Origin of the sequence: Dictyoglomus sp., from assembly GCA_025060475.1 — a bacterium.
GTDB lineage: Bacteria > Dictyoglomota > Dictyoglomia > Dictyoglomales > Dictyoglomaceae > NZ13-RE01.
In genome coordinates, this window is the sequence record JANXBZ010000012.1 from 1 (window position 1) to 57,671 (window position 57,671).

Annotated in this window: 59 protein-coding genes and 1 CRISPR repeat array (1 of these 60 running past the window's edge); of the genes, 44 read left to right on the forward strand and 15 right to left on the reverse strand. The window is 31.8% G+C overall.

Going from position 1 to position 57,671, the window contains the following annotated elements:
- The first annotated feature begins 22 nt into the window (after window positions 1–22).
- A CRISPR array of direct repeats spans window positions 23–2,724; the repeat unit is 30 nt; unit sequence GTTTCAATCCCTTATAGGTACGCTACAAAC.
- Window positions 2,725–2,921: 197 nt separating this feature from the next.
- Window positions 2,922–3,383 carry an NUDIX domain-containing protein gene (locus NZ841_07280; protein ID MCS7202557.1) on the reverse strand — a complete coding sequence of 154 codons (462 nt, stop codon included), beginning with the start codon at window positions 3,381–3,383 and terminating at the stop codon, window positions 2,922–2,924.
- 49 nt (window positions 3,384–3,432) lie between these two features.
- Between NZ841_07280 and NZ841_07285 the strand changes: the two genes are divergently transcribed.
- The 3 genes from NZ841_07285 to NZ841_07295 are packed head-to-tail and all read left to right on the forward strand — an operon-like array spanning window position 3,433 to window position 6,455.
- On the forward strand, window positions 3,433–4,434 hold the full coding sequence (locus NZ841_07285) for a 2-hydroxyacyl-CoA dehydratase family protein (GenBank protein ID MCS7202558.1): 1,002 nt from the start codon (window positions 3,433–3,435) through the stop codon (window positions 4,432–4,434).
- Complete coding sequence (locus NZ841_07290) at window positions 4,431–5,663, forward strand: 2-hydroxyacyl-CoA dehydratase family protein (protein MCS7202559.1); 1,233 nt, start codon at window positions 4,431–4,433, stop codon at window positions 5,661–5,663. The genes NZ841_07285 and NZ841_07290 overlap by 4 nt, the downstream gene beginning before the upstream one ends.
- Window positions 5,664–6,455 (forward strand): acyl-CoA dehydratase activase, encoded by a 792-nt coding sequence (locus tag NZ841_07295; protein MCS7202560.1) that lies wholly within the window; start codon window positions 5,664–5,666, stop codon window positions 6,453–6,455.
- Here the strand turns inward: NZ841_07295 and NZ841_07300 are convergent.
- Window positions 6,443–7,189, reverse strand: coding sequence for a nucleotidyltransferase family protein (locus NZ841_07300; GenBank protein MCS7202561.1), 747 nt, complete (start codon window positions 7,187–7,189; stop codon window positions 6,443–6,445). The two genes, NZ841_07295 and NZ841_07300, sit on opposite strands and share 13 nt — an antisense overlap.
- Before the next feature lie 179 nt (window positions 7,190–7,368).
- On the opposite strand from NZ841_07300, the gene NZ841_07305 reads away from it, so the two are divergent.
- The gene (locus NZ841_07305; GenBank protein MCS7202562.1) at window positions 7,369–7,746 is read left to right on the forward strand and encodes a PadR family transcriptional regulator; all 378 of its coding nucleotides are present in this window, start codon (window positions 7,369–7,371) and stop codon (window positions 7,744–7,746) included.
- 5 nt (window positions 7,747–7,751) lie between these two features.
- Here the strand turns inward: NZ841_07305 and hpt are convergent, their stop codons facing one another.
- Genes hpt through NZ841_07320 form a run of 3 tightly spaced genes read right to left on the reverse strand, consistent with a single transcriptional unit; the run spans window position 7,752 to window position 10,311 of the window.
- Window positions 7,752–8,273 (reverse strand): hypoxanthine phosphoribosyltransferase, encoded by a 522-nt coding sequence (gene hpt, locus NZ841_07310; protein MCS7202563.1) that lies wholly within the window; start codon window positions 8,271–8,273, stop codon window positions 7,752–7,754.
- A complete protein-coding gene (locus NZ841_07315) occupies window positions 8,273–9,199 on the reverse strand; it encodes a cytidylate kinase family protein (GenBank protein MCS7202564.1) in 927 nt (308 codons plus the stop codon). The genes hpt and NZ841_07315 overlap by 1 nt, the downstream gene beginning before the upstream one ends.
- A gap of 5 nt (window positions 9,200–9,204) precedes the next feature.
- A complete protein-coding gene (locus NZ841_07320) occupies window positions 9,205–10,311 on the reverse strand; it encodes an iron-containing alcohol dehydrogenase (GenBank protein MCS7202565.1) in 1,107 nt (368 codons plus the stop codon).
- Window positions 10,312–10,409: 98 nt separating this feature from the next.
- Between NZ841_07320 and NZ841_07325 the strand changes: the two genes are divergently transcribed.
- Window positions 10,410–11,546 (forward strand): alanyl-tRNA editing protein, encoded by a 1,137-nt coding sequence (locus tag NZ841_07325; protein ID MCS7202566.1) that lies wholly within the window; start codon window positions 10,410–10,412, stop codon window positions 11,544–11,546.
- Here the strand turns inward: NZ841_07325 and NZ841_07330 are convergent.
- Window positions 11,515–12,201: a hypothetical protein gene (locus NZ841_07330; GenBank protein ID MCS7202567.1), complete on the reverse strand. Its 687-nt coding sequence runs from the start codon at window positions 12,199–12,201 to the stop codon at window positions 11,515–11,517. The two genes, NZ841_07325 and NZ841_07330, sit on opposite strands and share 32 nt — an antisense overlap.
- A gap of 53 nt (window positions 12,202–12,254) precedes the next feature.
- Here NZ841_07330 and NZ841_07335 point away from each other — a divergent pair, with 53 nt between their 5' ends.
- Together NZ841_07335 and NZ841_07340 are read left to right on the forward strand one after the other, a co-directional pair.
- A complete protein-coding gene (locus tag NZ841_07335; protein ID MCS7202568.1) occupies window positions 12,255–12,935 on the forward strand; it encodes a hypothetical protein in 681 nt (226 codons plus the stop codon).
- 9 nt (window positions 12,936–12,944) lie between these two features.
- Complete coding sequence (locus NZ841_07340; protein ID MCS7202569.1) at window positions 12,945–13,802, forward strand: DMT family transporter; 858 nt, start codon at window positions 12,945–12,947, stop codon at window positions 13,800–13,802.
- On the opposite strand, the gene NZ841_07345 is transcribed toward NZ841_07340, so the two are convergent.
- Together NZ841_07345 and NZ841_07350 are read right to left on the reverse strand one after the other, a co-directional pair.
- On the reverse strand, window positions 13,803–13,997 hold the full coding sequence (locus NZ841_07345) for a zinc ribbon domain-containing protein (GenBank protein MCS7202570.1): 195 nt from the start codon (window positions 13,995–13,997) through the stop codon (window positions 13,803–13,805). It abuts the gene before it with no gap.
- Window positions 13,998–14,002: 5 nt separating this feature from the next.
- Complete coding sequence (locus NZ841_07350; protein ID MCS7202571.1) at window positions 14,003–15,112, reverse strand: histidine kinase; 1,110 nt, start codon at window positions 15,110–15,112, stop codon at window positions 14,003–14,005.
- A 150-nt stretch (window positions 15,113–15,262) separates the two neighbouring features.
- On the opposite strand from NZ841_07350, the gene NZ841_07355 reads away from it, so the two are divergent.
- From NZ841_07355 to NZ841_07365, 3 genes are read left to right on the forward strand one after another with little or no spacing between them, the layout of a single operon-like run.
- Window positions 15,263–16,273: a M20/M25/M40 family metallo-hydrolase gene (locus NZ841_07355; protein MCS7202572.1), complete on the forward strand. Its 1,011-nt coding sequence runs from the start codon at window positions 15,263–15,265 to the stop codon at window positions 16,271–16,273.
- Window position 16,274: 1 nt separating this feature from the next.
- Entirely contained in the window at window positions 16,275–17,282 is a 1,008-nt protein-coding gene (locus NZ841_07360) for a M20/M25/M40 family metallo-hydrolase (protein MCS7202573.1), read from the forward strand.
- Window positions 17,279–18,289, forward strand: a complete 1,011-nt coding sequence (locus NZ841_07365) for a M42 family metallopeptidase (protein ID MCS7202574.1) — start codon at window positions 17,279–17,281, stop codon at window positions 18,287–18,289. Before NZ841_07360 ends, NZ841_07365 begins: the two co-directional genes overlap by 4 nt.
- Here the strand turns inward: NZ841_07365 and murJ are convergent.
- Entirely contained in the window at window positions 18,281–19,891 is a 1,611-nt protein-coding gene (gene murJ / locus NZ841_07370) for a murein biosynthesis integral membrane protein MurJ (GenBank protein ID MCS7202575.1), read from the reverse strand. The two genes, NZ841_07365 and murJ, sit on opposite strands and share 9 nt — an antisense overlap.
- A 73-nt stretch (window positions 19,892–19,964) precedes the next feature.
- On the opposite strand from murJ, the gene NZ841_07375 reads away from it, so the two are divergent.
- Genes NZ841_07375 through NZ841_07385 form a run of 3 tightly spaced genes read left to right on the forward strand, consistent with a single transcriptional unit; the run spans window position 19,965 to window position 24,413 of the window.
- Entirely contained in the window at window positions 19,965–20,291 is a 327-nt protein-coding gene (locus NZ841_07375; GenBank protein MCS7202576.1) for a helix-turn-helix transcriptional regulator, read from the forward strand.
- Window positions 20,272–20,712: an ImmA/IrrE family metallo-endopeptidase gene (locus NZ841_07380; protein ID MCS7202577.1), complete on the forward strand. Its 441-nt coding sequence runs from the start codon at window positions 20,272–20,274 to the stop codon at window positions 20,710–20,712. Before NZ841_07375 ends, NZ841_07380 begins: the two co-directional genes overlap by 20 nt.
- On the forward strand, window positions 20,709–24,413 hold the full coding sequence (locus NZ841_07385) for a DUF3857 domain-containing protein (GenBank protein ID MCS7202578.1): 3,705 nt from the start codon (window positions 20,709–20,711) through the stop codon (window positions 24,411–24,413). The genes NZ841_07380 and NZ841_07385 overlap by 4 nt, the downstream gene beginning before the upstream one ends.
- A gap of 61 nt (window positions 24,414–24,474) precedes the next feature.
- On the opposite strand, the gene NZ841_07390 is transcribed toward NZ841_07385, so the two are convergent.
- The 3 genes from NZ841_07390 to NZ841_07400 all read right to left on the reverse strand — a co-directional run bounded on the left by NZ841_07390 (window position 24,475) and on the right by NZ841_07400 (window position 25,598).
- Complete coding sequence (locus tag NZ841_07390; GenBank protein ID MCS7202579.1) at window positions 24,475–24,678, reverse strand: hypothetical protein; 204 nt, start codon at window positions 24,676–24,678, stop codon at window positions 24,475–24,477.
- 181 nt (window positions 24,679–24,859) lie between these two features.
- On the reverse strand, window positions 24,860–25,081 hold the full coding sequence (locus tag NZ841_07395; protein MCS7202580.1) for a Na/Pi symporter: 222 nt from the start codon (window positions 25,079–25,081) through the stop codon (window positions 24,860–24,862).
- Between the two features lie 142 nt (window positions 25,082–25,223).
- Complete coding sequence (locus NZ841_07400) at window positions 25,224–25,598, reverse strand: Na/Pi symporter (protein MCS7202581.1); 375 nt, start codon at window positions 25,596–25,598, stop codon at window positions 25,224–25,226.
- Between the two features lie 58 nt (window positions 25,599–25,656).
- On the opposite strand from NZ841_07400, the gene NZ841_07405 reads away from it, so the two are divergent.
- On the forward strand, window positions 25,657–26,325 hold the full coding sequence (locus tag NZ841_07405) for an SOS response-associated peptidase (GenBank protein ID MCS7202582.1): 669 nt from the start codon (window positions 25,657–25,659) through the stop codon (window positions 26,323–26,325).
- Between the two features lie 2 nt (window positions 26,326–26,327).
- Here the strand turns inward: NZ841_07405 and NZ841_07410 are convergent, their stop codons facing one another.
- A complete protein-coding gene (locus tag NZ841_07410) occupies window positions 26,328–28,259 on the reverse strand; it encodes a transporter substrate-binding domain-containing protein (GenBank protein ID MCS7202583.1) in 1,932 nt (643 codons plus the stop codon).
- 159 nt (window positions 28,260–28,418) lie between these two features.
- Between NZ841_07410 and NZ841_07415 the strand changes: the two genes are divergently transcribed.
- From NZ841_07415 to NZ841_07445, 7 genes are all read left to right on the forward strand, one after another.
- Window positions 28,419–29,606 (forward strand): glycosyltransferase, encoded by a 1,188-nt coding sequence (locus NZ841_07415; GenBank protein ID MCS7202584.1) that lies wholly within the window; start codon window positions 28,419–28,421, stop codon window positions 29,604–29,606.
- A 251-nt stretch (window positions 29,607–29,857) separates the two neighbouring features.
- Entirely contained in the window at window positions 29,858–30,829 is a 972-nt protein-coding gene (locus tag NZ841_07420; GenBank protein MCS7202585.1) for a tripartite tricarboxylate transporter substrate binding protein, read from the forward strand.
- A 59-nt stretch (window positions 30,830–30,888) separates the two neighbouring features.
- Window positions 30,889–31,341: a tripartite tricarboxylate transporter TctB family protein gene (locus NZ841_07425; GenBank protein MCS7202586.1), complete on the forward strand. Its 453-nt coding sequence runs from the start codon at window positions 30,889–30,891 to the stop codon at window positions 31,339–31,341.
- Between the two features lie 18 nt (window positions 31,342–31,359).
- On the forward strand, window positions 31,360–32,835 hold the full coding sequence (locus NZ841_07430; GenBank protein MCS7202587.1) for a tripartite tricarboxylate transporter permease: 1,476 nt from the start codon (window positions 31,360–31,362) through the stop codon (window positions 32,833–32,835).
- A 10-nt stretch (window positions 32,836–32,845) separates the two neighbouring features.
- Window positions 32,846–33,952 carry a M24 family metallopeptidase gene (locus tag NZ841_07435; GenBank protein MCS7202588.1) on the forward strand — a complete coding sequence of 369 codons (1,107 nt, stop codon included), beginning with the start codon at window positions 32,846–32,848 and terminating at the stop codon, window positions 33,950–33,952.
- Window positions 33,953–33,964: 12 nt separating this feature from the next.
- Window positions 33,965–35,146 (forward strand): Gfo/Idh/MocA family oxidoreductase, encoded by a 1,182-nt coding sequence (locus tag NZ841_07440; GenBank protein MCS7202589.1) that lies wholly within the window; start codon window positions 33,965–33,967, stop codon window positions 35,144–35,146.
- Window positions 35,147–35,209: 63 nt separating this feature from the next.
- Window positions 35,210–36,187 (forward strand): TRAP transporter substrate-binding protein, encoded by a 978-nt coding sequence (locus NZ841_07445; protein ID MCS7202590.1) that lies wholly within the window; start codon window positions 35,210–35,212, stop codon window positions 36,185–36,187.
- Window positions 36,188–36,255: 68 nt separating this feature from the next.
- Here the strand turns inward: NZ841_07445 and NZ841_07450 are convergent, their stop codons facing one another.
- A complete protein-coding gene (locus tag NZ841_07450; protein MCS7202591.1) occupies window positions 36,256–36,675 on the reverse strand; it encodes a hypothetical protein in 420 nt (139 codons plus the stop codon).
- A 66-nt stretch (window positions 36,676–36,741) separates the two neighbouring features.
- Here NZ841_07450 and NZ841_07455 point away from each other — a divergent pair, with 66 nt between their 5' ends.
- From NZ841_07455 to atpC, 22 genes are all read left to right on the forward strand, one after another.
- On the forward strand, window positions 36,742–37,509 hold the full coding sequence (locus NZ841_07455; GenBank protein ID MCS7202592.1) for an inositol monophosphatase: 768 nt from the start codon (window positions 36,742–36,744) through the stop codon (window positions 37,507–37,509).
- The gene (locus NZ841_07460) at window positions 37,506–38,033 is read left to right on the forward strand and encodes a hypothetical protein (GenBank protein ID MCS7202593.1); all 528 of its coding nucleotides are present in this window, start codon (window positions 37,506–37,508) and stop codon (window positions 38,031–38,033) included. The genes NZ841_07455 and NZ841_07460 overlap by 4 nt, the downstream gene beginning before the upstream one ends.
- A gap of 1 nt (window position 38,034) precedes the next feature.
- Window positions 38,035–39,462, forward strand: a complete 1,428-nt coding sequence (gene lnt / locus NZ841_07465; protein MCS7202594.1) for an apolipoprotein N-acyltransferase — start codon at window positions 38,035–38,037, stop codon at window positions 39,460–39,462.
- Window positions 39,463–39,494: 32 nt separating this feature from the next.
- Complete coding sequence (locus NZ841_07470; protein MCS7202595.1) at window positions 39,495–40,013, forward strand: hypothetical protein; 519 nt, start codon at window positions 39,495–39,497, stop codon at window positions 40,011–40,013.
- A 12-nt stretch (window positions 40,014–40,025) separates the two neighbouring features.
- Window positions 40,026–40,688, forward strand: a complete 663-nt coding sequence (gene lptC / locus NZ841_07475; protein ID MCS7202596.1) for an LPS export ABC transporter periplasmic protein LptC — start codon at window positions 40,026–40,028, stop codon at window positions 40,686–40,688.
- Window positions 40,688–41,767: an LptF/LptG family permease gene (locus NZ841_07480; protein MCS7202597.1), complete on the forward strand. Its 1,080-nt coding sequence runs from the start codon at window positions 40,688–40,690 to the stop codon at window positions 41,765–41,767. Before lptC ends, NZ841_07480 begins: the two co-directional genes overlap by 1 nt.
- Window positions 41,746–43,863 (forward strand): hypothetical protein, encoded by a 2,118-nt coding sequence (locus NZ841_07485; GenBank protein MCS7202598.1) that lies wholly within the window; start codon window positions 41,746–41,748, stop codon window positions 43,861–43,863. The genes NZ841_07480 and NZ841_07485 overlap by 22 nt, the downstream gene beginning before the upstream one ends.
- 64 nt (window positions 43,864–43,927) lie before the next feature.
- Entirely contained in the window at window positions 43,928–44,086 is a 159-nt protein-coding gene (locus NZ841_07490) for a rubredoxin (GenBank protein ID MCS7202599.1), read from the forward strand.
- Between the two features lie 12 nt (window positions 44,087–44,098).
- Window positions 44,099–45,286 carry an FAD-dependent oxidoreductase gene (locus tag NZ841_07495; protein ID MCS7202600.1) on the forward strand — a complete coding sequence of 396 codons (1,188 nt, stop codon included), beginning with the start codon at window positions 44,099–44,101 and terminating at the stop codon, window positions 45,284–45,286.
- Window positions 45,276–46,181, forward strand: a complete 906-nt coding sequence (locus NZ841_07500; protein MCS7202601.1) for a lysophospholipase — start codon at window positions 45,276–45,278, stop codon at window positions 46,179–46,181. Before NZ841_07495 ends, NZ841_07500 begins: the two co-directional genes overlap by 11 nt.
- The gene (locus NZ841_07505) at window positions 46,168–47,127 is read left to right on the forward strand and encodes a trypsin-like peptidase domain-containing protein (GenBank protein ID MCS7202602.1); all 960 of its coding nucleotides are present in this window, start codon (window positions 46,168–46,170) and stop codon (window positions 47,125–47,127) included. Before NZ841_07500 ends, NZ841_07505 begins: the two co-directional genes overlap by 14 nt.
- Window positions 47,128–47,168: 41 nt before the next feature.
- Window positions 47,169–48,122, forward strand: coding sequence for an acetoin utilization protein AcuC (locus NZ841_07510; protein ID MCS7202603.1), 954 nt, complete (start codon window positions 47,169–47,171; stop codon window positions 48,120–48,122).
- A gap of 269 nt (window positions 48,123–48,391) precedes the next feature.
- Window positions 48,392–48,847, forward strand: a complete 456-nt coding sequence (locus NZ841_07515; protein ID MCS7202604.1) for a GatB/YqeY domain-containing protein — start codon at window positions 48,392–48,394, stop codon at window positions 48,845–48,847.
- Entirely contained in the window at window positions 48,844–49,047 is a 204-nt protein-coding gene (locus NZ841_07520; protein ID MCS7202605.1) for an AtpZ/AtpI family protein, read from the forward strand. Before NZ841_07515 ends, NZ841_07520 begins: the two co-directional genes overlap by 4 nt.
- Entirely contained in the window at window positions 49,022–49,351 is a 330-nt protein-coding gene (locus NZ841_07525) for a hypothetical protein (GenBank protein MCS7202606.1), read from the forward strand. Before NZ841_07520 ends, NZ841_07525 begins: the two co-directional genes overlap by 26 nt.
- Window positions 49,351–50,007 carry a F0F1 ATP synthase subunit A gene (gene atpB, locus NZ841_07530; GenBank protein MCS7202607.1) on the forward strand — a complete coding sequence of 219 codons (657 nt, stop codon included), beginning with the start codon at window positions 49,351–49,353 and terminating at the stop codon, window positions 50,005–50,007. The genes NZ841_07525 and atpB overlap by 1 nt, the downstream gene beginning before the upstream one ends.
- Window positions 50,008–50,020: 13 nt before the next feature.
- Entirely contained in the window at window positions 50,021–50,278 is a 258-nt protein-coding gene (locus NZ841_07535; protein MCS7202608.1) for an ATP F0F1 synthase subunit C, read from the forward strand.
- Between the two features lie 4 nt (window positions 50,279–50,282).
- Window positions 50,283–51,020 (forward strand): F0F1 ATP synthase subunit B, encoded by a 738-nt coding sequence (gene atpF, locus NZ841_07540; protein MCS7202609.1) that lies wholly within the window; start codon window positions 50,283–50,285, stop codon window positions 51,018–51,020.
- Entirely contained in the window at window positions 51,017–52,552 is a 1,536-nt protein-coding gene (gene atpA / locus NZ841_07545; GenBank protein MCS7202610.1) for a F0F1 ATP synthase subunit alpha, read from the forward strand. The genes atpF and atpA overlap by 4 nt, the downstream gene beginning before the upstream one ends.
- Window positions 52,524–53,411 (forward strand): ATP synthase F1 subunit gamma, encoded by an 888-nt coding sequence (gene atpG / locus NZ841_07550; GenBank protein MCS7202611.1) that lies wholly within the window; start codon window positions 52,524–52,526, stop codon window positions 53,409–53,411. The genes atpA and atpG overlap by 29 nt, the downstream gene beginning before the upstream one ends.
- Window positions 53,401–54,801: a F0F1 ATP synthase subunit beta gene (gene atpD, locus NZ841_07555; protein MCS7202612.1), complete on the forward strand. Its 1,401-nt coding sequence runs from the start codon at window positions 53,401–53,403 to the stop codon at window positions 54,799–54,801. Before atpG ends, atpD begins: the two co-directional genes overlap by 11 nt.
- The gene (gene atpC, locus NZ841_07560; GenBank protein ID MCS7202613.1) at window positions 54,801–55,235 is read left to right on the forward strand and encodes an ATP synthase F1 subunit epsilon; all 435 of its coding nucleotides are present in this window, start codon (window positions 54,801–54,803) and stop codon (window positions 55,233–55,235) included. The genes atpD and atpC overlap by 1 nt, the downstream gene beginning before the upstream one ends.
- Here atpC and NZ841_07565 read toward each other — a convergent pair.
- Window positions 55,213–55,797: a glycerol-3-phosphate responsive antiterminator gene (locus NZ841_07565; protein MCS7202614.1), complete on the reverse strand. Its 585-nt coding sequence runs from the start codon at window positions 55,795–55,797 to the stop codon at window positions 55,213–55,215. The two genes, atpC and NZ841_07565, sit on opposite strands and share 23 nt — an antisense overlap.
- Window positions 55,798–55,937: 140 nt before the next feature.
- Here NZ841_07565 and NZ841_07570 point away from each other — a divergent pair, with 140 nt between their 5' ends.
- A protein-coding gene (locus tag NZ841_07570; protein ID MCS7202615.1) for an Ig-like domain repeat protein crosses the window boundary here: on the forward strand, window positions 55,938–57,671 show its 5' portion. 1,392 nt of this gene lie beyond the right edge of the window; only the first 1,734 of its 3,126 coding nucleotides appear in the window; the start codon lies at window positions 55,938–55,940; its stop codon lies beyond the right edge, outside the window.

Below are 57,671 nucleotides of genomic sequence, written 5' to 3' on the forward strand. Positions count from 1 at the left end.
GAAGAAGAATTAATACAAGAATGTTTCAATCCCTTATAGGTACGCTACAAACTCTTTGCAAAATATGCAAAGATTACTTCTCTTTTTTTGTTTCAATCCCTTATAGGTACGCTACAAACATAATATGCAATTGGATAAAAAAAGAGAAAGAAGAGGGTTTCAATCCCTTATAGGTACGCTACAAACTGGTTTTTGTGTTTCTACTTGAAGTATTTCATTTTTGTTTCAATCCCTTATAGGTACGCTACAAACCTTGTTCTTATTTTGTCAAGAGAAAAATATTTTTTCTGTTTCAATCCCTTATAGGTACGCTACAAACAGACTTTTTACAAAAATTTTTGCCAAATTTTTTGCAGTTTCAATCCCTTATAGGTACGCTACAAACATAGACGCCAAAAAAGCCCTGGAAATTTTGAAAAAAAGTTTCAATCCCTTATAGGTACGCTACAAACAAAAGAAACGAATATTTCAAGCACTTTCTCTATCTGGTTTCAATCCCTTATAGGTACGCTACAAACGTAATAGGCACAGGAATTCTCAGAAAAGAGAATTCCGTTTCAATCCCTTATAGGTACGCTACAAACTTATCTCTTTTTGTATTTATTTTTTTCAATATTACTGTTTCAATCCCTTATAGGTACGCTACAAACAGAAAAAGGAAAAGTAATCCCAAGAGAAAAGGGAAAGGTTTCAATCCCTTATAGGTACGCTACAAACAAGAGATAATTCAACTTATAATCAAGAATGCAGAACTAGTTTCAATCCCTTATAGGTACGCTACAAACCAAACAAAGAGAGCCAGTCAAGGAGAGAAGAAAGAGGGTTTCAATCCCTTATAGGTACGCTACAAACTTTTTCTTGCCAATTCTCTATTATTCTTTGTTCCCAGTTTCAATCCCTTATAGGTACGCTACAAACTACTCTATTTATTTATTATATATAGAGGGCTGGAGGCAGTTTCAATCCCTTATAGGTACGCTACAAACGAAATTGGTCTTTTTATCAAAATTTCATCTTTTTGAGTTTCAATCCCTTATAGGTACGCTACAAACTGGATATACATAATAGAATTCTTGCTCGACTTTTACTGTTTCAATCCCTTATAGGTACGCTACAAACTGGAATAACTTGTGCCAATTTACTTCACCTCCATTAGGTTTCAATCCCTTATAGGTACGCTACAAACGAAAGGGAAAGTAATCCCAAGAGAAATCCCCAAATAATGTTTCAATCCCTTATAGGTACGCTACAAACTGCCATTTGCGAAATGCCCAAGGGACCGAAATTGATAGGTTTCAATCCCTTATAGGTACGCTACAAACGATTTGATGTATCTAGATCCCTTTGTGTGCCGTATAGTTTCAATCCCTTATAGGTACGCTACAAACGCTTTACATTTCCTTTTGAAAATCAAAGAAACTAAAGGTTTCAATCCCTTATAGGTACGCTACAAACTAGGGACCGCTCAAAGTTTACTCTATGCTTCTGAAAAGTTTCAATCCCTTATAGGTACGCTACAAACTCTTGCCCTTCGGCTTTTCTGTATTTGAAATTGTGTAGTTTCAATCCCTTATAGGTACGCTACAAACTGCAAATGAAGCGGCAAACGAGTTAGGTAGTTTTCTGTTTCAATCCCTTATAGGTACGCTACAAACTTTCTATGTCGTCTTCAGAGGGAGGCTTTGCTATTCGTTTCAATCCCTTATAGGTACGCTACAAACGGAATTAAATTCAAAGATGATGCAACATTTACAAATCCGTTTCAATCCCTTATAGGTACGCTACAAACGGAAACACAGGAGATTATATTACACTTGCAGGAGATAGTTTCAATCCCTTATAGGTACGCTACAAACATTATTAATTTTATCCATTTTTATCCCCCCTTTTTTTAGTTTCAATCCCTTATAGGTACGCTACAAACATTTTTGCCAAATTTTTTGCATATTATGCAATTGGAGTTTCAATCCCTTATAGGTACGCTACAAACAAGAGAAAGTAATCCCAAGGTAATCCTAAAGAGAGAAAGGTTTCAATCCCTTATAGGTACGCTACAAACAAAAGAACAATTGGTACAAGCAATATTATATCAGGAGTTTCAATCCCTTATAGGTACGCTACAAACTCTTTTGAAGAGAATTCCTAGTGCCTATTACAAATTGTTTCAATCCCTTATAGGTACGCTACAAACTCTCTTACTTTCTCTTTTTAATCTTTTTACTAGGAGGGTTTCAATCCCTTATAGGTACGCTACAAACAATTATATGTAGCAAGAGAAGTAATTCAATTTTTACGTTTCAATCCCTTATAGGTACGCTACAAACAATTTATTAATTTACTTCTTGCAAGAGGGTTGGAGAAGTTTCAATCCCTTATAGGTACGCTACAAACAGGAGGTGAGATTGTGAAAAAGTTTGAGAAGTATTAGTTTCAATCCCTTATAGGTACGCTACAAACTTTTGTATCGATAATTACAATTGGAAAAGCAAGTGAAGTTTCAATCCCTTATAGGTACGCTACAAACCAGGAGGGTTGGAGAGTAGTAAGAGTAGAAAGAAGAGTTTCAATCCCTTATAGGTACGCTACAAACGAGTAAAGGTATGCTAAGAGAATTACTCCCAAAATTATGTTTCAATCCCTTATAGGTACGCTACAAACGCATATTGTTTTCTTAGTGTCAAGACTTTTTTACAAGTTTCAATCCCTTATAGGTACGCTACAAACCCACAGATAATAGAAAAAAGCTACACTTTTAAAAATATACCCTAATAGGAACTCTACAATTTTAAAAAAATGATATCATAAATTTTTATAGATGTAAAGTACCTTTAATTTGTTTTTAATTTTTCTGTCGATCCCCAGGGTTTTTTGCAAGATTGAAGATGGACAGAAAAATAAAGTTTTCTTATTAAATGATCTTACTAATTTACATCTCCTAAATATACAGGACCAAGTAATTCTCCATTTTTTCCTATCAAATCTTTCAATATTTTAGGATAAATTCTATAAGAGGATAGCTTATCTAAGGGAATCCATTCAATATCTACTTGAAAATTGTCAGGATTTTCTCCTTTTTTTAGGTTTTCTTCGTCTTTTATTTCGCAAAGGAACATATATTCTACTTGATGTAAGTGGGAGTCATATTCAGAAAATTCATGATTTTTCCCAATATATTCCCTTATATATCTAATATCATGAATAATAATATTTACGTTAAGTTCTTCTTTACACTCGCGAATCAGAGTTTCCTTTAAATTTTCAAAGGGGTTTTGGCCTCCTCCAGGTAAAATATAAAAATATCCCCAACGGTCAATACCTTTAATCATTAATATTTTTCCATCTTTTATTATTATTGCCTTAGCAGAATTTCTTATATTAGACATTCTTAATTCTCCTTTCTTGAAATTTTAGCCTTATAGTATAATTTATTTCATGAGACTAGAAGAAATAAAATATTTATATCAAAAAATAAAAAAAGAGTCTATTTCTTCAGAAAAGTCTGTATTTTATTTTTGTGCTTATGTTCCTTGTGAGCTAATATATGCAAGTGGATTTAAACCTATAAGGTTTTTACCTTCTCCTATATATTTTGCGAGAAGTGATGAATATTTACCAAAATATTTGTGTCCTTATTTAAGATCTATTACTGAAGAGGTTTTAAGAGAAGATAAAAGGTTTGAAAAGGTAATATTTACTGATAGTTGCGATTCTTCAAGAAGAATTTTTGAAGTCTGGAGATATCTGAATCTTTCTAAAGAAATTTATTTTCTTCAAATTCCTTTTGGAGAGAAAGAAGAGGATGTTAGGTATTTTGCAAAAAATATAAGAGATCTTTTCTATTTTTTAAATACAAAGGGAAATATAGAAAATATTTTTGAAAGTATAAATATCTATAACTTGGGAAGAAAGAAAATAAGAAACTCCTGGCAATATTCTTTGCTCTTTTATTCTATGGATATTAAAGAATTTTTAAAGCTTTCTTTTGAACCTACAAATGACAATAATAAAAAATTTTATCTTTTTTCTACAGTGTATCCTATAGAACTAATAGAGTATATGGAGAATTTAAATTTAAATATCATATATGATGATTCCTGTTTTGGAATAAGAACAGAAGAAGAAATAAAAATATTAGATGATGATCCTTTTTATTCTCTGGCCTATTATTATCTTAAAAGGGAAGGTTGTGTGAGAAGAAGAAATTTATTGGATAAAATTTCTATAATTAAAGAAAGAGTGAAAAAAGAAAATATAAAAGGGGTAATTTTTTATTCCTTAAAATATTGTGATCCCCTTCTTTTTTATATCCCTATATTAAAGGAAGAATTGAGAAAGGAGAATATACCATCGTTAATTTTAGAAGATGATTTTACCATGGGAATAAAAGGACAAATAAGAACAAGGTTAGAAGCTTTTTTGGAGATGGTAGGATGAAATTAAATTTAGACAAGAGAAATATAGAGAAAATAAGAAGAATTTTAAGATTTCCCCTTGTCTATCCATTAGGAGATATATTTATTAAGTTAAAATTTAGAAAGAATAAGGTAACTCTTGTATCATATGAATATGCCTTAGATCTAGTTAAGCATAATTATATGGGGAAAAATAAAGTAGTAATTACCAATATTTTAATGCCTTCAGAATTATTTTTTGCTCTTGATCTTTTCCCATTATTTCCAGAGGTAGCTTCAGCTTTTTCAGCTTCTTTAGGATTTGCAGATAAGACTCTTTTTGACAGTGAGGAAATAGTATATTCAAAGGATTTATGTAGTGTTCATAGGAATGTCATAGGATTAACTAAGAATGGTATTCTTCCAAAACCAGATTTCATCATTTCTACATCCCATCCCTGTCACTCTGCTATTCACTCTTTCTTTTTGATTTCTCAACTTTTTGGAGGAGAATATTTCCCCATAGATGTTCCTCTAAGGGACAATAATTCTATTGACTACACTGCAAAGAAATTTGAAGAGCTTTTCTTTATATTAGTTAAAAAATTAAAGATTAAAAAACCTATGTTAGGTTTGGAAAGAGCTATTAAGTATTCCAATATTTCTAGAGATTATCTTATGGAGATAAATGAGTTAAGAAAAGATTATTTAGTTATTGATGGGAGGAATTTTTTAGATTATGCAGGAATGATCTTTTCTACCTTTGGTTCCCATTGGGGAGTTAAATTTTTTAAGGTTTTAAGGGATGAAATTAAGGATAGAATTAAAAAGAAGAAGTTTCTTCCTTACAAAAAAAGAGTATGTTGGCTTCATCTTGGTCCTTATTTTAAAACAGATTTTTTTGATTGGCTAAAAAGTAAGTCTTGTACTATTGTATTTGAGGAAAGTAGTAAAGTCTATTGGGATAAACTTGATCCTAAGGATCCCTTTAAGTCTCTTGCAAAGAAAGTTATAAATGCCAAAATTTTTTATGATGTTGATGAGAGATTTAATATAGCTCTAGAAGGAGTAAAAGATTATAAGGCACAGGGAGTAATTATTTTTAATCAATGGGGTTGTAGACAAGGAGCTGGAAATTCCTATATCTTAAGAAGGAGATTAATGGAGGTGGGTATTCCTGCTATAGTAATAGATGGTGATTTAATAGATAAAGGGAATTTTCCATTAGAACAGGTAAAGACAAGAATTGAGGCTTTTCTGGAGGTGTTATAAATGGATTATTTTTTAGGAGTAGATATTGGCTCTATAACCACAAAAGTAGTTCTCCTTTCTTATGATAAGGAGAAAGTAGAGATTTTGGATTATAAAATAACAAAAACTGGGGTTGATGGTAATAATTCTGCTAAGAGATTAATCGAAGATATTTTAAGAGAAAAGAATATTTATGATTATGAAGTAAAAGGAATAACTGCGACAGGATATGGAAGAATAAGGGTTGATTTTACAAGTTTTACAAAAACAGAGATCTCTTGTCATGGAAAGGGGGTAAATTTTGTTTTTCCTTCTGCAAGAACTATTTTAGATATAGGAGGGCAGGATAGCAAGGCTATAAGAATAGGAAGTAAAGGAGAAGTATTAGATTTTGCTATGAATGATAAATGTGCTGCAGGAACAGGAAGATTTCTTGAAGTTATGTCAAAGGTATTGGAGGAAGATTTAGAAAATTTTGGGAAGATTCATATGACAACTAAAGATATGGTGGAAATTACAAATATTTGCACTGTTTTTGCAGAATCAGAGATAATAACTCTTCTTTCTGAAGGGTACAATAAAAATTCTATTATTAAAGGATTAAATTACTCTATTGGAAAAAGGGTTATTTCCTTGTTAAAAAGAGTTGGGATAGAAAGGGACGTAGTGATGACAGGAGGAGTTGCAAAGAACGAAGGAGTAAAAAAGGCTATAGAGGATCTATTAGGATTTGAAATTTTTATACCCTTTGAGCCCCAAATAATAGGAGCTTTAGGAGCGGGACTTTTTGCAATAGAAAACTATAAGTCATGAAATCTTTTCAAAAAATCTTTTAAATTATTAGCTTTTTCTATTTGACTTAACGTTCCAAATTCCCAATGGAAATCCTTGATAATAAAAGGTCTAATATCTAGATTGTCTTCTAACATCATCTTGATTGCGGATGTAAATTCATATTCACCCCTTTCTGAAGGGCTTATTTTTTCTAAATACTTAAAGATTATAGGTTTTAAAATGAAAATTCCTGTCTGGTTCCAATTTGTGTTAACTTTTTCCTTGGGTTTTTCAATAATGTCTTTTACCTTTAGAATATTATTTTTCTCCTCTAAAAATACTGCACCTCCCTGGGAGAGGTCTTCTTCGTAATTTAATCCCATAAGGACATCACAAGGATTTTTTTCAAAGGCATTTTTAATATTAATATAATTTTCCCTTTCAACGATTACATCTCCCCAACTTAACATAAAATTCTCATTTCCTACAAAATCTTTTGCCTTTAAAACTGCAGCTCCTGTTCCTTTTGGAATTTCTTGAATTATATAGGAAATATTAAGATTAATTATTTTTCCATCTTTGAAGTAATCTTTAATTTTCTCTCCTAAATATCCTATAATTATTGCTATATCTTTTATCCCTGCATATTTAAAGCCCAAGAGAATGTATTCTAGTATAGGTTTTCCTAAGACTGGGATTAGCCCTTTTGGAAGGTTGTCAGTTAAAGGTCTTAATCTTTTTCCTAACCCTGCAGAAAGTATTACTCCTTTCAATATAAAACCCTTCTTTCTCTATCTATCTTCTCAAGATAGTGTCTTAATCTATGATAAACAATAGGTTTATGTAAATCAATAAAAAGATTTTTATGTGAAGATAAAATGTCAAGAAATGCTATGCCTTAAGCTATTCTTGACAAAAATTTATAAGAATTATATATATAAATTAGTAATATATGAATAGGGAAAGAAAAAAAGGACTTGGATTAAGTCCAGGATTTTGGATTAGAATGTGGATTTTAGTAGCTCTAGGAGATAGAGAGCTTCATGGGTATGAGCTAATTAGCAAAATTTCTGATATATTTCCAGGAATGATTGGAAAAGGAATTGGAGAGATGGGCAGAGGATACAGGATTTTAAGAGAACTTGAGATGGAAGGTTTAATAACTTCTTATTGGGATGTTGAAGGAATCGGGCCTGCGAAAAGGGTTTATAAATTAACTCCAAAGGGAGAAGAACTTAGAAGAGAAAGCATAAAGTATATAAGAGAGATCAAAGGATATATAGAAAAATTTATTGAAATAGCAGAGAGCGAAGAGAAGAAAATACCATAGGAATTTTATTTTTCTAATACTCCTATATACATTAAATTTCTATAATCTTCATTGTAATCTAAACCATAACCTACTACATAATAATTAGGAATTTCAAATCCTTTATAATCAATGGGAACATCTATAATCCTTCTACCTGGACAATCTAGAAAAGTGCATACTTTCAAAGAAGAAGGTTCTCTTGCCTTTAATACTTTTAAGAGATAAGCTAAGGAAAGTCCTGTATCGACAATATCTTCTACAATTATTACATCTTTGTTATATATGTTTGTATCTAAATCCTTTGTAATTCTTACAATTCCGAAGGTTTCTTTGGATGGTCCATAGCTTAAAATAGAAATAAAATCTAAAATAAAAGGAATAGATAAACTTCTTGTAAGATCTACAGCAAAATATACTGCTCCCTTTAAAATACAGGCTAATATAGGAGTTTTCCCTTGATAATCTTCACTTATTTTTTTCCCTAATTCTTTTATTCTTTCAGAAATCTCTTCATAGGTAAAAAGAATTTTTTCTATCTTGGCCATTATTTCACCTTAGATATTCCGTATTTTTCTAATATTTTTATATAATCTCGCCCATATAATAGCTTGATATTTATATTGGGATATAATTCTTTAAGCTTCTTAATTTTTTTAATCTTCTCACTCATAAGTTTTGGCTTTTGGACCGTTAATTCTATATATAAGTCAAATTCAGGAAGATAAAAGTCAGGAGTGAAGGCTTCAATCACCTGTCCCTCTGCGTCCCATTCTAAAGGGAAGACTCTTGGTTCATATTCCCATGCTATTCTATAAAAAGTTAATAATTTTGCAAATTCTTCTTCACTTTTATTGGCAAACTTTATCTTTGATGGAAAGTTAAAGCTTTCTTGTAAAGGTTGATTAATTTTGGTGGGTTTTTCTATAGATTTTATAATAATTTGGTAAATTTCATCCGGGGAATAATAATCTAAGTTTATAATTAAGTGATAATGATAGGGATCTTTCCAGTCATAGCCAAATAGAGTTTTAAAATATATATCCCTTTCTTTATCCTTTTCTAAGATTAATTTTATAGAAGTTTCTCTATCTAGGTTATAATTTTTCTGCAGGTTTTTAACTCGAAGATTTAAAGGAGCAATTATATTTATATGAAAGGAATTAGGATAGTCTTTAAATAAGAATTGTCCTCCTCTCCCTAAAAGAATAACAGGAGATTTTTCTAAATAATTTTTCGTTATCTCTTTAATACCTTCTTTATATTTCTCAATAAACTCCTTTTCTCCAGAGTTCTTTTCAATCTTTTTTTCTTCCAGTAATAATTCCTCAGAATTTATTCTGCAATATTTTTGAAGTAGTGGGAACAAATTAACTCTATCTAAAAGGATAAAACCAAATTCTTTAGAAAGTTTAGTAAATAAAAAATCTATCTCTGTTCCAAATTCTCTTGCTACTGTTATTAATCTCACCATATCTTTTATAATACCTCCTCATATAATGCAAAGATATCTTCCTCCTTTACAGGTCTTATATTATTATTAATATTTATCTGCGAGGTTTTTGCTTTTTCTACTAATAATTGAATGTCAATTTTTTCTCTAATCACTTGAGAAAGTCTTAATGGAAGATTCAGTTTTTTAAGAAGTTCCTCAATTTTCTCAGGGGGATATCCTCCCATTAGAAATTTTAAATAATTCATTTTTTCATGGGGTATAAAGGGGGCATTGTATCTTAAATATGCTGGAAGTAGGATACCGTTAGCTATACCATGAATTACATTATAAACACCTCCTAAGGGACGAGACATGGCATGGACCAATGTAGTTTTTGTGTTATTTATAGCCACACCTGCCCAAAAAGAGGCGTAGGATACCTTTTCTTTAGAGGATGTAGAATTTTTAAGGATTGCAGGGATGAGGTTATTCCAAAGAGTTTCTATGGCTTCTTTTGCCCATATATCGGTGTATGGAGTAGAGGAACGAGAAAGAAAAGATTCTATTGCATGGGAGAGGGCATCAATTCCTGTTACCCCAGCAACTAATGAACTCATAGAAAATGTTAATTCAGGGTCTACTATAGCAACTTTAGGTATTAAAGCTTTACCAAAGAGAAGAAATTTGTCTTTCATCTCTGGATCTGTTACTACAGCAAATCTTGTGGCTTCACTACCTGTTCCTGCAGTAGTAGGAACTGCTATTATGGGAAGGGCCTCTTCAATTTCTTTTCCCCTTAATTCAAAGATATTCATATTGGTTGCAAGAAGAGCAGAAACAATTTTTGCAGAGTCAATAACACTTCCTCCCCCTACTGCTATAATTCCATCAGGTTTATAATCCTTTGCCCTATTAAAAAGATTAGCTATAGAATGAATGTCTGGCTCTGGAGTTATTCCACTTATTACCTGAACCTTAAGATCATATTTGTCAAAAAAATCTAGAATTTTATCAAAAAAGCCATTTCTTTTTAAGGAACTTTCCCCACAGAAGAAGGAAAATTTTTTGCCGAATTTTACTGCCTCTATAGGGAGTTGATCAATGGAACCCGAGCCATATATTATCCTTTGAGGAAGTTCCAAGATAGGCATTATAATTTCTCCTTTCTGTTTAAATTTCTCTTCAGAATAATTTTACTTCTAATTATTTTTGTTGACAATGATTTTAATCATCCATAAACTTAAAAGCAATGACAGAGAAAATATTTTATATTGATTCTGAAAAATATAGGGATAGAGGAAAAATTCTTGAGATAAGGGAGGGGGATTTATTTGGAATTCTTCTTAATAAAACTATTTTTTATCCTGAAGGAGGAGGTCAGCCTTCTGATAGAGGAATTATTAGGGGAGAAGATTGGGAACTTTTGGTAACAAAGGTAATAGAAGAGGAAGAAAAAATTTTCCACTTTGGGAAATTGATGGGAAAGACTCCTAAAATTGGAGAAGAAGTTTTAATGGAGTTAGATATTTCATTAAGAAAAGAATATTCTCAGGAACACACTGCTCAGCATCTTTTTTCTGCTATCCTTGAAAGGGATTATGGTTATGAGACTATTGGTTTTCAAATTCTTTCTGATCATACAAAGATTGAAATACCGTTAGCTTCTGATATAAATCTTTCTTATATAAAATCCGCAGAAGAAAAGACAAATTACTATATTCGAGAGGGAATACCTGTAAAGATTTATTGGAAAGACGAAAAAACAAGAATTGTTGAGGTTCTTAACGTAGATATTAATCCTTGTGGTGGAATTCATGTTAAAAATACAAGAGAAATAGGACTTTTTAAGGTTTTAAAAGTTTATAGAAAAAATTCGCAGGTTTGGAGAATTGAATTTATCTCAGGAGATAGATTATTAAAAAGATTAGAAAAAAGAGAAGAAGAGTATGAATATATAAAACAAAAGTTGGGAGATTCTGATGTTGTCAGTTCTTTGGATAAGTTTATTACAAAGTTAAATACATTGGAAAAAGAAAACAAAAAGTTAAAGGAAAAGATATTAGATTATCAAGCGGAGGAAATATTGAAAGAGGGTATAGAAACTTCTATGGGAAAAATTGTTATGAAAAACTTGGAGCTTAATATGGGCGATTTGAGAATTCTGGCCTTAAAAATATTAGAAAGTTCTTCTTTATGTTTTCTCTTTAATACTCTTGGAGAATTAGTTCTTGGAAAAAATAGAGAATTTCCAAAGGAAATATGGGAGAAATTGATTAATTTCTTAGAAAATAGAAACTTTAGAGGTGGAAAGGGAGAAAACTTAATACAAGGAAAAATAGATAATATTGAGAATATTAAGGAAGCTTTATTTCAAGAGCTTTTTTAAGACCATAATAAGGATCAATTCTGAGTAATTCAGGAGTTCCTGGAACGTCATAGATAAGATAAGCAATGATTCCTTCTTTTGGTTGAATTAATCTGTTAAATAGTACTTCTTCTCCTTGGGTGGCAAAATAGGCGGATATGGAAGGATCTGGATAATAATCTTTATTTCCTACTCTCAGGAGAAACATTTTTTGGTCTAATTTTACTGGAACTTTATCTAAGTTGAATATAGCTAATTCTAACAAAACATATCGCATCTTTGGATAAATACCATAGGCAAAGAGTCTTATCCCAGTAAAATCATAGTTGTAATTTAGGATAGAAAAATAAATATTTTCAAAATTTTTAACACTGTATTTTTTGTCTCCTCTTATGAGGATATTTTTTTCAGGACAGAGAATTAGATCACCAGACGTATATATTTCAAATATATTTTTTCCATCATATAATATTCCTAAATTCTCTGCGATGTACATGTTATCTAACTTTTTTAGTTCAAAGATCTCTTCTTGATACAAAAGTAATTTTGCTTCTGGAACAAAAATATAATTTTTAACTTTTTCTCCTTTATATTCTTTATTGTTAATAATCACAGGTATGGTTTGAGCATATAAAAGAGAGGAAAGAGTAAGTAAAATTATAAGAAATTTTTTCATGTCTTTACCCTCTTTAAAAATTATTTTTAAATATAGTATATTATATCTTGATTATGAATAAATTAAAAGCCATTTTTATAGACTTAGAATTGATAGAGCCCTTTTCTTTATTCGGATTAGAGGAATATTTATTGGATGATCAAGATAATATTTATCTTATTTTTTATTCTTTTCCCTCTTCGGTGATTTTAGGACGAACATCTAAAATTATGGAAGAAGTTTATTTAGATAACATAATTAAGGATAAATTAATTCTTGCGAGGAGAAGAAGTGGAGGAGGAGTTGTATATGTAAAACCTGATCAATTATGTGTTAGTTTTATATTTCCCAAGAGATATCTTCCCAAGGATTTATTAGAAAAATACAAGTTTATTACTTCTATCATTATAAAGAGTATTAATGAATTTGCAGATTCTATAAATTATGATGAAAGGGGAAATATTTTTTTGAAAAATGGAAAGATATCAGGATGTGGAAGTTATCTTTCAAAAGATTCTTATCTTCACCATCTTACTATTATAAGAGAACCTCTTTTAAATATGGAAAGATATCTTAAAAAAATTAAGTACAATACATCCTATTTAATGGTTCCTAAAGAAATCTTAAAAGAAAAGATTTTAAAAACTATGGAAGAAAATCTTAAAATTTTCTTTGAGAAAATAGATGTTAATTTAACAAATTGTGAAAAAATAATAGAAAAATATAGGGATGAAAAATTTATTTTTAGATTGTAAAATTGTCTTATGGTCTGGGCTTATCTTTCTATTTTAGGTAGAATTATTTTATTAGGCTACGAAAAGATCGTGGTAAAAAGACTTGGAACTTACAATGATAGTAAGGTTATTTCTTTTCTTTTCTTTTTTATTGCTGTTTTCTTCCTTTTTCCTTTTATCTTCTTAGACAGTATTCCAAAGAATTTTGAGTTTTCAAAATATGGGTTATTAAGTGGATTTATTTATTCTATTTCTTTTATTCTATATGTTAAGTCTTTATCTTTAGGAGAGGCTTCCCTTGTAGGACCGCTTTATAATTTTAATGTTTTCTTTCTTTTGATTTTAACTAGTATTTTTCTTAAAGAATCTCTTACTTTACCCAAGATTTTAGGATTATTTCTTCTAGTTTATGGGGCATCTTATCTGGAAAAGAAGGGATCTTTTCTTTCTTCTTTAAAACTTTTGTTTAAGAGGAAGGAGACCCTTTTGATGATTTCAAGTTCTTTTTTGGTTTCCGTAGGAAGGACTATTGATGGGTTCGTGGTTGAGAAGGTTAGTCCTCTTTTTTATTGTTTTTTCCTTTATTTTATAATTAGTATTTTTCAATTTTTTTATATTTTATGGGAGAAAAAATTGAAGGAGATTTTTAGAGTTTTAAAAGAAAATACAAACTTAGTTTTGATTGCTAGTGCAATTAATGCTTATTCTTATCTTCTTCTTCTCTTTGCCTTTAGATATATAGATGTTAGTATTGCGGAACCATTATCCATGTTGAGCATGATATTAACAGTAATCCTTGCCCATTATATTTTTAAAGAAAAAATAGGAACTCGCCTACTTGGTGTTTTTATCATGATTTTAGGATCTTATATTTTGTTCTTGAAATAATCATCTACAGGAACTACAATTTCTTGAAGAGCAAGAAGAACATATTCCCTTTTCAGAACCTATGGATGCAAATAGAGATATTAGTTTCTTAATATTTTTCCCTCCACAATTGGGACATTCAATCTCCTCTTCTTTATAAGTAAGTTTTTCAAAGATATTACCGCAATCTTTACATTTATATTCATATATTGGCATTAATATCACCTCTGAAATATTCTGAGAATTCTTCTGAAATTATCCCATATTGATGCTCTTTCTTCAAGAATTTCTTCGGGAATATCTAAATTATATTTTGATAAAATTGAAACTATATCAGATTTTATAGTTTCTTTATCTTTTAAAGACATATCTTCAGTAAAATCTTTATATAATATTCCTATCGCAGATATTGGAGAAATTCGAAAATCTAGTGCTACTCCATTCTCAAAATGTACAATTTCGGGAAAGAAGGAAGAGGAATTTATACTTTCTAACTTCTCCATAACAAATTTTTCTCCAAATCTTTCCTTTTCTTTTTGAAGAATTTCATTAAAGGCATAAAGATATATTGATTCCTGTTTTTCTTGTGTTAATATATGTTCTAAACCAACTTCTAAATCATTTAATCTCTTTAAGAATTCTACAATTAAATCTCCTTTTATAATATCTCCGTGTTGAGGAAGTATAAGTTCTGGAATAGGTTCTAATCTTCCTATTTTGTCTACAGCAAGTCTTAAAGCTTCTCTCGTAGGAATATAGATCTGATGAAATATTTTTATTCCTTCCCAAGAGTCCTTAGTAGCATAAATGTCTTCTCCTGCTTTTGTGACTAGTCCTCCTAACAAGTCTCCAGAAAAGAGAACTCTCCTCGTGGGATAATAAATCATACAGGCTCCTCGGAAATGACAAAAAGGTGTAGGAACAAATTGAAAAGCATGCCCTGTTCTTAATATTATCTTTTTATTCGGAAAATATTCAACAGCTTGGAATCTTTCTCTATCTAATCCATAGTTTCTTATTAATCTCCAAGTATCTTCGGAGGAAAGAAGTATAGAATTAGGAGATAGAGACATGAGTCCAGGTAAAGAAGAGGTAAGATCTGGATCTTGATGATTTACATAAATAATGTTTAGATTTTCTGCCCCTCCAATTAAATCCTTTAATGTTAAAGTCAAATCATTGAAGTAAATTAAAGGTATGGGATCAATTAAGATGTTAATTTTGTTTCCATTATTAGAAAGAGTTAAGAGATAACTATTAGATACAAAGGGCAACTCAGGGGTTTGTATTAGATACAAATCTTTTATAATTTCAACAACTTTTAATGCCATTTTTCTTTTTCCTCCATTTAACAATTTTTAAAGTGTATATAGCTAAATTATATATCTTTTATGTATTTAATCAAGAGATTTTTTTGAAAAGAAATTTTTATATATAATTAGTCTTGTATTTTGAAATTTAATGAGAAAGGAGGAAAATAGGTGGACTTAATTGAAGTTTTAAAAAATTTATCAGCCCTCGATGGCCCATCGGGATATGAACAGAAGGTAATAAATTATATAGAGGAAGAAGCAAAAAAAATTGAAAAGACCGAGACAGAAATAGATAAGCAGGGAAATCTTATTGTCAGGAAGGATGGAAAGGGAAAGAAAATTGCTCTTTTTGCTCATGCAGATGAGATAGGATTTGTGTTAACGAAAAGAGAATATGGTAATTTTTTTAGGTTTTCTACCTTTGGAGGAATCGACCCTAAAGCTATTATTGCTCAAAGATTAAGATTTCATACAAGGGATGGAAGTATTGCCTATGGAGTTGTGGGGATGTTAGAACCTCATCTTCAAACAGAAGAGAGTAGAAGTAAGGTTCCTTCTCTTGATGACCTTTTTATTGATATGTTAGAAAACGAAGATAAAGTAAATATTGGAGATATTGGAAATTTTACCTCAGAACCATTTCTTCTTTCAGAAAAATATTTAACAGGTAAGGCATTAGATAATAGAGTAAGCTGTGGAATTCTTCTTTATACTATGGAGCTTTTGAAGGAATTTATTCCAAAATCTGAAAGTTACTTTGTTTTTAACATTAGAGAAGAGGATGGAACATCGGGTGCTCGAGGACCTTGCTACAAAATAAAACCAGATCTTGCTATAGTTTTAGATGTAACTCATGCTGATATTTCTCGTCCTTCCTATCCTAAGATTGAAACAGGAAGAGGTCCTGTTTTTAATATAGGTCCTGTTATAAATAGGGAGTATTTCGAGAAAATAAAAAATCTAGCAGAAAGAATCTCTGTGAATTATCAAATAGAACCTACAGGAGCAGTAAGTAATACTGATACTGATATAATCCAAATCTCTGCAGGAGGAATTCCCACATTACTCATCTCTATTCCCTTAAGATATATGCATACTCCTTATGAGGTGGTAAATTTAAGGGATTTGGAAGAAACCGCAAGACTTCTTTCCCATTTCATAGCAAGAGGAGGTGAATGATTTGTATATAAAAGAGTTAACAGAGATTAGTGGAGTATCAGGGTATGAGAAAAAGGTAAGGGAATTTATAAAAAATAAAATAAAAGAAAAAGTTGAGGGAATAGAAGAGGATGGTTTAGGAAATCTCATAGCATGGAAGAGAGGAAAGAATAGTAAAAAATTAATGATCTGTGCTCATATGGATGAGGTAGGTTTTATGGTTAGCAATATTGAGGAGGATGGAAAATTGAGTGTTATTCCCTTGGGAGGCATAGATCTTAGGGCAGTTATTGGAAAGAAGGTCTTAGTTGGAGAAAATGAAATTCCAGGAATTATTGGGTATAAACCCGTTCATCTTCAAAGAAGTGATTTACTAACTCCTCCTAGCTTAAATGATATAAAAATAGATATCGGTGCCACAAAAAGGAGTGAAGTTGAAGGAAAAATAAAAATCGGAGATTTTGTCGCCTTTGCAGGAAATTCCATGATTCATGCAGAATGGTTTTCGGGAAAAGCATTAGATAATAGAGGAGGATGTTCCCTTTTGATAGATCTTATAGAGAAGAATCTTGATTTAGCTTATACAACCTATTTTGTCTTCTCCGTTCAGGAGGAGTTAGGATTAAGAGGAGCAAGGGTTGCCAGTGAGAGGATAAATCCCGATTTTGCTTTTGTTATTGAGACTACTACCTCGGGAGATAATCCAGAATTTCCCGAAGATAGAAGGTCTTCTGAGCTGGGAAAAGGTCCTGTTATTACTCCTGTTCATTCAGGGTATGTGAATGATGAGAGATTATTTAATTGGGTATTAAAGATAGCAAAGGAAAGTAATATCCCCCATCAGATAAAAAGAAGAACTGTAGGAGGAACCGATGCAAGGGCTATTGCTGTATCATCGGGTGCTCCTTCCCTTGTAATTTCTATCCCTTCAAGATATATTCATTCTCCTTTATGTGTAATGAATTTATCCGATTATGAAAATACTTTAAAATTACTCTCTATTCTTTTAGTGAAGGAGGAAGAAAGATGAAAGATTTAGTAAAGAAACTAACTCAAACCTCTTCTCCCAGTGGAAGGGAAAGTGAGATTAGAAATATTATATTAGATGAAGTTAAGGATTTTATAGATGGATATGAGATAGATAAATTGGGAAATCTTATTGTTTGGAAAAAAGGAAGAAGTGATGAGAAACTTCTTCTTGATGCCCATATGGATGAGATCGGAGTAGTTGCTACATATATCGATGATAAAGGATTTATTAGGATTGAGCCTGTAGGAGGAATATCTCCCTATAATCTTTTAGGCTCTACTATTTCTTTTCCCAATGTAAAGGGAATTGTAGGAGTAGAGGGAGAGACCCAGGAGGATCTTGCTAAAAATATAAGAGAACTTAATTTTGATAAAATTTTTGTGGATATTGGAGTAGGAGATAAAGAAAGAGCAGAGGAATTGGTCCCTCCAGGCACTTTTGGTGTTTACGATGCTCCTTTTATTGATTTAGGGGAAAGAATAGTGTCCAAAGCTATGGACGATAGGATTGGATGTGCTATTATTATTGAGGTTCTAAAAAGATCAAAACCCTACCATAATCTGTATGCTACCTTTTCTGTTCAAGAGGAAGTAGGACTTGTGGGAGCAAGTACTGTCGCTTTTAATATAAAGCCTGATATGGCAATTGCAGTGGATGTTACCTCTTATTCCGATACTCCAAAAGGAAATAAAAGAATGTCCCTTATTTTAGGAAAGGGTCCCGCTATAAAGATCAAAGATAGTGCATCTATTAGCGATAGGAGAGTAGTAGAGAAACTGAGAAGTATAGCGGAGAAAAATAATATTCCTTATCAAATAGAAGTTTTACTAAGGGGAGGAACCAATGCGGCAGTTCTTCAAACTACGGGAGAAGGAATCGTTAGTGGGACTTTATCTATACCTACAAGATATGTCCATTCTCCCCATGAGATGGTAGATTTGAAAGATGTAGAAAATGCAGTAAGATTATTAGTCCTTTTAGTAGAAGGAGAGGAAAAACTACTTTAAACCTATAAATTGGGAAAGAAGCTCGAGGTTTCTTTTAATAATATTAAATATTCTTCCTGCCTCCTCGAGCTTCCATTTAGAACATAGATAAAGATAAATTAAAACAGAAAGGCCAACGGAAGAAAGAACAGAAATTCCTAATCCCAATTGATTTTTAGGTAAAATAAAGGATAAGAAATTATATGATAAAAGGCCAATAATTCCGATAATAAAGCCGCCAATGGTAAATAGTTTTGTTTTTTCGAATAGTTCTTTTGTGAAGGGAGCATGAATTTTTCTTTTTAATTCTCTATAGAGAAGTATAGAGGCAATAGATGATGCACAGGATGTTGCTAAGGCAAGCCCCATATGGGCTAAAGGTTTGATAAAGATAAAGTTTAAGACTATATTGGAAATTAAAGCTATAATGGAAATTTTAGTAGGAATTTTAGTATCATGAAGGGAAAAGAAAACTCTGACCAAAATTGTATTTATGGACATGGAAATAAGACCAAGAGAATAAAAAATCAATGATTCTGAGGTTCTTTTTGTAGCAAGAGCATCAAAGAGACCTCTCTCAAAGGCAAGCTGTACTATAGGTTTTGCCAAAAAGATAAATCCAAAGGTGGAGGGAATAACTAGGAATAAAACTGCTCTTAAGGTTTTCTCCATGGATATTTTTAGATTGGAGAGATCTTTACTTTGGGCATTAAAGGCAAACTCTGTATAGGTTGCTGTGGCAAGGGCATTGACAAATAAATTAAATGGAAGCTGATATATTCTACTGGCATAATTTAATGCGGAAATACTTCCCTCAGGAAGATAAGAACCAAAAATTCTATCCACTGCCATATTTATAAGTCCAATACTTTGAGCAATAAATATGGGACCGGTAAGATAAAGAGCCTTTTTAAGTCCTTCATATTTGAAGTTTAACTCCCATTTTAAAGAAAATCCAATCTTGGAGATATAAGGAAGAAGAATAATATATTGTAATACAACATTGGCTAAGGAGCCCCATCCAAGAACATAAACTCCTAAGGATTTATAAAGGAAATATATGGTAATAATAAATATAACATTTCCTATTACTCCTGAAAGATTTGGAAGAAAGAAACTTCTTTGAGAGTTAAAGATTCCTGATATTAATCCATAGGTTCCCCAAAAGATTATGGAGGGAAGCATAATATAGGAAAGATATATGGAAAGATTTTTTGTCTCTTCATTGAAGCCTGGAGCAAGTATAGTAATAATTATTGGGGATAATAAATAGGAAAGGATTGTTACAATTAGAAGAATAATAAAAATGTCTGAAAGAAGAATATTAGCAAATCTTTCTGCTTCTTCCTTTCCATGTTTTTCTTTCCATTCAGCATAAAGGGGAATAAATACCGATGAAAGGGCTCCTGAAACCAACCCTGCTAAAATGCCTGGAACTGCTTGAGCCACTACAAAACTGTCAGTAAATTTTCTTGCTCCAAAGAAGGCAGCAATCATCATCTCTCTTAAAAATCCTAAGATTCTACTAAGTATGGATAAAAGAGTAATGAGGATGGTTGCCTCAGTAATACTCTGTCTCAAGAATAATCTTTTCAGTCTTTGTAAAATACTCTTCTTGTCCATGGATTTAAAACAAAGATATTATACCAGAAAATTATGTCTTAACAAAAAACAGATTAAAGATTAAAATTAAACTATGAACATTGGTGATAAGATTAGAAAAATAAGAAAACAAAAAAACTTAACCTTAGAAGAGTTATCAAAAAAAACAGGACTTTCCCTCTCTTATATATCCTTGATTGAAAGGGGATTAAAAAACCCCTCCTTAAAGGCTTTGGAAAAGATTGCAGAATGCCTAGATATAAGTCCCTCAATCTTTTTTAGAGAAGAAGATATTGATGAAAAAGAAAGTATAGAGGTATTTTTAAGAGCAAATACAAATTTAGATGAAGAAGAAAGAAAAATGATTATTCAACTTATTGAGTCTCTGGAGAAGAAAAAGAATGTACGAGGAGCTAGTTAGGGAAATTCTTCTATATTTTTCTATAGGAAAACCCCCAATAAAGCCCGATTTAATTGCCTATGGATTAGGTTTGAAGATAATATTGTCCCCTTCTCTTGGAAATATATCAGGATTTATATGTAGTTTTAATAATTCCGGAGTTATATTAGTAAATAAATATCATCCATTGACAAGACAAAGATTTACAATCGCTCATGAGCTTGGACATTACTTCTTGCATCATAAATCTTTCCTTTCCTTTGAAGAAGATAAAATAATGCGAATTCAAGCCAATAATTTTGCAGGAACCCTTCTTTTGCCATATTTCCTATTAGAAAGATATCTTTATCTCCATCCGTCGAAAATATCTAAGATATTTATGGTATCCCAAGGAGTAGTAGAAAGAAGGATAGAATTTTTAAGAAGGGAGAATAAGATATGAAAAGAAAAGCTATTATTAGCTTAATCTTTATACTTTTAATTGTTCTTCCCATTTTCTCTCAAGATTTGGAAGATCCATGGAAATTATTATTTAATAATAATTGGGAATTGGCAAAGAATATATGGCTTTCAAAGGAAGATAGTTACTTATCAAATATCGGTTTATCTTTATTATCTCTATTTCGAGATGATCCTAAATCCGCATGGAATTACTGGGAAAGGGCAATAAAATTAAATCCAAAATCCTATTGGCATAATGTCATTGGTTTATTAGGTATTAGGATGTGGGAGGATCTTGGTAAGATACCGTATTTTAAAAAGCTTTTAGAAAATTATAAAGAAAGATCTGAGTATTTGGACTATCTTTATTGGAGAAGCTTATGTAGCATAAGGGATATAGAGGGTTTGAAGAAATTTAAGAAAAATAAGGGACTTATTGATGAATGGTTGATTATAGGGCCCTTTGATAATGTAGGAAATTCTGGATTTTACAAAGAATATCCTCCTGAGAAAGAGATTAATTTAGAGAAGACCTATTTAGGAAAAGGAGGAATAGAATTAAAATGGTTCTCTCCTAAGAAATATTCCAATACGGGATATATAAGTTTCTATAATTTATTATATCCCAATAAATGGGGTGTAGCTTATGCATTAACTTATTTTTATTTGCCGAGAACCCAGGAAATTCTTATTAACTTAGGAAGTGCTGAAAGTATTGCCCTTTGGATTAACGATTTTCCTTATATAAAAGAGGATGCAGAAAGATCTTCATACTTTGGACAAAATATTTTAAGAATAAAACTTTCTTCAGGGTGGCATAAGATCTTAATAAAGGTAGCTAATACCGATGGAGATTGGGGATTTTTCTTCTCTGTTACCGATTCTTCAAACAAACCCATTACTGATATAAAATTTTCCAAGGAGCCTCAAAGATATTCAAGAAGGATCTTTGATTTTAAAGAAGAAAATCCAGAGCTTCTTTTAGCAGAAGAGGTAAGATATTTACCAATATTTTATATATTTTCAGCCTATCTTTTAATGGAGAAGGGAATTTATGATAAAGCGGAAAATCTTCTTCAGATGGCTCAGAGAATCAATCCTGACTCTGCTCTTGTTAATTACTTCTTGGGAAGGTTAAATTTATATACAGGAAAAGAGGAGAAAGGAAAAGAATTAATTCTTAAAGCTTTTAATAAAGTTCCATCTTTTACTCAGACTTTCTCATATCTTGCAGGATACAGCTATTCCTATGGAAGATATGAGGAGGCTATTGATTACTTAAAATCTGCATTAAAAGAAAATCCCTATGCTTTTCAGGTAAGAACAATTATTTCAAGAATATTTTTAAGAAAGGGATGGTTAAGAGAAGCGGATGAGAATATTAAATTCTTAGAAGAAAATTATAAAGAAAGTCTTGTTAAGGATTATTTAAGGGGAAGATGGTATGAAGCAAAGAATCAATACGATAGAGCCATAAAAAAATATGAAGAGGTTTTAGAAAAAGATTCAGAATACTGGGAAGGGATTTATTCATTATATTATCTTTCTAAAAACTTAGGAAAATGGGAGATTTCTGAGAAAATTCTTAATATCTTTGAAGAAAAAGATCCTTCGGATTTATGGATATATTTAGAAAAAGCAGAAATATTTATAGCAAAAGGAGAAGAAGAAAAAGCCTATGAAATTTTAAATTATTCCTTGTATATTTCTCCTTATCATCCTGATATTTATTTTAACATGGGAAATCTTAGTCATCTTAAGGGAGAAAAAGATAAAGCAATTAACCTCTTTGAGAAGGCATTGGATCTTGAACCTGGTTATCAAAAATTAAGAGAATATCTTTCCTATTTAAGAGAAGAGACCATATCTTTGCCTGATATTAGTGAATATCTTAAGATTCCCATACCAAAGGAATACTTAGATTATCCCGGAGTAGTACTATTAGATGAGAAGAGAAGAATTGTGCATAAAGATGGGTCTGCAACAAATATTTATCACAGCATAATAAGAATAAATAATGATAAGGGAAGGGAAAGATATGGAGAATTTACTATAGATTATGACTCTACCTTTGAATCTGTAAGAATATTAAGAGCAAGAACCCTAAAACCCAATGGAGAGGAATTAGAAGCAGTATCTATAAAAGATTTTGCCATAGCAGAGGATTATCCATTATATACCGATCAAAGACAGATTGTAATATCCATGCCTGGGGTTGAGGCTGGGGTAATTTTAGAGTGCTTTTATATAGTAGAAGAATTTACAAGAAGTGTGTTTGGAAAACAATTTCAGGATCTTTATTTCTTCCAATGGCAAGATCCTGTTTTAACAAGTAGATATCAATTGAAGGTTCCTAAGGGAATTCAATTTAAATATAAAACCTATAACGTAGAACTTACTCCTAAAATTGTGGAAGAAAAAGACTTTCTTATATACACTTGGGAATATAAAAATATTCCTCCCCTTCTTCCAGAGCCCTATATGCCTTATTATGCCAATGTATTGCCTCAGCTTTGGATTACCACATATCCTGATTGGGAAACTCTTTCCGAGTGGTTTGCTTCTATCTCCTACCCTCAAATTAGAGGAGATAAGGCTATTGAAGAAAAGGTAAAAGAATTGACCAAAGATAAAAAGACAAGAGAAGAAAAAATTAAGGCTATTTATAATTATGTAATATCTAATATAAGATATGTGGGATTGGAATATGGGATAAGAGGAGTTATGCCCCATCAGGCTCCTGAAATATTTAAGGTGAAATATGGAGATTGTAAGGATAAAGCAGTTTTAATGATAACTATGCTAAGGCTTGCAGGAATTGAATCATATTATACTTTAGTAAATACTCGTTTCTCTACATCTCTTAAGAAAGAACTTCCAGGTTTTCAATTTGATCATGCTATCTGCGCTGTTCCTTTAAAAGATAAATGGCTATTTTTGGATGGCACAGCAGAGGATACTCCTATGGGGGAAGTTCCTATTATGGATCAAGGAGCGGATGTAATGATTTTGAAAGATGATGGAAGTTATATCTTCACAAAGATTCCTCTAAGTAAGCCTGAAGAAAATAGAAGATATTATAAAGTTAATATAAATATAGATGAAAAAGGGAAATTAACAGGAAAACTAAATTTAGAATCCAGGGGATATTTTGGGGTTTATTCCCGTTGGAATCTAAAATCCGCATCATCTTTAGAAAAGGAAGAAACTTTATCCCAGAGTATAAATGTTAAATTACCTGGTTCCATATTAAAGGAATGGTCTATAGAAAATTTAGAAAATTTAGACTTTCCTGTAGTAATTAAGATGTCCTTTGAAAACGATAAATATATAAAAAGGGATAAAGTTGTTTACTTTAATCCTGTATTGTTTACTAAAATCACTTCCGCTGTTGAAATAGGAAAACCCGAAAGAAGATATCCTATAAATTATTATTATCCCTATGAGGAGATAGAGGAGATTGAAGTTAGTCTTCCTCCATCTTGGGAAATTAAAGAAATTCCATCTAATGCAGATTTAAAATATCCCTGGGTAACCTATGAGAGGAAGATAATAAGAGAAGGAAATAATTTAAAGATTAGAAGAATTTTTAGGTTAGAGAAAATTGAGATAGGTTTGGAAGATTATAAAGCTTATAAAGAAGTTATGGAAAGGATAATAAAACTAGATCAGGAAATGATTGTCTGTTCTCCTTCCCAATAAAAAATTTATACAAGTATTTCTTTTTTAATTAAATTTATCTCTTCAAAATTCTGAGCAATATTTATAGAATGATCTCCAATTCTTTTTTCATTCTTTCAATATGCTTATTAATAGCTTCCTTTAATCTTGATACATGACTTTCTCTTATCATCTCAAAGGCATTTTTCATGTTTTTAAATACAAGATTTTTTAATTCATCAAGATCTTTTTTAGCAAAATCTGAAAATTCTACTTTACTTGATATCATATCCTCAGTTTTCTCCATAATTCTTTCTACATCATCTAAACTTCTTAGTATGGCATTTAATTCCTTAGCTTCTCCTTAGATATTTCTGTCATTCTTATCAGTTCCTTTCTTGCACTCTCCAGGGCAGTAGAAGGAGTATTTAGGAGAAGGGGATTTAAGAATAATGGCTTTCTTATAACTATTCTTTCTTCTCCAGGTACTATTCCTGTCTTGCAGTATGAGAAGATGTTAGGGAAACTAATCTTGTGAAAAGAGAAAGAAAGGGAATATTGAAAAATAGATGGGCAATTGCAGTTCTTCTTGCAGAAAGTCTCGTATTTATTGATGCTATAAGAGCTGTAACACAGGTTCCTATATTGGCACCTAAGATAAGGGGAATAGCATCCTTTCCTGCCAATGCCACCACTATACTTGTGGTCACACTACTGCTTTGGATTATTGCAGTTATTACCGCCCCCGTAAGGATTCCAAGAATGGGAGATACTTACTCATAGAAATCATTAAGGAATGAAAGACTTGCCAATTTCTAAGATTAGATAGCGCGTCTTCCATTAAATAAAGACCTAAAAATAGAATTCCAAAACCAAAAAGGGCTTCACCAATAAAAGAAGAAATCCAGAAAAAAGAAAGTAAGGAGCCACATGAGTAAGCTTAAAAGCAACAATCTGAGCAGTAATAGTGGTTCCAATATTTGCACCAAAGATAATTCCAAGAGATTCTTCTAAGGTTAGTAATCCAGCATTAACAAATCCGACGGTTAAAACCGTTACTGCGCTACTACTTTGGACAATAGACGTGATTAAAGTTCCAAGAAAAAGTCCCCTCCATGGAGAGTTTGTAATCTTTTCAAAGATTTCCCTTAATCTTGATCCTGAGATCATTTGGACTATTCTATATAGAAAAAGAAAAAACCCTGCCAATGAGAGTCCTATATTCATCTTTCTCCTCCCATAAGGTTTGTCTAATTGAAATTTTAGCATTATAATTTTAAAAACTATGTGTGGAAGATTTTTATTGGTAGATATAGAAAAAGTTCCTGAAAGGTTTAATGTTCAAATATATGAAAGTTCTCATCTGAGAAAAAGATATAATATTTCTCCAGGGCAACCTGTACAGATAATTTTTCAAGAAAGTCCTAACAGGATAGAAGAAGCAAGATGGGGACTTATTCCTCACTGGGCAAAGGATCCATCCATTGGGAATAGGATGATAAATGCAAGGGCTGAATCTCTCTTTGAAAAACCTGCCTTTAGGGATTCTCTTATAAATAGAAGATGTTTAATTCCTGCCAATGGATTTTATGAATGGAAAAAAGAAGGCTTGGAAAAAATTCCCTATCTTATCCACTTAAAAGATTTTTCCCTTTTTGCCTTTGCAGGACTTTACGATTTATGGGAGGATGAAAAGGGAAATTTAATAAGAACCTTTACAATAATAACCACATCTGCCAATTCCTTTATAAAAGAAATCCATGATAGAATGCCTGTAATTTTGAAAAGGGAAGAAGAAGAGATTTGGATAAATAAAAAGGAGAAAAATATTAGAAAACTTTTGGATCTTTTAAAACCTTATCCAGCGGAGCTTATGTCTGCTTATACAGTATCTAAGAAGGTAAATAATCCTAAATACGATTCCGAGGATTTAATAAAGCCTTTTAATTACTAAGATTAAACCTTTGCAAGTATTTCCTCCATTATTATATCAATCATTACTTCAGAAAGTTTCGGATCAAACTGAGTTCCACTACATCCTTTTATTTCCTCGATAGCTTCTCTTAAATTTAGGGCTTTTTTATAAGGTCTTTCACTGGTCATGGCATCAAAAGAGTCTGCAATACAAAGAATTCTTGACTCTAAAGGTATTTCTTCTCCCATTAATCCATCGGGATAGCCCTTTCCATCCCATCTTTCATGGTGATGTCTTACAATATGGGCTATATCTTTAAACTCTTCTATCCCTTTTAAAAGCTCTTCACTTTTTACAGGATGAATTTTTATTAATTCATATTCTCCTTTTGTTAAAACTTCAGGTTTATTTAAAATTCTTTGGGGTACATATATCTTTCCTATATCATGTACCAATGCAGACCAATAAATCTTTCTTATGGTTTCCACAGGTAAATTAAGCTTTTCTGCAATTTTTACAGCATATTTTGCTACCCTCTCAGAGTGACCTTGAGTATACTTATCATAGTATTCCAAGGTTTTCACAAGGGTAAGAATTATTCTGTTTAGAAATATTTCTTCTTTTCTAAGATAATCTCTTAACTCATGAAACTCTAAAAGAATATTTTCGAACCATTCCATAAGTTTTATATCTATTTCAGTAAATTTCTCTTTGTTTTCATCATGAATATTAATGAAAACTAAATATTCACTGAATTTTAATGGCAAAATTAAGGACTCTTTTATATTTTTATAAAAATTTTGAAAATCTTGAAAGATTAAAGAAAGATCTTCTTTATGTAAAATTTTTATGTTATCTAGAATTTTTAAGATTTTTAATTTTATAATTTTTCCTTCCAATTCTTCTTTAATCCCATAACTCTTTAAAACTTCAAGTTCATCCTCTCTTTTTAAAAAGATAATTCCCGAATCCGCTTTAGGAAATGTAGCCACACAAAAATCTAATATCCTTTTTAGAAAATCCTCTTCCTTTAGTTTTATATTCGTTAAATCGGAGATTAACTCATAGGTCCTCCATATCCTTTCCGAAGCCTTCTCTAGTTCTTTATGGGTTTCTCTTAATTCTTCTGTTGCTTTTAAAACTCTTTTTGCAAGAATTCTGTTAAATATGAAAAGAATTAAAATTATTGAAAATGCTGATAATAAAATATATAAAATTATCTTTCCTAACCATTCAGGATATTCTTCTTCTTTCACAATATATTTTTCAGCTAATTTTTCCAATTCCTCATCTTTAATTTGGGAAAGATTTTCATTTAAAATATTTAAAACTTCTGTATTTCCATCTTGAGTGGCAAGATAAAGGTAATTAGAAGTAAAAGGCTTTGATTTTGAAAATTTATAAAGAAGGTCGTATTTTATCAAATAGAAATTTGCAGGAATATCATCCATTAAAAATACACTTATCTCACCTTTTTTTGCGGATTCCACAATATCAGAATAATTTTTATAAAGTTTAAATCTTATATTGGGATTTTTAGATAAAGAAATTTTTATAAGTGCATCATTTTCTTTAACTCCAACTACATAGGGAGTGATATCATCTAAAGATGAGATTGGGGGAAGTCTTGAATCATAGTAGATACTTGAGGTCATTTTAAAAAGGGGCTTTGTAAAATCTAAATATTTTTCCCTTTCCTCTGTTTTAAATATGTTATCTATAATGTCCGCCTCTTTGTTTTTTATCATCTCATGGGCTTTTGCCCATTCCACAGGCATTAATTTTACCTTTATTCCTGTTCTTTCCTCCCAAATCTTCCAAAAATCCACAGAAATTCCCACAAAATTCCCATGTTCATCAATATAGGTAAAGGGGGGATAGTCTCTATCTAAGACAACCCTTAGTTCCTTCCCGTAAAGAGGAGTATATAGTAAAAGAAAAAGTATAAATATTAAACTTACTCTCTTAAACATTTATTTTTTCCCAACTTAGCAAGATTTTAATATACTAGTTAATTATATCATAAAACTTGACTTTCTTCTCTTAAAAAGTCAGGAGCCACTACAATCTAATAATCTTTTTTCTCTTAAAGTAGTAACAAGACCAATATATCTATGTTATAATTATGAGCTATGAAACTAATTATTGGTCAGTTTACTGATGCTTATCCTCCCATAACAGATGGAGTCGCTAATGTAGTAAAAAATTATGCCTATTGGTTGAATAAAAAATATGGAAAAACCTACGTAATAACTCCAGCTTTTCCTAATTATAAAGATGAGGAAGATTTTGAAGTTATAAGATTTTTCTCTATTCCTCTTATAATAAGACCCCCTTATAGATTAGGGATACCTTTTATAGATTTAAAATCTATGGAGAAAATTAAAAAAATTCCCTTTTCTCTAATTCATGCCCATTCTCCCTTTTCTGCAGGAGTTTTAGCTTTATATATTGCAAGAAAAAAAAGAATTCCAATTATTGCTACTTTCCATACAAAATATTATGATGATTTTAAATCCGCAGTAAAATCAGATCTTTTAGCTAAAATTATGGTCAAAATAATTATGGAATTTTATAATCAAGTGGATGAGGTTTGGACTGTTAACAAATCTACAGCGGATATTCTTTTTGAATATGGATATAGAAAAAAGGTAGAGATAGTTCCCAATGGAAGTGAATTTATTCCCCCTTCCAATAAAGAAGAATATAGAAAAAGAATAGATGAAATTTATAATCTTTATCCTGAGGAGATAGTACTTTTGTATGTTGGTCAATTAATTCTTCACAAAAATCTTGAATTTTTAATATATTCTTTAAAATATCTAAGGGATTGGGAAGTAAGTTTTAAGATCTTTATTGTGGGAACAGGAAAAGACGAAAGATATCTTAAAAATTTAGTTAAAAAGCTTGATCTAGAAAAATTTGTGATATTTACGGGGAAAATATTAGATCGAGAATTATTAAAATCCTTCTATGCAAGAGCGGATCTTTTTCTCTTTCCCTCTTTATATGATGCATCCGCTGTTGTAATTAAAGAGGCTTCTTCCTTTGGATGTCCTTCATTAGTAATTGAAGGTTCTGCCACTTCTGAAGGAATAATTGAGGGATATAACGGCTTTTTATCTAAAAATGATCCTTTTTTGTATGCCATTAAAATAAAGGAAATAATTTCTGATAGAGAAAAATTAAGAGATGTGGGAGAAAGAGCAAGAGAAACACTATATAGGCATTGGAGAGATATATTAGAAGAAGTGGCTGGAAGATATGAGGAGATAGTTCGAAGGCATCAATCGAAAATCTTTAAATTTTCTGATTTTTAAATTAACTTGAAAAATTAGCTTTAAACTATTTGGTTAAACATTGAAAAATTTCCCTTAAATAATATTTTTATATCCCATTGACACCATTTCTTTTTTAGGTATAAAATAAGCCTAAAAATATTGTGTGCGAAAAAATAAACTGGAAAATATGGAAAAAATTCTCTTAAATTTTTAAACGCAAGAAAAAATTTATAGGAGGTGGGAGAAAAAATTTATTAGAAATTCTTAAAAAATAGAAAGGAGGATTTTATATGTTTAACAGAAAATTCCTTATTATCTTAATTCTTCTTGGTATTTTTCTGATTAATGTGGGAACCAGTGCTGGATATCCAGAAAGACCTGTTCAGATTATAGTCCCTTGGTCTGCAGGTGGAGCTACTGATGTTCTCTTTAGGACTATTGCCAGTGTATTTCCTAAATATGCTAATGGGCAACCTTTAGTTGTGAACAATATTCCTGGTGGTGGAGCAGTGCCAGGAACTATGGAGTTTTTGAGGGCAAAACCCGATGGATATACTTTGCTTTCCTTTGCAGCACCAATATTAATTAAATCCCATATGGATCCCGTTCAATTTGATGTCAATTCCTTTGAGCCAGTAGTATTAGTAGTTAATGACCCTTGCTATATTCTTGTTAGGAAGGATTCTCCTTGGAAAAACTTGAAGGATTATGTGGAATTTGCAAAACAAAATCCCGGAAAGATAACCATTGGGAATGGTGGTGCAGGAGGCGGAACCCATCTTGCTGCTCTTGCCTTTGAGGCCTTCGCAAAGATTAAGCTTACCCATGTTCCCTTTGAAGGTGGCGGTCCTGCAGTTACTGCTCTTGTAGGAGGACATATTGATTCCTATATGGGTGCTGCACCAGAGGGATTAACAAATGTAGATGCAGGACAACTAAGAATTCTTGGAGTATTTGGTAAGAATAGGATTGAAAAGTATCCTGATGTTGCTACTGCCAGAGAACAAGGATTTAATTTCTTATTTGGAATGTGGAGAGGAGTAGCAGTACAAAAGGGAGTTCCTAAAGAAATAATAGATAAGCTTCATGTAATATTCTATAAATGTATTCAAGATCCTGATTTCCAAAAGAGAGCAAAGGAGCTTGCATTGTCCATAGAATATAAAGGACCAGCATCCTTTGCAAAATTCATAAAGGATTACGACAAATATTATGAAAATCTTATTAAAACCAATAAATTAGGGACTAAATATAAGTATTAAAAATATTCCCCTGCCCAATAAGGGCAGGGGACTTTATTAAATTCCTAGGAGGAGTAAAAATGAAATTTAAAATAAATTGGGATGTGGGAATAGGTATTGGTATAGTGATTTTGGGAATTTTCATATTGATTCTTACTTTAGGAATGCCTAAATCGCCTTTGGGATTGGGACCTGGTGATTATCCCCGAGTAATATCTTATGGTTTAATAATTACAGGAATAATCTTAATTATTCAGGGATTAAAAGAGGAACCATCTTCGCAAAGGATTTATTCTTTGAATTCTTTAAAAAGGGTTGGTCTTCTTGTTTTATTGGGACTTCTTTATGTTTATTTAGTTCATTATATTGGTTTTTTATATTTAACTCCTTTTCTTATGGTGGCTACCATGTATCTTTTTGGATATAAAAAATTACTCTGGGGAATAATAATAAGCATATTGTTTACATTACTAGTAAATTTCATATTTTACAATATTTTTAAAGTTCCATTACCTGTCTTTTCTTTATTTTAATTTTTAGGAGGCTAAAAGATGGTAAATTATTGGTTAGAAGGACTTAAAATTGCAATTCAACCTAATAATCTTATCTTAATGCTTATTGGAACTATAGGCGGAATCATAGTAGGAGCTCTTCCAGGAGTTACTTCCTCTATGGGAATAATTCTCCTCCTTCCCTTTACCTATTATCTTGATCCAAAATCTGCAATGCTTATGCTTGCAGGAATGTATTCAGGATCCATGTTTGGTGGATCTATTTCTGCAATCCTTCTTGGAGTTCCTGGAACACCCTCTGCTTCTGCAACCCTTCTTGATGGATATCCCTTGGGAAAACAAGGAAAAGGAGGAAAAGCAATCTTAACTGCTCTTTATGCATCTACTGCTGGAGGAATTCTAAGTGGTATAGTTCTGGTATTTTTGGCACCTGAGCTTGCAAAATTTGCCCTTAGATTTTCTCCAGTAGATTATTTTGCTCTTTCCATATTTGGTTTAACAATAATAGCCAGTGTCTCTGGAAGATATTTAGTTAAGGGATTAATTGCAGGAATATTGGGACTTTTTATATCCACAGTGGGAGTTGAAAATATTAGAGGTTCCACAAGATTTACTTTTGGAATACCTGCTCTAACTGCAGGGTTTGAACTCCTTCCTGTACTAATAGGTGTTTTTGCTATTGCAGAGATATTATTGGAATTGGAACAAAGGGAGAAGGAATATAAAATTCAACATACTTTAACTTCTTCATTTTTAAGTTGGGAGGAAATTAAATCTTTATTAATACCTATACTTGTAGGAGCTGTTATAGGAATAACTATAGGGATTATTCCTGGTACAGGAGGAACCATTGCTACTTACTTAGCTTATAATGAGCTTAGAAGATGGTCTAAAAATAAACAGAAATTTGGAAAAGGAGCTATAGAAGGAGTAGCAGTTGTGGAATGTGCAAACAATGCAGTTACAGGTGGTGCATTGGTACCTACCTTAGCCCTTGGAGTTCCAGGAGACGTAGTAACTGCAGTAATGCTTGGTGCCATGATTCTTATAGGTGTAAGACCAGGACCTCTTTTATTCCAGGCAAGACCTGATTTAATATATTCTTTCTTTGCTGGTTGGTTCATTATTCAATTTATGATGCTTGGAACTGGATTTATATCGAGCTTAACTGCTCCTTACATCTTAAAAATTCCTAAAAATATTCTCATGCCTATAGTTCTTGTTTTCGCAATAATTGGTTCTTTTGCAATTAGAAACAGTCTTTATGATGTTGCTGTAGCAATAATCTTTGGACTAATAGGATACTTTATGAGAAAGCATAATTTCCCTCAAGCTCCTTTAGTACTTGGAGTAATCTTAGGTCCCATGGCGGAGACAAATTTAAATAGGGCATTAATATTATCCAGAAATGATTGGAGTATTTTAGTAAGAAGTCCCATCTCTTTAACATTATTAATTCTTTCTGTTTTATCTATAGTTTTTGCAGTTATTTCCTTTAGAAAGGAAAGTAAATAGGGAGGAGCTTATGGATAGAAAAGAAGAAGTTAGGATTAAACTTGATAGAGTGAGAGAATTTTTAAAGAATCATAATCTTTCTGCAATGCTTATTAAAAAGCAGCCAAACTTTTCTTGGATTACTGCAGGAGGAGTAAATTTTGTAGGTATGGCTACAGAAATGGGAGTAACTTCTGTTCTTGTCACAGAAAAGGATCAATTTGTAATAGCAAATAAGATTGAAGCAAGAAGAATGAGAGATGAGGAAGTGGGAGAAATAAATTTTGAAGTATTAGAATATGAATGGTACGAAGATAAAGAGATGGAAATTGTAAAGAAGATTGTAGGGGATGGAAATATTGGATGTGATGTACCTCTTTCTGGAACCCAGTTTGTAGATAATGATTTTAGAAGATTAAGATTTGAGCTTACTCAAGGGGAGATAGAAAGATATCAATTTTTAGGAGAAAAATTGTCAAGAATTGTAGAGGAAGTGTTAATGTATGAGACAAAGCCAGGGGATACAGAGATAGAAGTTGCAGGAAAGATATCCCAAAAACTTTGGAAAGAAGGGATAGAACCTACTGCATTTATGGTATCCTCTGATGATAGGGTAAGAAATTATAGACATCCTATTTCGAAGAATAAAAAAATAGAAAAACTTGTTATGGCTTCAGTTAACGCAAGGTATAAAGGACTTTACGCTACTATAACTCGTATGGCTTATTTTGGAAATATTCCCGAATCTTTGAAGAAACAATATGAAGATAACGTAGAAATTGAATGTATTATGATAAATAAAACAAGAATTGGGGAAGAGATGAGAGTACCTGTTCTTTCCGCTATAGAAGAATATGAAAAAAGAGGATATAAAGAAGAATGGAAATTACATCATCAAGGTGGATCTATGGGATACTACCCAAGGGATACAAGGGTAACCCCAAATACTACAGAAAAAGTAGTCAAAAATCAAGCTTTTTGTTGGAATCCATCCATATCAGGGACAAAATCCGAGGACGGATTTATAGCTACAGAAAATGGACCTATTATGATTACAAAACCTATTATTTTCCCTACTTTAAAGGTGGAAATCGAAGGAATAACTTTTATTAAGCCCGATATCTTAGTAATTTCTTAAGGGGGAATTAAGATGGAAAAGGTAAAAATAGGATTAGTTGGCGTGGGATTTATAGCAAAAATTCATATTTCTGCTTATAAAGAGATTGAGCCATATGCAGAAGTGGTTGGAGTTTGCTCAAGAAGAAGGGAAAATGCAGAAGAATTTGCAAATAGATATGGTATTCCTAAGGTATTTAATAATTTTGAAGAGTTATGTTCTGATTCAAATATAGATATAGTAGATATTTGTACCCCTACTAATCTTCATGATGATGTAATAATTTGCTCCGCTCAAAATAAAAAGCATGTGATATGTGAAAAGCCATTAACAGGATATTTTGGAGAAGATAGTGATAAGGAGTTTGTAGGAAAAGAAGTTCCTAAAAGTCATATGTATAAAAAGGTTTTAGAAAAAATTGAAAAAATAGAAAAAGCTATAAAAGAGAATAATATAAAGTTCATGTATGGAGAAAATTTAGTATATGCTCCTTCCATAGAAAAGATGAAAAGGATGATTCTTTCTTCCAATTCATCCATTCTTGAAATTAGAGCGGAGTGTAGTCATTCAGGATCCCATGCTACTTATGCCCATCTTTGGAGGACCTCTGGTGGTGGAAGCCTTATGCGTCTCGGCTCCCATCCTGTAGCTCTTGTCTTACATCTTAAGCATTTTGAGGGAATCAAAAAATTTGGAAAGCCTATAAGAGCAAAATCGGTCTGGGCGGAAATTGGAAATTTAACAAAAACTGAAAACTTCTTAAAGGAAGAAAAACATTATGTAGCAACTTTTTGGAAGGATGTAGAGGATTGGTCTGTTGTAGTTATTGATTTTGAGGATGGAACAAAGGGAATAATTTTCTCCAATGATATAAGCCTTGGTGGGCTTAAGAATTGGATACAAGTAAATCTTTCTAAAGGAATGATCTATGCTAATATCAATCCCAATAATATGATGCTTGCATACTCTCCTGAGGATGTTATATGGAAGGATGAGTATATTGCGGAAAAAATTGAGACAAAAGCAGGATGGAATTTTCCTTCCCCTGATGATTTTTGGACCAGAGGATTTCCTCAGGAACTAAAGGATTTTGTATTAGCAGTAAGAGATAATAAAGATCCTATTTCTAATTTTGAACTAGCAAAGGAAACTGCAAAAGTTCTATATGCAGGATATTATTCCAGTGAGGAGGGAAGAAAGATTGACTTATTCTAGGAAAGAATGCCCAAGTACCCTTAAGGGTACCTGGGCATTAAATATTAATAGGAGGGATGTAGGATGAAAAGGTATTTCTTTACTTTCTCCTTTCTTTTAATTTTAATAATTTTATCATCTATTCAGGCTCAAAGCAATATTACTATTAAAGCGGCAACACCTTTTCCCAAGGGACATATCATAACTGAAGCTATGGAAAATTTCAAGTCTATAATTGAAGAACAGACTAAAGGAAGAATCATAGTAGAGCTTGAGATTGCCAAGGATACAGAAGAAGGAGTAAACGATAAATGTTCAAAGGGTTTAGTAGATATGCAATTTACTGGAGGAAGAGCTCTTGAAGTATTTGCAGGACAATATTTCTTCATGAATGCCCCATTTGTATTAAAAGATTATGAACATTTCTTCAGATTAATGAGAGGACCCATAGGAGAGAAAGCAAAGGCACAAATATTAGAAAAAGGAAATATGTATACATTAGGTTATCTTTATAGGGGATATAGACAAATGACTTCTAATAAGCTTATTCTTTATCCCTTTAATCTTAAAGGACTAAGATTAAGACTTCCTGTAGTTCCTACATGGGTAAAGGTATGGGAAGCTCTTGGAACAAAACCAGTGACTGTTCCTCTTACAGGACTATATCAAGCCTTGAAAGATGGAATTGCAGAGGCATCTGAGGGAGATCTAACTCAGATTTCTGGATTTAAATTATATGAAGTACAAAAATATTTGATAATTACAAACCACTTGGTGTCCTTTGGATGGGTACATATGTATAGACCAACCTTTGATAAGTTATCTTCTGCAGATAAAAAACTTATATCAGAAACTGTAGAAAAAGTATGTGATATGGCTACTAAGAAGCTTCTTGCTAGTGAAAATGATATTTTAAAATCTCTTCTTGATAAAGGAATGAAAGTAATATTCTTAGATAAGAAAACTTTGGATGCCATTAGAAACAAGGCAAAACCAGCAATAGAAGAACTATTTAGAACTACATGGCCTGTTACCACCTGGGAAGAAGTTCTAAAACAGTAAATTCCCCTCCTAAATTTTTTAAGGGCTAAATAATTTATAGGGCTACCTTCTAAAGGTAGCCCTAAACTTTATAAAGGTTTCCTTTGAGAAATATATATTAAAAATATAGCAGCTCCCAGTTTTAATATTCCCATAAGAACTTGAAAGTTATTAGGAAAAACACCATACAAGGAAGGCGGTAAATACTGAAAGATAAAAAGAATAAAAATTTCAATTCCTGTTATATATAAGAATCTTTGAAGAAGATTGTTTCTAAAAAGTCCCTTTCTATAATAGTTTTCGACTCCCATAATGATTCCTAAAGCAAGAACAGCAAAAACTATGAATAAAAGTTTATCTACAAAATTAATTACAAGAATATTTTTTGTAATAAAGGGCATAATTTTTAAATAAAAACCTCGGAAAAGAAGAAGAAGGTAAAAGGTAAAAGTAGTGGTTATTAACCAGAGTATATAACAAAGAATAATTTGAAAATTTAGCTTTCTCATATTTTATATTTTATCACAGGTTATATTATAATAAAAATAAAAATCCTTAGGAAGGAGTCTAAATTAATGAGAAGTATTTTTGAGGTTATGATAGAATCAGCTTTTATGGCAGGAGATATTTTAAGAAAATATTATGAAAATGGAAATTTTGTTATTTCTCAAAAAACTACATCTTATGATTTAGTAACTACTGTAGATAAGGAATCTCAAGAAGTTATTATTTCTTTTCTTTCTTCAAAATTTCCCCATATTCCCATTCTTGGAGAAGAGGGATTTGAGATAAAAAGATATGAAAGAGCTTTTTTTGTAGATCCTTTAGATGGAACTTTAAACTTTGTTCACAAAATTCCCTTTTTTGCAATCTCCATTGGATATTGGGAAGATAATAAACCTAAGTTAGGATTAGTTTATGATCCGATAAGAAGAGATCTATTTTATGCTAAAGAGGGAGAAGGTGCCTTTTTGAATGGAAAAAGAATACATGTATCCTCTCCTTCTTCTCTTGAAAATTCTATATTTGTTACGGGCTGGCCCTATGATAAAAAAAAGATGGAAAAAGCTATAAATTTTGCAAACAGATTATTAAAATATACAGAGTATAGAGCTTTGGGAAGCGCAAGTTTAGAATTATGTTATGTAGGAATGGGGAATTTTGATGGATATTTTGAGTTTGGGTTATATCCTTGGGATTTGGCAGGAGGAGTTTTAATAGCAAAGGAAGCAGGAGCAAAAATCTCAAAACCCAATGGGGAAGAATTTGATCTCTTTGATGGTGAAATTTTAGCAATAGCTCCAAGTATATATGAGGAATTTTTGAGGGCAATTTCTTCATGAGATACTTTAAAATCTTTCTTTTGATTCTTTTATTTGTCTTTATTTCAGGTTGTGCAAGAACAGTAACAAGCCCTCTAAAAAAGGTAGTAGAGGTTTCTTTTACGTTGGAATTTAATTTAGAAGAGGGACGTTATTTAGTTGTTGCCTTTAATAAAGAAAAACAACCTACAACAACTGATTTATCTACTTGGAAAAATTTTATTCTTTTTAAGGTAGATGATAAAAGATTTTATAGAGGAAAAAATGGTAATTTAGATAATCTTTCCCTTCCATATTTTGAATGTACTGTAGACTCAGAGCTTAAGAATTTTAATCTTAAAATTCCCTTATCCCAGCTTTATGAGGATGGAGTAGAGCCTGAAAAATTACATATAAATATTTTTTATTTCTATTATGAAGAAGAAAATATTATTTTTGAAAAATATCTTTTAAGTGATATAGCTATGAATATTGAAAGGGGATTTAATAGAGATTATCTTGGACAATCAAATTTCATATCAAGTATTAATTTGAAATTCTATTAATATGAGGAATTTAATCTTATTAATTTTATCAATAATATTTTATATCTTTTCCTTTCCTCCTTTTAACCTTTCTTTCCTTATCTTTTTTACTTTAATTCCTTTATTTTTTCTTGTTCCTAGACTTTCTTATAAGGAATCCTTTATTTATGGATTTTTGTTTGGATTTGGCTTTTATGGAGTTAATTTTTATTGGCTTCCCAATCTTTTAAAACATTTTGTTCCCTTTGTTTTTGGAATATTTATATCCTTCCTTTTGGTTTTCTATCTTTCTTTATATAATGGAGTATTCCTATGGGGAGTAAAGAAAAAATTTAATTCCCTTCTTTTCCCTCCCTTTTTCTGGTGTTTCTTGGAATTTATAAAAAGTATTGGTCCCTTATCCTTTAATTGGGGAACATTGGGAGAGCCTCTAGTAAATATTTTCCCCTTACTTCAATGGGCAAGTGTTTTTGGGGGATTGGGATTGAGCTTTATGGTGGTTTTAATAAATAATATTTTATTTAAATTTAAATCCTTTTCTTTAAAATATAAACTCTATAGCATAGTTTTTATCCTTTCTCTCTTTTTTATAGGAAATTTCATGGGTATGGATCTGGAAAAGCCCCTTTTTAATCTTAAAATAGGTGCAGTTCAGGGAAGTTATGATAGTTTTTCCAAGGTATATATAAGAGATATCGAGGATCAACTAAAAATACATAAAGATCTTACCCTATCCCTTCCCGATAATTTGTACTTGATAATTTGGCCTGAGAGTGTTCTTTTTTGCACCTTAAATAATTTTCCCCAATATATTAATGAACTTAAGGATTTAGCAAGGAGAAAAGGCTCTTTTTTGATAATAGGTGCATTAAAGAATGAAAAGCAAAATTTATTTAATTCTGCATATTTCTTTTCTCCCTTTGAAGAGGAATATAAAACCTATAGTAAGGTTCAGTTGGTACCCTTTGTAGAGGAACTTCCTTTTTCCTTTTTATTTCCCTCCTTTATAAAAAATCTTGTGGGTAATTATAAAAGGGGAGAAGGTTTCTTTCCCTTTAAAACTCCTTTGATAAATATTGGGATCTTAATATGTTTTGAATCTTTATTTTCCTACACCGCAAGAGAACATATAAAAAAGGGAGCGGATATCTTAGTAGTGATAACCAATGATGGATGGTTTCAAGGAACTCCCGCTGTTTGGCAACATAGAAATCTTTCTTTAATAAGGGCTGTAGAAAATAGAGTCCCATTAGTACAAGTTGCAAATACTGGAATAACCTTTTTTGTAGATCCCTATGGTAGAATATTAAAGGAGAGTAAAGAGGGAGAAAGAATGGTATATTATTGTGATATTCCCATCAATAAAAAAACTTTTTCTTTATATAGAATATGGGGAGACCTTTTCTTCTTTCTGTGTTTTATAATATTTCTTGTTTATAAAATAATATGATGCGAGGAGTAATTTACTTAGGAATAGGTTTTTTGATTTTACTTATTGGATGGGGGTTAAGCTCCTTATTATCTAAACCCATTGAAGTTGATATTCCTATACCCTTAGTCCAAGAAGAAGCAGGAATTTTTGCAAAAGAAGTTTTTCTTAAAGGAAGAGAGGAGGGAGATGATACCTGGGAGATTAGAGCGGATAATTTAAAAATTGATTTACAGTATAAGTATTTTAAATTTGAAGGAAGAGTAGAGGGAAAGGTATATAGAGAGAAAAAATTATCTATCGATGTTTGGGGAGATTTGGCAGAATTTGATGTTGAAAAGGGAATTTTGAAATTTCCTAAAGGTGTAAGCTTTCTTACAGAAGATGGTTATAAGGGGATTGCTCCTTATGGAGTATGGTATATTAATTTAAGAGAGTTTATCTGTGCTAATGGTAGAGTAAAATTTGAGAAAATTGGAGAATTTAAGGCAGAAGCAGACTTTTTCAAATTTTCTACAAAAGAGGGAATTGCTACTTTTGAAGGTAATGTGATAATAGAGACAGGAATATAAAGGAGGAGGAATATGAAAAGAAAAATCTTATTTTTAGTTTTAATTCTATTTTTGTTGAATTATCTTTTTGCTCAAACAGCAACATCCTCAAAAACTCCAGTTCAAATTAAAGCTCAGAGGGTTTCCTATGATTGGGGAAAGAAAATGTCTAAAGCGGAAGGAAATGTAGTAGTAACATATAAACCTGGAAAAGAAGATGAAACAAAAATTTTTGCTCCAGTAGTATTTTATAATCAGGATGCAAGCTTGGTTGAGGTTCAGGGGAAAGTTACTATCACTCGAAGGGATCTAAATATCACAGGAGAGGATTTAAAAGCAGATTTGAGAAAGGAAGAGGTAGAGTTAAAGAAAAACGTGGTTATTGTAATCCAAAGAAAGGTAGAGGGAGGTAGGACAGAAACAACTAAATTGACTTCTCAGACTTTAAAATATTCCTTAAGGACAAGCACAGGAACCCTTTCAGGAGGAGTAAATATAGATAGAGAGGACTTAAAGGCAAGGTCTGATAGTGCTTCGGTAGATACTGATAAGGAGATATATATTTTAATAGATAATGTTTCCATGCTTGATAGTGATAGAAATGAGATAAAATGTAAAAAACTGAATGTGTATGTAAGAGAAAAGAAAGTAGAAGCTGAAGGAGATGTAGAATCTATCTTCTATATAACGGAATAATGAGACTTTATCTTAAATATGTTCTTTCTGAAGTAATTGGGCCATTTTTGCTTGGAATTTTGGGGTTTATTCTTGTGATGTTAATTCAGATTCTTTATGAGTTTTCTCATCTTATCATTTTAAAAAGATTGAGCTTACAGACAGTTCTAAGGCTTTTATATTACAAAACCCCATCCCTTTTAGTTTTCGTAATTCCTACCGCCCTTCTTTTCGCTATAATTTTTTCCTTTAGTAGATTGATAAGAGATGGAGAGCTTTTTGCTTTAAGGAGTAATGGAATTTGCTTTTTTAAGCTGACTATCCCCATATTTATATTTTCAAGTTTTTTAGCTATTATTCTCTGGATCTTAAATTACTCTTTGATTCCCAATTCTAACTATAGGGCAAATCAAATGATTCAAAGATACTTCTTTGTAAATCCTCTTCCTATAAAGGGAGAAAATGTATTTTTTCATGACGAACAATCCCGATACTATTATGTGAAGAGGGTAAAAGAAGATAACACTATGGAAAATGTTATGATTTATGATCTTTCTTTAGGGGAAGAGTTTCCTATTCTTCTTACTGCAAAAACTGCAGTTTGGAGCGAAGAAAGTCTTTTTCTAATTGATGGGATGATTCATAAATTCGGAAAGGATCATTTTGTTATTTGGGAAGGGAAATTTAAAACTTTTAAGATAAATCTTCCTCAGGAATTTAGACTTATTTTCCAAAGGGAAAAAACTCCCCAAGAGATGACTACTGACGAATTATGGAAAAAAATAAAACTATTTAAAAAGGCAGGCATCTCTACAAGGAGACTAGAAGTAGAGAATTATTTAAGACTTGCCCAAACCTTTGCTATTCCTATCTTTACACTTCTTGCCTTTGCGGTTATCCTTATTACAGGAAGGGGAGGAAAACTTTGGGGAACAGCATTTTCTGTTATAATTGCATTCTTCTATTATGGATTTACTATTATTGCAAGATCCTTAGGAGAATATAATATATTTCATCCTTTTATTTCTGCTTGGCTTCCCAACTTATCCTTTGGAAGTATTAGTTTAGGAGTATTCCTATGGAAAATAAGAAAATGGTGAGATTCTCTATAATTTTTCTTATTCTGATCGTTTTTATAGAAAATATTGCCTATGGAGAAAGTTCTCCGTGGAGGTTAAAAGCGGAAAGAATTGAATTCTTCTGGGAGACTCAAACTTTTAGTGCCTATGGAGGAGTGGAGATTAGAGGAAAGGACATTTTTATAACAGCAGATAGAGTAGAAGGAAATATTAGAGAGGGAGTGATTAAGGCCATAGGAAAAGTAAAATTTAAAGATCCAAGGGGAGAATTTTATGCTCAGGAAATTAAATACTACTTTAAAGAAGATATGGCAAATTTAATTCAGGTTATTGCAACCTACACTGCTCCAGAGGTGAGAGGAAAGCTTTACTTTTCAGGAGAAGAGTTAGAATGGAAAAGGGAACGAATACTGATAAGTCAAGGAAAGATTACTACCTGTGAGATGGAAAGTCCCCATTATTATTTTTCTGCTTCTCAGATTATTTATATCCCTGACGAAATGATAATTCTTGATGGGGTTTCTTTAAAATTTATATTCCTTCCCTTTTCTATTCCCTTATTTAGATATGTTCTTTCCTTAAAAAAAGAGCCTATCCCCTTTCCCCAAATAGGATTTGATGGTCAAAGCATATTTTTCTCCTATCCCGTAGCTTATTCTCTTTTAGGCCAAATGGGGCTTATTAGTTTTTTGATTAAGCATAATCTTTCTACTCAAGAAAATCCCTACACCCTTGATATTTCTCAAAATTATACCTTTAAAAATATAAAAGGAAATATAAAACTTACCCTTAGTGGGTATGTTGAAAGTTTAGAAAAATCAGATATAGTTCTCTCTTGGAGTCATGATCAAAAACTAATGGAGTTTTTAAGCATTAATAATATCTTTTCTCTAAATATTAAGTCTCAATATAATTTTTATATTCTTCAAGATATTTTTAGGCTCACTCTTACTTATGGATTAAATAGATCTCTTCTTCAGATGATCTACAGAGAAGATAATAATTCCAAAAGATTTTCTTCCACTTTAAATGTTTCTCAAGAGATTGATAAAAATAATTCTCTATCCTTTAACTTAAGATATAATGATAATACTATTTTGGGAAGAAGAACCTATGAAATATACGAGGATGGAAGATTTATTCATAAAGGCAAAAATTATTCTTTATCTATATATGAAAATTATAGAATTTCCGATCCCCCCAATTTACAGCTTTTAAAAATTCCAGAAATAAATTTTAACGGAAGTTACTCTATCCTTAACATTCCTGTGAGAATAGACGGGATTTTAGGATATTATGATGAGCCTACTTCATATTTGAAGGCATATAAGGTAAGTTTTGGCTTCTCTATTCCTTATTCTTTAAGAACTTCTAATTTCAGTCTCAGTTCTTATATAGGATATAGGCAAGATTTTTATCAAACTGGGGATGCGAGATATTTAATCTATGGAAATATCTCTGCAAGTTTCAAGCCCTTTAAATTTCTCTCCCTTTCTTCTTTCTATAATTTCCAATTTCTAGGAAAGGATATAATAACGGGAGAGTCTGGAAATACACCCTTTTACTTTGATTATCAAGGAGAAACTAATTTATTAAGTGGAAGCTTAGTTATTGGGGATCCTAGTTTTAATATTACCCTTTCTGATTCATATAACTTTCTTTTAAAATCCTTAGCTCCTTTAAATATAAAGGTAAAATTTGATTATAAAAAAATTTTTGTAATTGAGGGAAGTACAAGTTACAACTGGAGTACAGAGAAGTTCTCTCCCTTTTTACTTCAATCTCTTGTTAATTATCCTCCTTTTTCTTTAAGTTTGGGAATGCTTCTTAATCCCTATCTAGATAACCCGTTACAAAGAATAGATTATAAATTAAGTTTTGATATCAAAGGAGATTGGCATACCGCAGGAAAGATAACCCTTTGGGGAACCTATCCTTCTTTATATTATTATCCCATAGTATTCCTTGATAAAGATTTGCATTGCTTTTTAGGAAAATTCACTTGGAATCCCAATAATGGAAATATTCAGTTTGAAATTGCTCTTAAAGCAATTCCAACGAAAAAGGTTGGGGGTGAGGTTGGACCTTCTGGCTTTTCTCTCCTTCCAAGTTTTTAATATTAAATCTTAGAATTTTTGATATAATTTTATTAAAAATAATTCTTAATAAGGAGGATTTTAAATGCAAAAGTATAGATGCCTTGTGTGTGGATACATTTATGATCCCTCCATTGGAGATCCTGATAATAATATTCCCCCTGATACTCCCTTTGAGGAGCTTCCTGAGGACTGGGTATGTCCCATTTGTGGAGCGGAGAAAGATATGTTTCGACCCATTTAAAAGGAAATTACTATGTACCTAATTGTTGGTAACGGTATATCTGGAGTAAATTCTGCAGAAGTAATAAGAAGTAAAGATAAAGAAAATCCTATCTTAATAATCACTGAAGAAAAGTATCCCTATTACTCAAGACCTCAAATAATTGAATTTTTGGCAGGAAATATAAAGGAAGAGGATCTTCCATTCTATCCAAAAAGCTGGTATGAAGAGAATAAAATTAAGGTTTTTTATCACGAAAGGGCTTTAAGAGTTATTGGGGATAAAAAAATTTTAGAAACAGAAAAAGAAAAGTATAAGTTTGATAAGCTTTTAATTGCGACAGGTGCTCTCCCTTTTATACCTCCTATAGAAAATATAAATGAAGAAGGAGTTTTTACTTTAAGAAATATTGATGATGCCAAGAATATTCTTTCTTTTATAAAAGATAAAGATAAGGCGATCATCTTGGGATGTGGACTTTTGGGACTGGAAATAGGAAGGGCTCTTTCTCAAAGGGGGTTAAAGATTATTGGTTTGGAATTTTTTCCAAGACTTATTCCTAAACAATTAGATGAAGAAGGAGCAAGAATTTTAAAAAAGAAAATAGAGGAAAAGTTCAATTTTGAATTTTATTTAGGAGTTGAAGCTCAAAAAATTATTTCTTCTAATGGAAAATTTAAGGGAGTTGAATTAAAGGATGGAAGAAAAATATATGGAGATTTGCTTATAGTTTCTACTGGAATTGTTCCTAACGTTGATTTGGCAAAGAATTCTGGAATTTTAGTAAATAAAGGAATAATAGTTAATGAATATATGGAAACTAACATAAAGGATGTTTTTTCCTGCGGAGACTGTACAGAATTTAAAGGAAGAATATATGGGATTATTCCTGCATCCCTAGAACAATCTCTCGTTGCAGGGAAAAACATAATAGGAGAAAAAATTGAGTATAGAGGAACTATTCCCTCAAATACATTGAAAGTAACAGGAATTGATCTTACATCTATAGGGGAGATTAATCCTCCCAGGGATAAAGGTTTTGAGGTTATAATAAAAAAAGATGAGGAAGAGGGTTTTTATAGAAAATTGGTATTGAAAGACAGCATTGTTGTAGGAGCAATTCTTTTAGGAAACAAAAGGAGATATGTTAATAAGATTCAGTATCTTATTAAGGAAAGAAAGATTGTAGAGGGGAGGAAAGAATTGCTAGATGAAGATTAAAATCTTTTTGTTTATCTTTCTTCTTATCTTTCCTCTTTTTTCTATGGATTTGAAAAAGTTTGTGGAAGATGTCAAGAATATTCCTGATAATGTTTTATATTATAAAGCTTTAGATGGAAAAAAATTAGCTTATAGATTTGTTTCTCCTGAAAATCCAAAGGGAGTTTTGATCTTTGTTCACGGAATAGTTGTCTATGGAAAATATTATCTTCCCTTTGCTCAAGAATTAGCAAAATATGGAATAAAGGTCTATCTTCCTGATTTAAGAGGGCATGGAAACTCCGAGGGAAAAAGAGGAGATTCTCCCGATACATTAACCATTGTTCAGGATTTGGGAATTTTTTATCAGATGGTATTAAAGGAAAATCCTCTTCTTCCTATATATTTAGGTGGTCATAGTATGGGAGCAGGTTTAACTTTAAAATATGTGAAGGAATTGAACCTTTATCCCTCCGGAGTAATTTTGATTGGAGGAGGATTACCTGTTGAGAATATTTCTCCTAAGAACAGAGATCTATTAAGACAGAAAACTATATCAAGGTTTCTCCAATTTCTTTCTCCTATATTTCCCCATTTTAGAGTTATTTCCTTTGATCTTCCGCAAGAAATAAAAGATCCTTTATTAGTTACAAACTACTCACTTGCCTTTTTCAGAGCAGTTTTTCCTTCTAATATGAAGGTTATATGGGAAGGAATAAATCTTCCTATTCTTGCTATTGTAGGAGATAAAGATGAGTTTCTTGAGAAAAAAGATGTGGAGAGGGTTTTTAGTGTTTACAAAAGAGAGAATAGATCTTTTATTATTTTAGAAAATACAGATCACATTGATGTATTAGAAAAAAGTATAAAATATATAATAGAATGGATAACAGGAGGAGAGGATGGAAGATTTTGAAAAAATTCTTGAAGCCTATTCTCAAGCTATAGTGAAAGTAGTAGAAAAGGTTAGCCCTGCAGTAGTGAATATTGACATTAGTCAGTCTGTTGGTTTTTCTTTTTTCACAGGATTTCAGGAAGTGAAGGGAGTAGCATCAGGATTTATTTTTACTCCTGATGGATATATTATTACAAATAGTCATGTGACCCATCAGGCAAATAAATTAATAGTCACTCTAGAAGATAGAAGACAATTCACAGCGGAAATGGTAGGAGAGGACCCTCAAACTGATCTTGCAGTAATTAGAATTCCTGAGAGAGATCTGCCTATGCTTGAGTTTGGAGATTCAGATAAGCTAAAAGTAGGACAACCTGTTATGGCTATAGGAAATCCCTTGGGATTTGGACATAGTGTAACTAGCGGCGTTATAAGTGCTCTAGGAAGATCTTTAAGAAGTTTTAGTGGACATTTAATGGATAATATTATTCAAACTGATGCTCCTTTAAATCCAGGAAGTTCGGGAGGACCTTTAGTGGATATATATGGAAAAGCAATAGGGGTTAATACTGCTATAATTCAGGGGGCTCAAGGAATATGTTTTTCTATTCCTATAAACACTGCAAAATGGGTTGCAGGTCTTTTAATAAAGGAGGGAAGGGTAAGAAGAAGTTATCTTGGAATTATTGGACAAAGTGTTATACTACCTAAAAGATTTAGAGATATTCTTAATTTACAGCAAGAGGGAGGAGTTTATGTGGTAAGGGTTGCTCCCTTTAGTCCTGCCAGTAAAGGAGGATTACAACCTCAAGATGTAGTGGTAGAAGTAGAAGGAGAAATTGTTAACAATATTGATGACTTACATAAATTTCTTAGCCATACTCCTCCCGGGACAAAGGTGAGTATAAAAATTATTAGAGATAACAGGTTAATTAATCTTTCTATAATCTTGGGCTCTGAGGGATAAAGAAGAATATCCTTTTATTTAAGAAAGGAGGGAAATGGAGATTGTCGGAAGGTTATAGTGCAGTAATTTTTGGAGACGAGCTATTGAATTATTCCTTTCCAGGCGATCATCCCATGAATCGGAGAAGATTAGAGTCTTTCTGGAATGAATTTAAAAAAATTACTGAGGAAAAAAAGATAAAAGTTTTTCCTCCAAATTTAGCTAAAGAATCAGATCTTCTTCTTTTTCACACAAAGGACTATGTAGATTTTGTTAAAAGAAAATCAAAAGAGGGAACAGGATTTTTGGATTATGGAGATACTCCTGCATACCCTGGATGTTTTGAATCTGCATCATATGTTGTAGGAGCTACTTTAAGGGGATTGGAATTAATATTTAAAGAAAATTATAAACATGTTTTTGTACCTATGGCAGGACTTCATCATGCAAGAAGAGATCGTGCCAGTGGTTTTTGCATATTTAATGACATTGGCGTTGCTATTAATAAAGCGAGAATGGAGTATGGAGTTAGAGAAATTCTATATGTGGATATGGATGCTCATCATGGGGATGGTGTATTCTATGAATTTTTAGAAGATCCCTTCTTATATATAGTAGATATTCATGAAGATGGAAGATTTTTATATCCAGGAACAGGAGGAAGGCATGAGAGAGGAGATAAAGATGCTTTTGGAACAAAACTAAATATTCCTCTTCTACCAGGATCTTCCGATGAAGATCTTTTATCCGCATTAAAAGAGGTAGAAGATTTCTCTATGGAATTTAAAACAGAACTTGTTATTCTTCAGGCAGGAGTAGATGGAATTCAGAATGATCCAATAACTCATTTAAATTATACCTATGATGGCTATGAAAAGTTTATTTCAGGAATTCATAATTTGGCTCATAAAATATGTGATGGAAGGTTATTAATATTAGGTGGAGGGGGATATAATCCAGAAAATACAAAAAATGGATGGCTAAGAATACTGAAAGTAATAAATGAGGATATTTGATAACTTTCCTGTACTGAAANNNNTAATCCAGAAAATACAAAAAATGGATGGCTAAGAATACTGAAAGTAATAAATGAGGATATTTGATAACTTTCCTGTACTGTAAAATTAATGACTGAAGGAGTAAAGGAAATAATAAAATTTGGATTTGAGAAAAGATAAGATGTGTAATAGAAAATATTTCCTTATAAGAGGAAATTATTAGAATACAAAACATTGTTCAATCCTAAGAAAGGAGTGCTTTATAAATATATCAAGGAGGAGAATTTATGCTATATGAAAAGATCACAAAAGATTATCTTAATGCAGTTAAAAACAAAGATTCTTTTAGAGTAGAAGTATTAAGTTTTCTTCGTTCCGCTATAAAATACAGAGAAATTGATCTAAGAGAAAAGGGGAAAGAAATAACTGATGAAGACGTGATAGATGTTATAAATAAGGAGATAAAAAAGAGAAAGGAAGCTATTGAACTTTACAAAAAGGGTGAAAGGTTTGATCTTGTAGAGAAAGAAGAAAGAGAGTTAAAAATTTTAGAAGAATATCTTCCCGAGCAGTTATCTGATGAGGAGTTAAAGGATATTTTAAAAAGAATAATAAAAGACGTAGAAGCGAAGGATATAAAGGATTTAGGTAAAGTAATGAAGTCTGCAATGTCAGAATTGAGGGGGAAAGCAGAAGGAGAAAGGATTAAAAAAATAGCAGAGGAATTGTTAAGAGACAAATGAAGAAAAAACCAAGATCTCCATGGGAGATTTTTAATCTTACCTTTTCTCTGGGAACAAGTGTTTTAGCATCCCTTCTTGTAGGAGTATTTCTTGGATATTATCTTGATAAAATTTTTGGGACTTCTCCTGTTTTTCTTCTTGCAGGAATTGCTTTGGGGATTTGGGTGGGATTTCGTGACATCTTTAGAATTTTGCGATAAATATCTAAAAATAGCAATAGTTATTTTATTAATCGGTTTGGGATTTTATCTAAGGTATTCATATATCTCTTCTTTGACTTTTGGTTTTTCAGGGAGTATAATCTCTATTTGTTGGTTGGCAAAAAATATTAAAAGGTATGGAATAAAGAATTATAAGAGGAATGTATTAGGAAGATATGTTATATTAATTATTTTGTTTTTAATGAGTCTCAAGGCAGAGCTTTTAGGAGTTCTGCTTTTTCTTTTAGGATATGTAGTGGGACAGTGGTTTATGATTATTAAGATCTGGAAGGAAAAGAAGTAATGGAAGAGATAGGACCAAGGGTTATATTTGAAATAGGAGAATTTAAGATAACGAACACCTTTCTAAGCTTACAAATTATAAGTATTTTAACATTAATAATAAGTTTCTGGCTTTCTTATAAGCCTCAAGAGGAAATTATTAAAAAACGTCAAAGCTTAGTTGAGGTACTTATTGAGATGTTTCAGAGATATTTAGGGGGGTTTTTAGGAGAAGAAAAAGCTTTAAAATATTTTCCTTTCTTTTCAAATCTATTTCTTTTTATTCTTCTTTCAAACTGGTCAGGTCTTATTCCAGGTTTTAATTCTCCTACTTCTGATTTAAATGTAACTATTGGATTAGCATTGGGAACTATTATTTATATCCAATATGTAGCAGTTAAAGAAAAGGGAAAAAAATATCTAAAAAATTTTATTTCTCCTTCTCCCCTTTTTCTTCCCATTAATATATTGGAGCAAATTACTCGTCCTGTTTCCCTTGCTCTACGACTCTTTGGAAATATTACAGGAGAACATATTGTGTTAGCTATAATTTCTCTAATTGCTCCTTTGATTGTTCCTGTTCCTATAATGGCTCTCTCCATGTTTATGGGTTTTATTCAAGCATTAATCTTTACTACTCTTTCAGCTGCCTATTTGGCATCAGTATTTGAAGAGTAAAGGAGGTTTTATCATGATAGAGTGGATTATTATTGTTTCCATAGTTACCGCGGGTTTCTCTATTGCTTTAGTGGGTATGTTTGCTGCAAGAGCTCAAGGAAATGCTGCTTCTTCTGCTTTTGAAAGTGTTGCTCGTCAGCCAGAAGCAGGAGATCAGATAAATAGAATGCTTCTCTTTGCTTTAGCTTTTATTGAAACCATAGTTATATTTACATTATCAATTTCCTTTATATTACTTTTTGCTAATCCTCTTTTAGGGAGACTTAGATAAATCTATGTTTAATTTTAACGTATTAACTGTATTTTCTTCTATAGTTAACTTATTGCTCCTTGCATGGATCATAAAAAGATATTTCATTGGTAATCTTCTAAGGATAATGGAAGAAAGGAAAAGAAGAATAGAAGATGCAATAAAGAATGCAGAGGAAAAGCTAAAAGAGGCAGAAGAATTAAGAAAAAGAAGAGAAGAAAGACTCCTTTCTGCGAGAAGTGAAGCGTCAAAAATTGTGGAAGAGGCGGTAGGAAGTGCAGAGAAAATAAAGCAGGAAATAATAACAAAAGCAGAAGAAGAGGCAGAAAAGATAATTTTAAAAGCTCATGATATAGCAAAAGCAGAAAGAAAAAGAGCGTTAGAAACCTCGAGAGAGGAGATTATTTCTCTTTCAAAGCTTATTATTCGTCAATTCTTTATCAAATTTCTCCCCCAAAATTCTCAAGAGCTGTTTTTGTCTTCTTTTTTAGATTCCTTTGAAAATTATATTCCTAAATTAAGTGCAAATTCTATAAAAGAAATAAAATTTATCTCCTCTAACAAATTAGATTCTAGTCTTATAGCTAAAATTGAAAAAAAATTAAGAAGTATTATCCCAGGAAATTGGAAATTTATTTATGAAGAAGACCCATCTATTATTCTCGGTTTTAAGCTCTTTATTGGAGAATATCTTTTAGATCATTCCTTAGAATATCATCTTAACCAGATATATCAATATATAAAGGAGACAGAAAACATATGAACATAGCAGAAACTATATTAGGAATTCCATGGAAGGAATTAGAAAAAAGAATAGAGAGATATAATTTTTCTCCAAGACTTTCTAATATAGGTTATGTTAAATATGTAGGAGATGGGGTAGCTCAGGTTTCTCTCTTAGATGATTCCTTCTTAGGAGAACTCGTTGTCTTTTCTTCAGGAGCTCTTGGAATGGTTTTAAGTCTTTCTGAAGATTTTGTGGGAGTAATCCTTCTTAGCAAAGATAAAGATGTAAAGGAAGGAGATTTAGTATATTCTACAGGAAAAATAATACAAGTGCCTGTAGGAAGCAGTTTCTTAGGAAGGGTTATTGATCCCCTCGGAAATCCCTTAGATGGTCTTGGAGATATATATCCTGAAGAATATTTACCTATAGATAGACCAGCTCCAACTATTTTTGATAGGGAGCCTGTAAAGGAACCTCTTTATACAGGAATAAGAGTTATAGACGCTTTGATTCCCATAGGACATGGACAAAGGGAATTAATTTTGGGAGATAGACAAACAGGAAAAACTACTATTGCAATAGACACTATTATAAATCAAAGAAAATATGGAACTATATGTATATATGTAGCTATTGCTCAAAAAAGGACCAATATTGCTCGTATTTATCAAACATTAAAAGATTATAAGGCTTTGGCAAACACAATTATAATCGCTACTTTTCCTGATCAGCCTCCTTCTATCCGTTATCTTGCTCCTTTTTCTGGATGCACTATAGGAGAATATTTTATGATGCAGGGAGAAAAAGTATTAATTGTATATGATGATCTTACAAAACATGCCAATACATATAGAGAAATTGCTCTTTTACTAAGGAGAATTCCTGGAAGAGAGGCATATCCTGGAGATATTTTTTATCTTCATTCTCATCTACTGGAAAGATCTGCAAAACTTAATATTAAAAAAGGCGGAGGATCCCTTACTGCTCTTCCTATTGCGGAAGTTCTTGCGGGAGAAATATCTACATATATTCCTACAAATTTAATTTCTATTACTGATGGTCAAATTTATTTAGATACTTCCTTGTTTAATGCTGGAATAAGACCTGCTATCAATGTGGGACTTTCAGTATCGAGGGTTGGAGGTTCCGCACAACCAAAAGGTATGAGACAAGTTGCAGGTATGTTGAGATTAAGTCTTGCTCAATATAGGGAATTTTCTTTATTTTTAGAATTTGGAACAGAGCTCGATGTAACTACAAAAAAGAAGGTAGAAAGAGGATTAAGAGTAGAGGAGATCTTAAAACAAGGAGCTCATGAGGTCCAGCCCATTGAAGAACAGATTATTACCTTTTATCTCTTAAATGGGGGCTTTTTGGATCTTTATCCTGTAAGCGAGGTAAAAAAGGTTGTTTCAAAATATATGGAGTATATCTCTACGAAATATTCACCTTTATTATCTTTGATAAGGCAAAAGTTAGAATTAACAGATCAAATTATTTACGAACTTCATAATAGTTTTCAGGAGTTTCAGAGAGAATATGCCAACTCTTCAGGAACTTCGTCGTAAAGTAAAAAGTATAGATAATATTGGCCATATAATTCGATCTATGGAAACTCTAAGTATAGTAAAAATAAGAGCTTTTCAAGACAGAGCTCTTAAATTAAAGCCTTATACTCAGGAATTGCAAAGGATGTTAGAAATATTAATCTCAAGACTTCCTGAGGAGTACTTAGATCATCCTCTTCTAAAAGAAAGATATGTTTATAATACAGGAGTTGTTTTTATAACTTCTGATTGGGGATTTTGTGGGAGCTACAATATTCAAGTTTTAAATATGGTAGAAAAATTTACAAAGGACAATCCAAGAAAGAAAATGAGTTTTTATCCCATAGGGACCTATGGTTTAAGATTTGCAAAGCTGAAAAATCTTAAAATCATTAATTCTTTTACTCATCTTTTGGATTCTCCTAATTTTATTCAGATAAGAAGATTAGTTCGAGGAATTGTTAGGGATTTTCTAGATGGAAAAATTGATGAACTTTATTCTATATCTTTTGATTTTATAAACATATTAAAACAAGAGATTACAATTAGAAGACTTTTACCTTTGAAACCCATAGATATTCCCGAAAAGAAGGAAGAGAGTTTTCTTTTTCTTCCCTCTTCTCATAAGATTATTGGTCCCCTGCTGGAAAATATTCTCGAGATTACAATGTTTCAGATAATTCTCGATGCTTCCGCCAGTGAACAAGCCTTTAGAAGGATTGCAATGAGAAGAGCTTATGAAAATGCGGAAAAGATAAAGGAAAAACTGATATTTCAATTAAATCAGGTAAGACAAACAAAAATTACTAGAGAACTTATTGAGATTACCTCAGGGATTGAGACTTTAAAGGAACAAGAGGTGATAAAAATTGGAGGGTAAAATTATTGCTATTAATGGTCCTGTAGTAGATGTATATTTTCCTAATGAAATTCCTTCTTTAAATGAGGCCTTAGAAGTAATAAATTTTAGGGAGGAAAACAGAAAACTTATATTAGAAGTTAGGATGCACTTAGGAAATAATAAAGTTAGAACTATAGCTTTAGGATCTACTATGGGATTATCTAGGGGTATGTCGGTAAAAAGGTCATATCATCCCTTAAGAATACCCCTTTCAGATAAGCTTTTAGGAAGGGTAATAAATGTATTTGGAGAACCTATAGATGGCGGAGAAGCTATTATAGGATATCTGGAACCTATAATTAAAGGTGCTGTGGAATTTCATAGAGTTCAGCCTACTTATTCCATATTGGAGACAGGAATTAAGGCCTTAGATCTATTGACTCCCTTTCCAAGAGGTGGAAAGATTGGACTCTTTGGAGGGGCAGGAGTTGGAAAGACTGTTTTAATTATGGAGTTAATTCACAATATTGCAACAGCTCATGGAGGAATATCCGTGTTTGCAGGGGTTGGTGAAAGATCTAGGGAAGGAAATGAACTTTGGCTTGAGATGAAAAATTCAGGAGTTTTATCTAAGGCAGTATTAATTTTTGGACAGATGAATGAACCACCTGGAGTTAGGATGAGGGTTCCTTATACTGCCCTTACTGTATCAGAATATTTTAGGGATTATTTAGGAAAGGACATTCTTTTATTAATAGACAATGTATTCAGATTTGTTCAGGCAGGAATGGAAATATCTTCCCTTCTTGGAAGAATTCCTTCTGCAGTAGGATATCAACCTACTCTTATAACAGAGATGGGAGAACTAGAGGAAAGAATTGTCTCCACTGATATGGGATCTATAACCTCTGTTCAGGCGGTTTATGTTCCTGCAGATGATTTAACCGATCCTGCTCCAGCAACTATCTTTTCTCATCTGGATTCTACTTTAGTTCTTTCACGAGATATTGCTGAAATGGGAATTTATCCTGCAGTAGACCCTCTAGCTTCCTCTTCTCAGGTATTAGAACCTCAATTCGTAGGAGAAAAACATGTAAATGTTGCTCGAAAGGTTGTAGAAATACTACAACATTATGAAAATCTTAAAGATATAATATCTATTTTAGGAATGGAAGAACTTTCTGAGGAAGATAGGTTAATTGTTCAGAGAGCAAGAAAAATTCAGCTCTTTTTATCTCAGCCCTTTTTTGTAGCTTCTCATTATACCAATATCCCTGGAGTATATGTTCCTCGAGAAAAGACCATAGAAGGATTTTCTGCAATTGTAAAAGGAGAAGTAGATGATATTCCCGAGGATGCATTTTATATGGTAGGAACATTAGATGATGTAAAGAAAAAAGCACGAGAAATGGGAGCTCTTGTTTATTGATGTCTAAGAAACTTTTGCATTTAGAATTAACAACTCCAGATAAAGTTATTTTTAAGGGGGATGTGACTTATATAGTTGTTCCTGTAGAGGATGGACTTTTAGGTATTCTTCCTGGACATATAAATACTCTAGCCCATCTTACCATTGGAGTTATGAAAATAGTTTATAATAATGAATATCACTACTTTGCTATAGGAGAAGGCTTTATGGAAATAATTGATAATAATGTATATATAGCTGTAGATTCTGCAGAAAGAGCAGAAGACATTGATGTATTAAAGGTAAAAAAAGAAAAAGAGGAATTAGAACAACTTCTCTCTCAGAAGAAGGCAATCTCTCAGAGAGTTCAACTTTATACTTCTCTTCAAAAAGCCTTAGCAAAACTTAGGGCTGTAAAGAGCTTAGAAGAATCTAAAGGTTCCAAAGAGCAATAGATGTTGTAGATACTCCTACTGCTCCTGCATTTAAAATATCCCGTGCTTCTTCGGGAGTTCTAATTAATCCTCCTGCAATTAAAGGATAGGAAAGTTGATTTTTTAATTCTTCACCTAAATGAATAAATATAATTCCAGGTAAAATTTCAACAAAATCAGGATCTGATGTTTGCATTATCTTTACTCCTGTTGCTAAGGCGGACGAGTCTAGTACAAAAAATCTTTGTATTGCAATTAGTTCCTCTTCCTTTGCTTGTTGTATAAGGTTTGTTCTTGTAGTTATTACCCCATCAATTCCTACTACTTCTCCAAGATATCTTAACGCATATTTATCTTGGGCTAAGCCTTCTAAAAGATCAAGATGAATAAAGACTAGCTTATCATGTTTTTTAATTTCCTGAACCACATTAGGAAGGGTTAAAATATTGGTTTTTAACAGGAAAAGAACCTTAGTTTTACTTTGAAGAGCTTGAGTTAATCTATCTTCTTCTCTTACAGCAGCAATTATGGGACTACTCTTTAAAATTTGAAGAAAATCACTTTTTTTAATCTTTTTTTCCATTTTAAACCTCTTTATATTAAAGATTTTTTGATTATTTTCTGATAGAAAATTATATCAGAAATTTGCTTATTCTGTCAAAAATTTATGGTATAATACTTAAAAATGTTCTTATTATGAAATAATATCCTGGGAGGAAGATTATGAAAAAAACTCTTATCTTCTCGTTTGTATTCTTCATCTTTCTTCTTTCTTTTTCCTTTGCTCAAAGTATTCAATGGAAATCTGGTTATCCAAGAGCAATTCCCGATGGAAAAATTGAGCTTTCTTGGACCTCAACAATTTCTGGAACTTATTCCATATATCGAGTAAAGGGAGAAGGAAATCCCTATCCCAATAATTTTTATACTCAGACCACGTTAACTACTTATACTGATACAAATACAGAAGATGGAGTTTTATATAGTTATGTAGTCGCTATATACGATGGAACTCAAACTCGAACAACTTCTATAGGTTCTGCAAAGGCGGATAGAACAAAACCTATTATTGATAATTTAAATGCAGTTCCCAACCCCTTTTCTCCAGATGGAGATGGATTTAGAGATAAGATAACCATATCCTTTAATTTAAGTGAATATTCTATAGTGACCATTACATTGCAAGATAAAGATGGAAATATTTATACTCCTCCAGAATGGAATAATAATGTATGTCCTACTCCAAAAACCTATTACTTTGAATGGGATGGATATGGAGTTTTTGGTGGAACTTACAGGGTTCCTTCGGAAGGTTTTATTATATATACGATAACTGCGAGAGACTATGCAGGGAATATTAATTCCGCTACGGGAAGGTTCATCTTAGATATTCCTGATATGGAGCTTGCTAATTTCTATGGAATGCCTAATCCTTTTAATACTGTACTACTCAGTGATACAATATATAAAGCTTCCTATTCAAGAGATGGATATAAATTCCCTATGGATGGAAGTGGAAACATTTTTAATTTTTCTCCCCAGTTTTATTTAGATCAATCTGCAATTTTACTCGTAGGTGCCTCTTTTCAATTTGATATTCTTCAAAGGCCAGGGGGCTCCTCAAATACTTTAAAAAATACACGGGTAAAAATCTATGATTCTAAGGGAGCACTGGTAAGAAGTATTACCCTTCCCACAAATCTTTCTGGAAGTGGAAATTTCTATTGGTATGGAGAGAAGGATCCTCAACTTATCAAAGATGATCCTAATATAATAGCTTCTTGGTGGTGGATGATTACTGGTGTTCCTTATGGAGAATATAGATTGGTTCTTTCCGCAACCTATACCATAGCCCATCCTGATGATCCTGCAAGAGAATTAGAAATCCCATTAAAAGAAATCACAACCATTATTAGAATTCAAGAAATTTCTCCTCCTCAAGTAGATACTACTCCTCCGAGGGTTATTTCCTTTACTCCTGAAGATGGAAGTTTAGTATCTCAGATTTCTTCAGTTTCTGCAGTATTAGATGACGGACCAGGAGTAGGGCCAGATTTAGATGCATCAAGTATATTGGTCAAAGATAACTTAGGAAGATTAATAGGAGGAATAAAATCCCACAATGGAGTAAACACTCTATACTGGAGTTTTACTTCTACTTTGACTTCTGGACAGTACTTTATTGAAGTTATTCCTATTGATAAAAATGGAAATATAGGTTCCCTTTCAAGATCTTCTTTTATAATAGACAATTCTCCTCCTCAAATCTTAAACGTATATCCTACGGGTAATGTGGTCTCTGTAAATCAAATTAGAGTTTCTTATAGTGATATTGGTTCTGGTTTAGATTTTTGGGATAATTATCCTCTTCCTCCCTCAAGATCCCATGTAAAAATCTATACTCCTAATTTGGAGGAGATTACATTATTATTTGATAAAAATCTTTCATCAAGTATA

Coding starts and splice junctions, on each gene's coding strand:
- NZ841_07520 (MCS7202605.1), top strand. CDS start 48,844: ATGAAGAAAAAACCAAGATCTCCATGGGAGATTTTTAATCTTACCTTT.
- NZ841_07495 (MCS7202600.1), top strand. CDS start 44,099: ATGTACCTAATTGTTGGTAACGGTATATCTGGAGTAAATTCTGCAGAA.
- NZ841_07480 (MCS7202597.1), top strand. CDS start 40,688: ATGAGACTTTATCTTAAATATGTTCTTTCTGAAGTAATTGGGCCATTT.
- NZ841_07400 (MCS7202581.1), bottom strand. CDS start 25,598: ATGAATATAGGACTCTCATTGGCAGGGTTTTTTCTTTTTCTATATAGA.
- hpt (MCS7202563.1), bottom strand. CDS start 8,273: ATGGCCAAGATAGAAAAAATTCTTTTTACCTATGAAGAGATTTCTGAA.
- NZ841_07330 (MCS7202567.1), bottom strand. CDS start 12,201: ATGAAAAAATTTCTTATAATTTTACTTACTCTTTCCTCTCTTTTATAT.
- murJ (MCS7202575.1), bottom strand. CDS start 19,891: ATGGACAAGAAGAGTATTTTACAAAGACTGAAAAGATTATTCTTGAGA.
- NZ841_07340 (MCS7202569.1), top strand. CDS start 12,945: ATGGTCTGGGCTTATCTTTCTATTTTAGGTAGAATTATTTTATTAGGC.
- NZ841_07460 (MCS7202593.1), top strand. CDS start 37,506: ATGAGATACTTTAAAATCTTTCTTTTGATTCTTTTATTTGTCTTTATT.
- NZ841_07425 (MCS7202586.1), top strand. CDS start 30,889: ATGAAATTTAAAATAAATTGGGATGTGGGAATAGGTATTGGTATAGTG.
- NZ841_07405 (MCS7202582.1), top strand. CDS start 25,657: ATGTGTGGAAGATTTTTATTGGTAGATATAGAAAAAGTTCCTGAAAGG.
- NZ841_07415 (MCS7202584.1), top strand. CDS start 28,419: ATGAAACTAATTATTGGTCAGTTTACTGATGCTTATCCTCCCATAACA.
- NZ841_07385 (MCS7202578.1), top strand. CDS start 20,709: ATGAAAAGAAAAGCTATTATTAGCTTAATCTTTATACTTTTAATTGTT.
- NZ841_07345 (MCS7202570.1), bottom strand. CDS start 13,997: ATGCCAATATATGAATATAAATGTAAAGATTGCGGTAATATCTTTGAA.
- atpF (MCS7202609.1), top strand. CDS start 50,283: ATGTTTAATTTTAACGTATTAACTGTATTTTCTTCTATAGTTAACTTA.
- NZ841_07320 (MCS7202565.1), bottom strand. CDS start 10,311: ATGCCTATCTTGGAACTTCCTCAAAGGATAATATATGGCTCGGGTTCC.
- NZ841_07490 (MCS7202599.1), top strand. CDS start 43,928: ATGCAAAAGTATAGATGCCTTGTGTGTGGATACATTTATGATCCCTCC.
- NZ841_07285 (MCS7202558.1), top strand. CDS start 3,433: ATGAGACTAGAAGAAATAAAATATTTATATCAAAAAATAAAAAAAGAG.
- NZ841_07445 (MCS7202590.1), top strand. CDS start 35,210: ATGAAAAGGTATTTCTTTACTTTCTCCTTTCTTTTAATTTTAATAATT.
- NZ841_07440 (MCS7202589.1), top strand. CDS start 33,965: ATGGAAAAGGTAAAAATAGGATTAGTTGGCGTGGGATTTATAGCAAAA.
- NZ841_07485 (MCS7202598.1), top strand. CDS start 41,746: ATGGAAAATAAGAAAATGGTGAGATTCTCTATAATTTTTCTTATTCTG.
- NZ841_07390 (MCS7202579.1), bottom strand. CDS start 24,678: ATGGAGAAAACTGAGGATATGATATCAAGTAAAGTAGAATTTTCAGAT.
- lnt (MCS7202594.1), top strand. CDS start 38,035: ATGAGGAATTTAATCTTATTAATTTTATCAATAATATTTTATATCTTT.
- NZ841_07315 (MCS7202564.1), bottom strand. CDS start 9,199: ATGGTGAGATTAATAACAGTAGCAAGAGAATTTGGAACAGAGATAGAT.
- NZ841_07500 (MCS7202601.1), top strand. CDS start 45,276: ATGAAGATTAAAATCTTTTTGTTTATCTTTCTTCTTATCTTTCCTCTT.
- NZ841_07350 (MCS7202571.1), bottom strand. CDS start 15,112: ATGGCATTAAAAGTTGTTGAAATTATAAAAGATTTGTATCTAATACAA.
- NZ841_07565 (MCS7202614.1), bottom strand. CDS start 55,797: ATGGAAAAAAAGATTAAAAAAAGTGATTTTCTTCAAATTTTAAAGAGT.
- NZ841_07295 (MCS7202560.1), top strand. CDS start 5,664: ATGGATTATTTTTTAGGAGTAGATATTGGCTCTATAACCACAAAAGTA.
- NZ841_07515 (MCS7202604.1), top strand. CDS start 48,392: ATGCTATATGAAAAGATCACAAAAGATTATCTTAATGCAGTTAAAAAC.
- NZ841_07280 (MCS7202557.1), bottom strand. CDS start 3,383: ATGTCTAATATAAGAAATTCTGCTAAGGCAATAATAATAAAAGATGGA.
- NZ841_07435 (MCS7202588.1), top strand. CDS start 32,846: ATGGATAGAAAAGAAGAAGTTAGGATTAAACTTGATAGAGTGAGAGAA.
- NZ841_07305 (MCS7202562.1), top strand. CDS start 7,369: ATGAATAGGGAAAGAAAAAAAGGACTTGGATTAAGTCCAGGATTTTGG.
- NZ841_07380 (MCS7202577.1), top strand. CDS start 20,272: ATGTACGAGGAGCTAGTTAGGGAAATTCTTCTATATTTTTCTATAGGA.
- NZ841_07375 (MCS7202576.1), top strand. CDS start 19,965: ATGAACATTGGTGATAAGATTAGAAAAATAAGAAAACAAAAAAACTTA.
- NZ841_07325 (MCS7202566.1), top strand. CDS start 10,410: ATGACAGAGAAAATATTTTATATTGATTCTGAAAAATATAGGGATAGA.
- atpG (MCS7202611.1), top strand. CDS start 52,524: ATGCCAACTCTTCAGGAACTTCGTCGTAAAGTAAAAAGTATAGATAAT.
- NZ841_07410 (MCS7202583.1), bottom strand. CDS start 28,259: ATGTTTAAGAGAGTAAGTTTAATATTTATACTTTTTCTTTTACTATAT.
- NZ841_07430 (MCS7202587.1), top strand. CDS start 31,360: ATGGTAAATTATTGGTTAGAAGGACTTAAAATTGCAATTCAACCTAAT.
- NZ841_07365 (MCS7202574.1), top strand. CDS start 17,279: ATGAAAGATTTAGTAAAGAAACTAACTCAAACCTCTTCTCCCAGTGGA.
- NZ841_07455 (MCS7202592.1), top strand. CDS start 36,742: ATGAGAAGTATTTTTGAGGTTATGATAGAATCAGCTTTTATGGCAGGA.
- NZ841_07420 (MCS7202585.1), top strand. CDS start 29,858: ATGTTTAACAGAAAATTCCTTATTATCTTAATTCTTCTTGGTATTTTT.
- atpC (MCS7202613.1), top strand. CDS start 54,801: ATGTCTAAGAAACTTTTGCATTTAGAATTAACAACTCCAGATAAAGTT.
- NZ841_07290 (MCS7202559.1), top strand. CDS start 4,431: ATGAAATTAAATTTAGACAAGAGAAATATAGAGAAAATAAGAAGAATT.
- NZ841_07335 (MCS7202568.1), top strand. CDS start 12,255: ATGAATAAATTAAAAGCCATTTTTATAGACTTAGAATTGATAGAGCCC.
- atpB (MCS7202607.1), top strand. CDS start 49,351: ATGGAAGAGATAGGACCAAGGGTTATATTTGAAATAGGAGAATTTAAG.
- NZ841_07450 (MCS7202591.1), bottom strand. CDS start 36,675: ATGAGAAAGCTAAATTTTCAAATTATTCTTTGTTATATACTCTGGTTA.
- atpA (MCS7202610.1), top strand. CDS start 51,017: ATGAACATAGCAGAAACTATATTAGGAATTCCATGGAAGGAATTAGAA.
- NZ841_07535 (MCS7202608.1), top strand. CDS start 50,021: ATGATAGAGTGGATTATTATTGTTTCCATAGTTACCGCGGGTTTCTCT.
- lptC (MCS7202596.1), top strand. CDS start 40,026: ATGAAAAGAAAAATCTTATTTTTAGTTTTAATTCTATTTTTGTTGAAT.
- NZ841_07505 (MCS7202602.1), top strand. CDS start 46,168: ATGGAAGATTTTGAAAAAATTCTTGAAGCCTATTCTCAAGCTATAGTG.